Annotated in this window: 54 protein-coding genes and 3 pseudogenes (2 of these 57 running past the window's edge); 36 read left to right on the top strand and 21 right to left on the bottom strand. The window is 58.3% G+C overall.

Translation table 11 applies throughout. The annotated features are described in order from the left end of the window. On the bottom strand, positions 1-76 hold the start of the coding sequence (gene ptrR, locus ACA051_RS13080; protein ID WP_497375548.1) for a putrescine utilization regulator PtrR. 803 nt of this gene lie to the left of the window's left edge; only the first 76 of its 879 coding nucleotides appear in the window; its start codon is at positions 74-76; the stop codon falls past the left edge of the window. Between the two features lie 101 nt (positions 77-177). On the opposite strand from ptrR, the gene ACA051_RS13075 reads away from it, so the two are divergent. After that, the gene (locus ACA051_RS13075) at positions 178-1,569 is read left to right on the top strand and encodes an aldehyde dehydrogenase family protein (RefSeq protein ID WP_497375114.1); all 1,392 of its coding nucleotides are present in this window, start codon (positions 178-180) and stop codon (positions 1,567-1,569) included. 23 nt (positions 1,570-1,592) lie between these two features. On the opposite strand, the gene ACA051_RS13070 is transcribed toward ACA051_RS13075, so the two are convergent. Next, entirely contained in the window at positions 1,593-2,537 is a 945-nt protein-coding gene (locus ACA051_RS13070; protein ID WP_497310177.1) for an aldo/keto reductase, read from the bottom strand. Continuing rightward, positions 2,524-3,810, bottom strand: coding sequence for an NTP/NDP exchange transporter (locus ACA051_RS13065; RefSeq protein ID WP_497375112.1), 1,287 nt, complete (start codon positions 3,808-3,810; stop codon positions 2,524-2,526). The genes ACA051_RS13070 and ACA051_RS13065 overlap by 14 nt, the downstream gene beginning before the upstream one ends. Positions 3,811-3,910: 100 nt before the next feature. Here ACA051_RS13065 and ACA051_RS13060 point away from each other — a divergent pair, with 100 nt between their 5' ends. Continuing rightward, positions 3,911-4,699, top strand: a complete 789-nt coding sequence (locus ACA051_RS13060) for an alpha/beta hydrolase (protein WP_497310175.1) — start codon at positions 3,911-3,913, stop codon at positions 4,697-4,699. A gap of 144 nt (positions 4,700-4,843) precedes the next feature. Here the strand turns inward: ACA051_RS13060 and ACA051_RS13055 are convergent, their stop codons facing one another. Then, positions 4,844-5,821, bottom strand: coding sequence for an NAD-dependent epimerase (locus ACA051_RS13055; protein ID WP_497375110.1), 978 nt, complete (start codon positions 5,819-5,821; stop codon positions 4,844-4,846). Between the two features lie 608 nt (positions 5,822-6,429). Here ACA051_RS13055 and rfaH point away from each other — a divergent pair. From rfaH to ACA051_RS12980, 15 genes are all read left to right on the top strand, one after another. Beyond that, on the top strand, positions 6,430-6,966 hold the full coding sequence (gene rfaH, locus ACA051_RS13050) for a transcription/translation regulatory transformer protein RfaH (protein WP_497375108.1): 537 nt from the start codon (positions 6,430-6,432) through the stop codon (positions 6,964-6,966). A 27-nt stretch (positions 6,967-6,993) separates the two neighbouring features. Beyond that, the gene (locus ACA051_RS13045) at positions 6,994-8,154 is read left to right on the top strand and encodes an outer membrane beta-barrel protein (RefSeq protein WP_497310172.1); all 1,161 of its coding nucleotides are present in this window, start codon (positions 6,994-6,996) and stop codon (positions 8,152-8,154) included. 12 nt (positions 8,155-8,166) lie between these two features. Then, on the top strand, positions 8,167-8,700 hold the full coding sequence (locus tag ACA051_RS13040; RefSeq protein WP_403101796.1) for a polysaccharide biosynthesis/export family protein: 534 nt from the start codon (positions 8,167-8,169) through the stop codon (positions 8,698-8,700). A 2-nt stretch (positions 8,701-8,702) separates the two neighbouring features. Next, entirely contained in the window at positions 8,703-11,015 is a 2,313-nt protein-coding gene (locus ACA051_RS13035) for a GumC family protein (RefSeq protein WP_497375106.1), read from the top strand. 147 nt (positions 11,016-11,162) lie between these two features. Beyond that, positions 11,163-12,554 carry an undecaprenyl-phosphate glucose phosphotransferase gene (locus ACA051_RS13030; protein ID WP_497310170.1) on the top strand — a complete coding sequence of 464 codons (1,392 nt, stop codon included), beginning with the start codon at positions 11,163-11,165 and terminating at the stop codon, positions 12,552-12,554. Positions 12,555-12,601: 47 nt separating this feature from the next. Further along, positions 12,602-13,942, top strand: coding sequence for a UDP-glucose dehydrogenase family protein (locus ACA051_RS13025; protein WP_497375104.1), 1,341 nt, complete (start codon positions 12,602-12,604; stop codon positions 13,940-13,942). Positions 13,943-13,955: 13 nt separating this feature from the next. Then, positions 13,956-14,660, top strand: a complete 705-nt coding sequence (locus ACA051_RS13020) for a WecB/TagA/CpsF family glycosyltransferase (RefSeq protein WP_497375102.1) — start codon at positions 13,956-13,958, stop codon at positions 14,658-14,660. A 2-nt stretch (positions 14,661-14,662) separates the two neighbouring features. After that, on the top strand, positions 14,663-15,745 hold the full coding sequence (locus ACA051_RS13015; protein WP_497375100.1) for a glycosyltransferase: 1,083 nt from the start codon (positions 14,663-14,665) through the stop codon (positions 15,743-15,745). Then, on the top strand, positions 15,742-16,854 hold the full coding sequence (locus tag ACA051_RS13010) for a glycosyltransferase (RefSeq protein ID WP_497310166.1): 1,113 nt from the start codon (positions 15,742-15,744) through the stop codon (positions 16,852-16,854). Before ACA051_RS13015 ends, ACA051_RS13010 begins: the two co-directional genes overlap by 4 nt. After that, complete coding sequence (locus ACA051_RS13005; RefSeq protein WP_497375098.1) at positions 16,851-18,164, top strand: O-antigen ligase family protein; 1,314 nt, start codon at positions 16,851-16,853, stop codon at positions 18,162-18,164. The genes ACA051_RS13010 and ACA051_RS13005 overlap by 4 nt, the downstream gene beginning before the upstream one ends. A gap of 17 nt (positions 18,165-18,181) precedes the next feature. Beyond that, complete coding sequence (locus tag ACA051_RS13000; protein WP_497375096.1) at positions 18,182-19,135, top strand: glycosyltransferase family 2 protein; 954 nt, start codon at positions 18,182-18,184, stop codon at positions 19,133-19,135. A 13-nt stretch (positions 19,136-19,148) separates the two neighbouring features. Continuing rightward, complete coding sequence (locus tag ACA051_RS12995) at positions 19,149-20,567, top strand: oligosaccharide flippase family protein (RefSeq protein ID WP_497310163.1); 1,419 nt, start codon at positions 19,149-19,151, stop codon at positions 20,565-20,567. A gap of 30 nt (positions 20,568-20,597) precedes the next feature. Beyond that, entirely contained in the window at positions 20,598-21,653 is a 1,056-nt protein-coding gene (gene galE / locus ACA051_RS12990) for a UDP-glucose 4-epimerase GalE (RefSeq protein WP_497310162.1), read from the top strand. Then, positions 21,650-23,125 (top strand): family 16 glycosylhydrolase, encoded by a 1,476-nt coding sequence (locus ACA051_RS12985; RefSeq protein WP_497375094.1) that lies wholly within the window; start codon positions 21,650-21,652, stop codon positions 23,123-23,125. Before galE ends, ACA051_RS12985 begins: the two co-directional genes overlap by 4 nt. Positions 23,126-23,637: 512 nt before the next feature. After that, positions 23,638-24,687, top strand: a complete 1,050-nt coding sequence (locus ACA051_RS12980; RefSeq protein ID WP_497375092.1) for an acyltransferase family protein — start codon at positions 23,638-23,640, stop codon at positions 24,685-24,687. Positions 24,688-24,751: 64 nt separating this feature from the next. Here the strand turns inward: ACA051_RS12980 and treS are convergent, their stop codons facing one another. Continuing rightward, positions 24,752-26,818, bottom strand: a complete 2,067-nt coding sequence (gene treS, locus ACA051_RS12975; RefSeq protein ID WP_497310159.1) for a maltose alpha-D-glucosyltransferase — start codon at positions 26,816-26,818, stop codon at positions 24,752-24,754. A gap of 250 nt (positions 26,819-27,068) precedes the next feature. Then, on the bottom strand, positions 27,069-28,472 hold the full coding sequence (locus ACA051_RS12970) for an MFS transporter (protein WP_497375090.1): 1,404 nt from the start codon (positions 28,470-28,472) through the stop codon (positions 27,069-27,071). Positions 28,473-28,600: 128 nt separating this feature from the next. On the opposite strand from ACA051_RS12970, the gene ACA051_RS12965 reads away from it, so the two are divergent. From ACA051_RS12965 to ACA051_RS12950, 4 genes are all read left to right on the top strand, one after another. Beyond that, positions 28,601-29,500: a LysR family transcriptional regulator gene (locus tag ACA051_RS12965; RefSeq protein ID WP_497375088.1), complete on the top strand. Its 900-nt coding sequence runs from the start codon at positions 28,601-28,603 to the stop codon at positions 29,498-29,500. Positions 29,501-29,591: 91 nt separating this feature from the next. Beyond that, complete coding sequence (gene ilvD / locus ACA051_RS12960) at positions 29,592-31,274, top strand: dihydroxy-acid dehydratase (RefSeq protein ID WP_497310156.1); 1,683 nt, start codon at positions 29,592-29,594, stop codon at positions 31,272-31,274. A gap of 227 nt (positions 31,275-31,501) precedes the next feature. After that, complete coding sequence (locus ACA051_RS12955; RefSeq protein WP_497375086.1) at positions 31,502-32,755, top strand: AAA family ATPase; 1,254 nt, start codon at positions 31,502-31,504, stop codon at positions 32,753-32,755. After that, entirely contained in the window at positions 32,752-33,249 is a 498-nt protein-coding gene (locus ACA051_RS12950; protein ID WP_497375085.1) for a hypothetical protein, read from the top strand. The genes ACA051_RS12955 and ACA051_RS12950 overlap by 4 nt, the downstream gene beginning before the upstream one ends. Positions 33,250-33,312: 63 nt before the next feature. On the opposite strand, the gene ACA051_RS12945 is transcribed toward ACA051_RS12950, so the two are convergent. Next, positions 33,313-34,038 (bottom strand): methyl-accepting chemotaxis protein, encoded by a 726-nt coding sequence (locus ACA051_RS12945; RefSeq protein ID WP_438269360.1) that lies wholly within the window; start codon positions 34,036-34,038, stop codon positions 33,313-33,315. 132 nt (positions 34,039-34,170) lie between these two features. Continuing rightward, positions 34,171-34,926, bottom strand: a pseudogene (locus ACA051_RS12940) (MCP four helix bundle domain-containing protein); the annotation flags it as partial. Between the two features lie 220 nt (positions 34,927-35,146). On the opposite strand from ACA051_RS12940, the gene ACA051_RS12935 reads away from it, so the two are divergent. Further along, complete coding sequence (locus ACA051_RS12935) at positions 35,147-35,533, top strand: GFA family protein (protein ID WP_497375083.1); 387 nt, start codon at positions 35,147-35,149, stop codon at positions 35,531-35,533. Between the two features lie 2 nt (positions 35,534-35,535). Here the strand turns inward: ACA051_RS12935 and ACA051_RS12930 are convergent, their stop codons facing one another. After that, positions 35,536-35,895 (bottom strand): hypothetical protein, encoded by a 360-nt coding sequence (locus ACA051_RS12930; protein WP_497375082.1) that lies wholly within the window; start codon positions 35,893-35,895, stop codon positions 35,536-35,538. A 37-nt stretch (positions 35,896-35,932) separates the two neighbouring features. After that, entirely contained in the window at positions 35,933-36,505 is a 573-nt protein-coding gene (locus ACA051_RS12925; protein ID WP_497375546.1) for a MarR family winged helix-turn-helix transcriptional regulator, read from the bottom strand. Positions 36,506-36,630: 125 nt separating this feature from the next. Here ACA051_RS12925 and ACA051_RS12920 point away from each other — a divergent pair, with 125 nt between their 5' ends. Further along, entirely contained in the window at positions 36,631-36,891 is a 261-nt protein-coding gene (locus ACA051_RS12920) for a DUF2024 family protein (protein WP_109632290.1), read from the top strand. 4 nt (positions 36,892-36,895) lie between these two features. Then, positions 36,896-37,174 (top strand): Rho-binding antiterminator, encoded by a 279-nt coding sequence (locus ACA051_RS12915; RefSeq protein WP_497310152.1) that lies wholly within the window; start codon positions 36,896-36,898, stop codon positions 37,172-37,174. A 34-nt stretch (positions 37,175-37,208) separates the two neighbouring features. Here the strand turns inward: ACA051_RS12915 and ACA051_RS12910 are convergent. The 3 genes and pseudogenes from ACA051_RS12910 to ACA051_RS12900 form a co-directional block, all read right to left on the bottom strand. Continuing rightward, positions 37,209-37,301, bottom strand: a pseudogene (locus tag ACA051_RS12910) (DNA methylase); the annotation flags it as partial. A gap of 106 nt (positions 37,302-37,407) precedes the next feature. Beyond that, positions 37,408-37,653 (bottom strand): annotated as a pseudogene (locus tag ACA051_RS12905) (hypothetical protein); the annotation flags it as partial. A 23-nt stretch (positions 37,654-37,676) separates the two neighbouring features. Continuing rightward, positions 37,677-37,931: a hypothetical protein gene (locus ACA051_RS12900; protein WP_497375081.1), complete on the bottom strand. Its 255-nt coding sequence runs from the start codon at positions 37,929-37,931 to the stop codon at positions 37,677-37,679. Here ACA051_RS12900 and ACA051_RS12895 point away from each other — a divergent pair. The 7 genes from ACA051_RS12895 to tspO all read left to right on the top strand — a co-directional run bounded on the left by ACA051_RS12895 (position 37,912) and on the right by tspO (position 46,782). Then, positions 37,912-38,256 (top strand): hypothetical protein, encoded by a 345-nt coding sequence (locus ACA051_RS12895; protein ID WP_497375080.1) that lies wholly within the window; start codon positions 37,912-37,914, stop codon positions 38,254-38,256. The two genes, ACA051_RS12900 and ACA051_RS12895, sit on opposite strands and share 20 nt — an antisense overlap. A 396-nt stretch (positions 38,257-38,652) precedes the next feature. Further along, positions 38,653-39,951, top strand: a complete 1,299-nt coding sequence (locus tag ACA051_RS12890; protein WP_497375078.1) for a sialidase family protein — start codon at positions 38,653-38,655, stop codon at positions 39,949-39,951. Then, positions 39,948-40,562, top strand: coding sequence for a hypothetical protein (locus ACA051_RS12885; RefSeq protein WP_497375076.1), 615 nt, complete (start codon positions 39,948-39,950; stop codon positions 40,560-40,562). Before ACA051_RS12890 ends, ACA051_RS12885 begins: the two co-directional genes overlap by 4 nt. Before the next feature lie 31 nt (positions 40,563-40,593). Continuing rightward, positions 40,594-42,630 carry an LTA synthase family protein gene (locus ACA051_RS12880; protein ID WP_497310148.1) on the top strand — a complete coding sequence of 679 codons (2,037 nt, stop codon included), beginning with the start codon at positions 40,594-40,596 and terminating at the stop codon, positions 42,628-42,630. 371 nt (positions 42,631-43,001) lie between these two features. Beyond that, the gene (katG, locus tag ACA051_RS12875; RefSeq protein WP_497310147.1) at positions 43,002-45,257 is read left to right on the top strand and encodes a catalase/peroxidase HPI; all 2,256 of its coding nucleotides are present in this window, start codon (positions 43,002-43,004) and stop codon (positions 45,255-45,257) included. Between the two features lie 205 nt (positions 45,258-45,462). Continuing rightward, a complete protein-coding gene (locus tag ACA051_RS12870; RefSeq protein WP_497375074.1) occupies positions 45,463-46,278 on the top strand; it encodes a DUF1206 domain-containing protein in 816 nt (271 codons plus the stop codon). A 63-nt stretch (positions 46,279-46,341) separates the two neighbouring features. Further along, positions 46,342-46,782, top strand: coding sequence for a tryptophan-rich sensory protein TspO (gene tspO, locus ACA051_RS12865; protein WP_497310146.1), 441 nt, complete (start codon positions 46,342-46,344; stop codon positions 46,780-46,782). A 37-nt stretch (positions 46,783-46,819) separates the two neighbouring features. On the opposite strand, the gene ACA051_RS12860 is transcribed toward tspO, so the two are convergent. Continuing rightward, entirely contained in the window at positions 46,820-47,278 is a 459-nt protein-coding gene (locus ACA051_RS12860; protein ID WP_497310581.1) for a winged helix-turn-helix transcriptional regulator, read from the bottom strand. Positions 47,279-47,403: 125 nt separating this feature from the next. Between ACA051_RS12860 and ACA051_RS12855 the strand changes: the two genes are divergently transcribed. Together ACA051_RS12855 and ACA051_RS12850 are read left to right on the top strand one after the other, a co-directional pair. After that, complete coding sequence (locus tag ACA051_RS12855) at positions 47,404-48,687, top strand: MFS transporter (protein ID WP_497375072.1); 1,284 nt, start codon at positions 47,404-47,406, stop codon at positions 48,685-48,687. Continuing rightward, positions 48,684-49,580 carry an EamA family transporter gene (locus ACA051_RS12850; protein WP_497375070.1) on the top strand — a complete coding sequence of 299 codons (897 nt, stop codon included), beginning with the start codon at positions 48,684-48,686 and terminating at the stop codon, positions 49,578-49,580. Before ACA051_RS12855 ends, ACA051_RS12850 begins: the two co-directional genes overlap by 4 nt. Before the next feature lie 56 nt (positions 49,581-49,636). Here ACA051_RS12850 and ACA051_RS12845 read toward each other — a convergent pair whose 3' ends face one another. Continuing rightward, positions 49,637-49,873 carry a hypothetical protein gene (locus ACA051_RS12845; RefSeq protein ID WP_497310143.1) on the bottom strand — a complete coding sequence of 79 codons (237 nt, stop codon included), beginning with the start codon at positions 49,871-49,873 and terminating at the stop codon, positions 49,637-49,639. Between the two features lie 157 nt (positions 49,874-50,030). Here ACA051_RS12845 and ACA051_RS12840 point away from each other — a divergent pair, with 157 nt between their 5' ends. From ACA051_RS12840 to ACA051_RS12830, 3 genes are all read left to right on the top strand, one after another. Further along, a complete protein-coding gene (locus ACA051_RS12840) occupies positions 50,031-50,486 on the top strand; it encodes a VOC family protein (protein ID WP_497310142.1) in 456 nt (151 codons plus the stop codon). Between the two features lie 164 nt (positions 50,487-50,650). Then, positions 50,651-51,283 (top strand): isochorismate family cysteine hydrolase YcaC, encoded by a 633-nt coding sequence (ycaC, locus tag ACA051_RS12835; RefSeq protein WP_219094879.1) that lies wholly within the window; start codon positions 50,651-50,653, stop codon positions 51,281-51,283. Positions 51,284-51,882: 599 nt separating this feature from the next. Beyond that, positions 51,883-52,176: a fructose-bisphosphate aldolase gene (locus tag ACA051_RS12830; protein ID WP_311096037.1), complete on the top strand. Its 294-nt coding sequence runs from the start codon at positions 51,883-51,885 to the stop codon at positions 52,174-52,176. Positions 52,177-52,362: 186 nt separating this feature from the next. Here ACA051_RS12830 and ACA051_RS12825 read toward each other — a convergent pair whose 3' ends face one another. The 6 genes from ACA051_RS12825 to ACA051_RS12800 form a co-directional block, all read right to left on the bottom strand. After that, the gene (locus ACA051_RS12825; RefSeq protein ID WP_497375068.1) at positions 52,363-52,833 is read right to left on the bottom strand and encodes a GNAT family N-acetyltransferase; all 471 of its coding nucleotides are present in this window, start codon (positions 52,831-52,833) and stop codon (positions 52,363-52,365) included. Positions 52,834-53,104: 271 nt separating this feature from the next. Continuing rightward, on the bottom strand, positions 53,105-53,536 hold the full coding sequence (locus ACA051_RS12820; protein ID WP_497375066.1) for a hypothetical protein: 432 nt from the start codon (positions 53,534-53,536) through the stop codon (positions 53,105-53,107). A gap of 45 nt (positions 53,537-53,581) precedes the next feature. Continuing rightward, on the bottom strand, positions 53,582-54,130 hold the full coding sequence (locus tag ACA051_RS12815) for a cupin domain-containing protein (RefSeq protein WP_497375064.1): 549 nt from the start codon (positions 54,128-54,130) through the stop codon (positions 53,582-53,584). A 418-nt stretch (positions 54,131-54,548) separates the two neighbouring features. Continuing rightward, positions 54,549-55,832 carry an NAD(P)/FAD-dependent oxidoreductase gene (locus tag ACA051_RS12810; RefSeq protein ID WP_497310132.1) on the bottom strand — a complete coding sequence of 428 codons (1,284 nt, stop codon included), beginning with the start codon at positions 55,830-55,832 and terminating at the stop codon, positions 54,549-54,551. 57 nt (positions 55,833-55,889) lie between these two features. Further along, entirely contained in the window at positions 55,890-57,380 is a 1,491-nt protein-coding gene (locus ACA051_RS12805) for an aldehyde dehydrogenase (protein WP_497375062.1), read from the bottom strand. Positions 57,381-57,568: 188 nt separating this feature from the next. Then, positions 57,569-57,671, bottom strand: the 3' portion of a protein-coding gene (locus ACA051_RS12800; RefSeq protein WP_497310130.1) for a glutamine synthetase family protein. Its footprint extends 1,274 nt past the window's final position; 103 of the gene's 1,377 nt are visible here — the last part of the coding sequence; its start codon lies off the right edge, out of view — the gene reads right to left on this strand; it ends in the stop codon at positions 57,569-57,571.

Here is a 57,671-nt window from a genome sequence, read left to right as displayed (position 1 = left end):
GGATGTGTTGGGCGGCCACGCTGATGCTGCCGTGTTCGGCCACTGCTTTGAAAATTTCCAGCTGAACCAGATCCAAAGTCATTCTCCAAACGTGAACGATATGCTCAGCATTATTCAGTTTCAAGAAAACAAACGCCACCGTAACCTGAGCGTATTCCCACCTAGCAGGACGGTGCCATGACCAACGTTTCCAACCTCACCCACGCCATTTCGATCAACCCCGCCACCGGCGAGCAGATCGGCCACTACCCGTTTGAATCCGATTCGGCGCTGCAGGCTGCACTGTCCCGTGCCGCTGCCGGATTCTGCGTCTGGCGCAGCACAGCGGTTGCGCAACGCTCACAGCTTTTGATCGCTCTGGCGCAAGCGTTACGCGGTAACGCCGCAGCGATGGCGAACATGATTACCCTGGAGATGGGCAAGCCAATCACCCAGGCCCGCGGTGAAATCGAAAAATGTGCCCAGCTCTGCGAGTGGTACGCCGAACACGGCCCGGCCATGCTGACCGCCGAGCCGACCCTGGTTGAAGGTGGCAAAGCACGCATTGAATATCGTCCGCTCGGCCCGATTCTCGCGGTGATGCCGTGGAATTTCCCGATCTGGCAAGTGCTGCGTGGCGCCGTTCCTGCGCTGATCGCCGGCAACACCTACGTGCTCAAACATGCGCCAAACGTGATGGGCAGCGCTTACCTGCTGCTGGAAGCCTTCAAACAAGCCGACTTCCCTGAAGGTGTGTTCGAGGTCATCAACGTCACGCCGGAGGGTGTTTCCACGGCGATCGCCGATCCGCGCATCGCAGCGGTGACCCTCACCGGCAGCGTGCGCGCCGGCATGGCCATCGGCGCGCAGGCCGGTGCTGCGTTGAAGAAATGCGTACTGGAACTGGGCGGTTCGGATCCTTTCATCGTGCTCGACGATGCCGACCTCGACGAAGCCGTCAAAGCCGCCGTGATTGGCCGTTATCAGAACACCGGGCAAGTCTGCGCAGCAGCGAAACGCTTGATCATCGAGCAAGGCATCGCCGAGGAATTCACGCGCAAGTTCGTCGAAGCCACGCGCAAACTGGTGGTCGGCGATCCACTGGCTGCCGACACCTACATCGGCCCGATGGCTCGCTTTGACCTGCGTGATGAACTGGATCAACAGGTGCGCGACACCCTGGAAGAAGGCGCGACGTTGTTGCTGGGTGGCAAAAAGGCTGACGGCCCGGGCAACTTCTACGAGCCTACGGTCTTCAAGGATGTCACCGACCAGATGACCTCGTTCAAGCAGGAACTGTTCGGCCCGGTGGCCTCGATCATCACCGCGCGCGATGCCGCCCATGCGCTGGAACTGGCCAACGACAGCGAATTCGGCCTCGCCGCAACGATCTACACCGGCAACGTGGAACGTGCCCAGCAGATGGCCGGCGAACTGGAAACCGGCGGCGTGTTCATCAATGGCTACTGCGCCAGCGATCCGCGCGTCACCTTCGGCGGCGTGAAGAAAAGCGGATTTGGCCGCGAGCTGTCGCACTTCGGCGTGCGCGAGTTCTGCAATGCGCAGACGGTGTGGCTGGATCGCCGCTGATCGTCTCCAGCGATAACTTGCGCCTAACCGACGATATCGATCAATTGCTCGCGCTGCGCACCGGTCAGCATCGGCCCGAAACCGGCGCCGGCGTTGTCCGCCATGTAGCGCGGGTTGCCGGTGCCGGGAATCACGCAGGTCACCGCTGAATGCGACAGCAAGAACTTCAGCGTCATCTGCGCCCAGCTGTTGACCCTCACGTCCGCCGCCCAGCGCGGCAAGGGTTTGTCCTTCAATCGGGTAAGCAGGTTGCCGCCGCCAAACGGCCGATTGCAGATCACCGCCACGCCGCGCTCGCGACATAGAGGCAGGATGCGTTTCTCGACGCCACGGTCATCCAGCGCATAGTTGATCTGCAAGAAATCCAACGGTTCAGCCTTGAGCACCGCTTCCACCTCGTCATAGGCCGAGGCCGTGTAATGGGTGATGCCGATGTAGCGGATGCGCCCTTCTTCCTTCCATTTGCGCAAGGTCGGCAGATGGGTTTGCCAGTCCAGAAGGTTGTGGATCTGCATCAGATCGATGCGATCGGTTTGCAGCAGTTTGAAGGACTGCTCCATCTGCGCGATGCCTTCTTCGCGGCCACGGGTCCAGACCTTGGTGGCCAGGAAGGCCGGCGAACGCGGCTCATAAATCGACAGTAACTCACCGGTCGTCTGTTCGGCCCGCCCGTACATCGGCGAGCTGTCGATCACCGTTGCGCCTTTCTCGAACAACGCACGCAGAACGGCGGGCAACTGCTTGTAGGCGGGGCTCGACGGCTCGACATCAAACCCGCGATAGGTACCCAACCCGACAATGGGCAATGGCTCGGAGCTGGAAGGAATGGCGCGGGTCAGCATGTTCTTGCCTCCTGTGTCCTTCGACGGCGTGGTTGCAGCAAAGGCTGGGCCGAAGGTGAAAACCGCCGAAGCACCGGCAGCCAGCGTGAGTATTTGGCGACGCGTGTATCCATCAGTGTGGCTCATGGAATGGCCCTTCCACCTTTTTGCTGTCAGCCCGTTGTTCCTGGCGCCTGGCGAGCCACAGGCATAACCAGCCCCACAGCCCGGCAAACGGCACGATCACCAGCGCCACCAGACCAAAACCGGCGCCCAGTGCCGTCAAGCCGACCGACAACCAGCCACTGGCGGCGTCTCCACCGCGGTACACCAGGGTTTCGATCACATTCTTGGCCTTGTACTTTTCCTCGCGGCTGACCACGGTCCACAACACCTCCCGTGCCGGCCGCACGATGGCGAACTCGACCGCACGACGCAGCCCCTGCGCCAGGGCGACGGTGGCGGGCACGGGCGCCAGGGCCATGGCGGTAAACGCCACGATGGTCGCCAGCGGCAATGCCACCAGCGCCCCGCCGACACCGACCAAACGAATCAACGGTGCTGTCAGCAGCAGTTGAAAGATCAAGGTCAGCGCCGACACGATCAAATCGACCACGGCGAAGAATTGCGTCCGGCTGGCCACATCAGCATAGCTACCCGCCACAATCCGTCCCTGCTCGAAATACAACAAGGTCGCGGCGCTGGTGTGCAGCAGCATGAACAACACCAGCCCCAGCAGATAAGGCGAACGCACAATCAACGTGATCCCGGCCAGAATGCTGCCGCCCATGCGTCGATCATCCAGCAAGCGGCTGCCGGACTGCGATCGGGTCCGAGAGAGCAGCGCCCGATAGCAGCGCACCGCGACTTCCAGCAGTAGCGCCGCCGCGACGGTCAACGCCACCGGGCCCAGGCGCGCGGCCATGGTTGCCGCGAGCAACGGCCCGATGAACGTGCCCAGGGTGCCACCCGCCGCGATGAACCCGAACAGCCGCCGTCCTTGTTCGCTGGAAAACCGGTCGACCAGCACGCTCCAGAAAATGCTGACGATGAACAGGTTGTAAATGCTGATCCAGACAAAAAACACCCGCCCGACGGCGACCGGCGCGATGTGATTGGCGATCAACACACCAAACACCAGCATCGACGCGGCGATCACGCGATAGATCAACGGCACGAAACGCGTGGCCGGCAGCCGCGACGCCAGCGCACCAAACACCGGGACCATCAACAGCATCACCACGAAGGTCGCCGTGAACAGCCACTGTAATTTGTCGGCACCGCCCTCAAGGCCCAAGGCATCGCGCAGCGGTCGCACCAGGTAATAACTGGCCAACACGCAGAAATGGAACGCAAACCCCAGTATCAGGGCGGTTCTTTCGCCGGGCTGGACGTCGAGCCACTTTGCAGCGATGGGCATGGGCGCCCTCCTCTGTAGCGGGGCCCGGTGTGCCCCGCTACCGATGAACTAAACTCTGGCTCCGATCCAGTGGATTGGGTTCCTGAGCCCAGAGCCGTCAATGTCGCCCACTAAAGTTAGCCGAATGCCACGAACCCTGGTGTTAATCGTCGTCATCCTGGCCGCGTTGTACCTGGCGCTCTGTGCGGCGCTGTTCGTGTTTCAGCGCGCGTTGATCTACTTCCCGCAGCCCAGTGCCATCGAGACACCCGAAACGCTGCTCAAGCTGACGGTAGACGACGCGGACGTGCGGGTGTCGGTCAGGCCCCACGACGGGCCGAAGGCGTTGATTTATTTCGGCGGCAATGCCGAAGATGTCTCTCGCAACCTGCCCGGGTTCGCCCAGGCTTTCCCGGACCATGCGATCTATTTGCTGCACTATCGAGGTTTCGGGGGAAGCTCCGGCTCGCCTTCGGAGGAGTCGATTCAGCGCGATGCCATGACCTTGTTTGACAAGGTCTACGACGCTCATCCGCACATCGCCGTGGTCGGGCGCAGCCTCGGTTCGGGGGTCGCTGTGCGCCTCGCCAGCCAGCGCCCGGCCTCGAGCCTGATCCTGATTACGCCTTACAACAGCCTGGAAGATCTCGCCGTGCGCCAGTTCCCGTGGTTCCCGGTGAAGTGGCTGCTACAGGAGCGCTTTGAATCCTGGAAGTACGCGACGCACATCACGATACCCACGCTGCTGATCGCAGCAGAGCACGACGAAGTCATACCGCGCTCAAGCACGGAACAGCTCTACTCGCATTTTGCCAAGGGCGTGGCCACGCTGCGGGTCATACCGGGCGTGGGCCATAATTCCATTTCCGAGAGCCCCGAATACCTGAAATTACTCGGCGATGAGCTGTGAACCTCGTATCTGCGCAGGCGGAACACCATGATCGTCAGACCCAAACCGACTTTTCTCAACGTAGCGAGTGCGATAGCGCTGGGAGAAACACAGCTGCCTCCGGCACTCGAACCGGTGGATTTCGTGTTGGGGTGAAGCAACGACTCAGACCTGATAGAAGTCGCGATACCACTGCACAAATTGCCTCACGCCTGCATCAACCTCCGTGTGGGGCGAGAAACCGACCCAGTCTGCCAGCGCCGACACATCGGCCCATGTCTTGATGACATCGCCCTGTTGCATCGGCAAATAATTGCGCTGCACTGTTATGCCCAACACCGTTTCCAGGCATTCGACAAAATCGAGCAACGCGACCGGTTTTCCACGCCCGATGTTGAAAATACGGTTGACGCCAATAGCCTCGTTGTCCGGGACCGGCGGCTTCGGAAGCAACCGGGCGATGCTTTCGACAATGTCGTCGACATAGGTGAAGTCACGCGCCATCTGGCCATGGTTGAAGATATCAATCGGCCGGCCCTTGAGCATCGCTTCGGTGAACGTGAACAGCGCCATGTCAGGACGCCCCCAAGGACCGTACACAGTAAAAAAACGCAGGCCGCTGGCGCGAATCCCATAGAGATGGCAGTAGCTGTAGGCAAGTAATTCATTGGCGCGCTTGCTGGCGGCATAAAGCGAAACCGGTTGATCCACCGGGTCGTCGACGCTGAACGGGAGTTTGCTGTTGGCGCCATACACCGAACTGCTCGACGCATAGATCAGGTGCGCAGGCCGATAGTGTCGGCACGCTTCGAGCACGTTCAGGAATCCCACCAGATTCGATTGCGCATACACATCCGGGTTGTCCAGCGAATAACGAACCCCCGCTTGCGCCGCCAGATGCACGACCTCGGTGAACCCACTGTCTTTGAATAACGCCATCAAAGCCGGTTTATCGACAATATCCATCGCCTGAAAACGGAAACCGTGCAATTCGCTCAGTTGCTTGAGCCGAGCGTGTTTCAATTCCACGCTGTAATAATCGTTGAGGTTGTCGATACCAACAACTTCTCGCCCTTCCAGGCACAATCGTTTGACCGTGTGATACCCGATGAAACCTGCCGCGCCAGTCACGAGAATAGTCATAATGCCGCCCCCTTGCACAACTACAGGTAGTTAGTTATAGCGTTGCAATTACAATGGATCCAGATTTCATAACAGGCCCCATTATTGGGGTATCATCCCGGACTGCCCTGCCCCTCTGACGACTATTAATAGCTAAAAAAGTTTAATCCGCCCGGCGGAAATTAAATTGGCTTTAAAAACAATTGGTTGCGCAATAGCGGCCGCACTATTGGATGGAAGGCATGTTTTTTGACAAGGAACGTTTGACAGTTTATCGAGAGTGGTCAATAAATACACGGCGTGATGAAACAGGATACGCGTGCAGTTTGTTCGTTTATCGCTGATCATCAGACAACTTCTGAAGTCTTTGTTTTTTGCGGCCCCTTCGTATGGACCGTGCGGTAGCTTTGTCTTCAGATTACGATTCAAGCTATATATCCGACAGGCTGTCAGATATAGCGCATAGTCATTACCCCAGTGTTACGCCCATGTAACACACCCTGACTCATTATTGACACACACCCCCGCACTACACACAAAAAAAATAACGCTGCCTGACCTAACTACTTCTCGGGTCTTAATAGAGCCACTGCCTGCCTAAACTTTCGATCTTTACGGAGTTTACCAGCATGCTAGCAATCCGTTCCGAACGCTCTAACTGGTACCTTCTGCAATGCAAGCCTCACCAGGATGAACGTGCCCATCTCAACCTGCTTCAACAAAACTATGTCGTCTTTCACCCCCAACTGTTGAGTGAACGCGTGATTCGCGGCAAACAACAGCAGGTGCGGGAATCCCTCTTTCCTGGGTATCTGTTTATCCATCTTGGCGGTAATGACAACTGGGCGCCCATACGCTCTACTCGGGGCGTCAGTCGTTTCGTCGAATTCAATCATGGTCCTGCGACGGTGGCCGAGAACGTCATCGAGCATCTGCGTGCGCGCTGTTTCGATTCAACGATATCCCACGATGACCCACCCCTTACGCCCGGCGACCACCTGCAAATAATCCGCGGCCCACTGTCGACACTCGAGAGGGTTTTCATCACCTCCCACGGGACTGAGCGCGTCATGATCCTGCTGCAGTTTCTAAATCGGGACCAGGCGATCTGCATGCCGTTAATTGATCTCGAACGTCAGCACCCCTCGCTTCAACCCAATATCTGACTGATAGCTTATTCCAGGAGCCATGACATGGCCTTGAATTCACGCTGCCCTTTTGCACTGATCATGGCCTCCCTCTACCCTGGATTGGCCTGGAGTATTGATCCGGCACCTATTGATGTTTACGGGTTCGATTTCACTCCCACCTTTCTGTTTTCAGAAAGCTATGACGATAACTTTCGAGAATTGGAGAACAACAAACAGTCCTCGATGATCACGAAGCTGGCGCCCTCCTTCGAACTCAAGGCCGAAGATCGCAACAGCGCCACCCGACTGACCTGGCAACCCACCCGTTACATTTACCACGACGAGTCGGATGCCTCGAACACCGCACAACGGGTGCGGGCGGACAGCATCATGGAGTTCACCGACCGGCACCGTCTGAAGCTCGACGCCGAGTATCGAAAATACGAGCGCACGGAATCGACGGCGGTCGAAGGCGTCAATGACAAGATCAACAACAAACGGGTGGGTGGCCTTTACACCTATGGCGCCAAGAGCGCTGACAACCAGATCGATTTCGGCGCGAGTTACGCGGAACTTCGCTACGACAACGCCGACGGCGTCAATGACGACAAAGAGCGCAATACCACCGCCCTGACCAGTACCTGGTATCACCGCATCGGTAGCAATACCCGTGGCCTGCTCGAGTACGACCACACCAATTTTGACTATCTGGAACCCAACAGCCCGCGCAGCAGCAAATCCAACGCGGTACTTGCCGGTGCCGTCTGGGACATTACCGCAAAGACCACCGGTAAAGTCCGTGTCGGTTATGAGAAAAAGGACTTCGACAGCAGCGAATCCAAAGACCTCGACAACCCCACGTGGCAAGTGGACTTGCAATGGAAGCCCCGCACTTATTCAACGTTTACCTTTGTGGCCCGCCAGGCCCTCGCCGAGGGGGACGATGGTGCCGATGCCGTCAAGTCCACCTTCACCCAGGTCGGTTGGCGCCATGGCTGGACCGAACGGATCACCACGGTGGCGCAAGCCGGGTACGGTCGTTATGTCTACGAAGGCCAAAGCCGCACGGACAACTTACAGGACTACAACCTGGCCGTGGTGTACGCGATGCGTCGGTGGCTGGATATCGAACTTGGCTATCGGTTCCGCGATAACGACTCCGATGCCGACAACGAAAGTTTTACCCGCAACGTGGTTCAGATCAGTTTTAACGTAAGCCTCTAAGAGGGTTTCGACATGAACTCACATACGCTTGGCTTGTTGTTCGCACTGGCGGTTGTACCCAATACGTATGCAGCAGACCCCGGCACTCAATACAAACTGGCCGCTGGCGATGTCTTGCGCATCATCGTGTTCGGCGAGCCGGAGCTGAGCATTAAAAAAATCCGCCTCAGCGATGCCGGCACATTTTCGTATCCGTTCCTGGGTGAGATTTCCGCCAAGGGACTCACACCCGGCCAGGTCGAAAAGATCATCGTCAACGGGCTTAAACAAGGCTATCTGAACGACCCGAAAGTCAGCTTGAGCCAGATCGAATACCGCTCGTTCTATATCAACGGCGAAGTGAAAAAACCCGGCAGCTATCCCTTCATACCCGGATTGACCCTGGAAAAAGCCATCGCTCTGGGTGGTGGACTGACCGAGCGAGCCTCCATCAAACGCGTGACCATCTTGCGCGGTGATGACGGCCCGACTCTCACCGATGAGGTCACGCGAAACACCACGATTGCCCCCGGCGACACCATTTCCATTGCACAAGGCTTTTTCTAATCATGGACAACAGCCCTAGCACCTACGTCGAACGTCCTCTTCAAACGCATCTGCATCAGCAGTACAGCGAAGACAAGGACACCATTGATCTTCTCAAACTCTGGAGGGTGATCTGGCGCGCCAAATGGAGCATCGGCTGGCTGGTCCTGCTGAGCGGTTTGCTGGCGGCCGTTGTGGTCTCGAACATCACGCCGCAATACGTCGGCAGCACCACCTTGCTGTTCAACGATAAAACACCGCCGCTGATGTCCTTCCAGCAAGTCAAGGACTCAGGCAGCAACGCCACTGATTACTTGCAGACACAACAAGCGCTCCTGCAGTCGCGGGACCTTGCCGAACGAGCGGTGAAAAAACTCGAACTGACGACCAACCCGGTCACCGACCCGCGCCAGCAACCGAAGCCATGGTTCACGCCGCGCCAATGGCTGGCCGACCTTGACCTTGATAAATGGATCCCGGGACTGGGCCTGTTGATGCCGGTGAAAGATACGCCAAGCGAAGAAGATGTCTTCAATCAGGTCACGCAGAACCTCATGCTGCACACCAGCGTCAAGTTCGTCGGCAAGAGCCAATTGCTCGAAATCGAGGTCGAACTGCCAGACCCTGTTCTGGCGGCTGGGGCGGCCAACGCGCTGGCTCATGGCTTTACCGACAGCCAGCTCGACACCAGCGAAAAGTCCTCGCAGACCACCACCGCGTGGATGAACACACGACTGGTCAAGCTGCGCGACAACCTGCGTATTGCCGAGAAAAAGCTTCAAGGCTATCGGGAGGAGCAAGGCCTGGTGGACGTTGGCGGGGTTGCCACCATCAGCGCCAACGAACTGGAAATGACCGGCAATCGCATGGTCGACGCCCGTCGCAACCGCGCCGAAGCCGAGAGTGAATACCGGCAGGCGAAAGCCCTGAGTAACGGCGACCTGAGCCGACTCTCTAGCGTACCGGCGGTTTTGAGTAACCCGCTGGTCCAGCAATTCCAGGCGGATCGGGCCAAGGCGCAAGCCAAGGTCGATGAACTGTCCGGACGCTATGGTCCGAAACACCCCAGCCTGATTTCCGCACAGTCGGAATTGCGCGCCGCCACCACCAGCCTGCAATTGCAGGTGCAGCAGGTCGTCGCCGGGATCGAACGGCAATACCAGCTGGCCTCGGCCAGTGAAGCTTCGCTGCGCCAATCCTTCAACAGCAACAAGGCTCAGATCCAGGACATCGCCCGCAAGGAATTCCAGTTGCGCGAGTTCCAACGTGAAGTCGACAGCACCCGCGCACTGTATGAAACCTTCGTCACCCGCTTGAAGGAAACCGCGGCCACCGCCGACATGGACTCCACCAAAGTGCGCATTGTCGACCCGGCTATTGTGCCTGTGGAAGCGAGCAAGCCCCGTAAAACATTGATTGTGGGGATCGTCGGGTTAGTGGCAGCGGTGATCGGTGTCGCGTTGGCGCTGCTCTTCGACAGCCTGAGCAACACCTTTAAAACCGACGAGACGATTGAAAGCACGCTTAACATTCCTCTGCTCAGCGTGGTGCCGTTGGTGATGAAGAAAAGTCGTCGGCAACTGGCGCGCTTGTTCGAAGACAACGACAACCCGCGCTTTTCCGAGACCATTCGCAACCTGCGCACCTGGCTGATGTTGCAGAGCAGTGATATGCCGTCGCAGGTGGTACTCGTGACATCGACCGTCGCCGGTGAGGGTAAAAGCACCATTGCCACCAACCTGGCCAGTTCCCTCACTTCGCTGGAGCGAGTGTTGCTGATCGATGCTGACATGCGCCAGCCAACCCTTTCGCTGAACTTCGATTTTCCGCCTGACAGCCCGGGGCTGGCCAATGTCATTGCGGGCACCGCCAGGCTTGAAGACTGCATCGTTTCGGTGGGCAATCTGGACATGCTCCCGGCCGGCATGGTCATGCCCCCTTCGCGGGATCTGTTCAGCGCGCCGCGCCTGCCTTCCCCCGCCGAATCGCTTAACCCGTCACGCCAGCCTCCGCCGCAGGATCTGCTCAGCTCGCCGCGCATGGCGCGCATGCTTGAGGCGCTGAAGTCGCGTTACCGCCACATCATTATCGACTCACCGCCTGCGGAAATGATCAGCGATGCACTGTTGCTGGCCCAGCATTCGGATGCGGTGATCTATGTGGTCAAGGCCGACAGCACGCCGATCAGTCAGGTGCAGAGGGGCATTGCCATGTTGCAGCAGAGCCATGTGTCGGTATTTGGCACCGTGCTCAACCAGGTAGACCTGCGCAAGGCGCGCAAGTACGGCTACCACCATTCCAAGACGTTTTATAACTACGACTTCGCCCCCCGGTAACTGCCGACGTTCGAGCCTGTCGCTACCCCTCTTTCTGCCACCACAACACGTTGCTTCACCTCTGCCGAGCTACGGAAAAGCCTGCGGGAGCCACGCCGTGCGCGTCCATCAGCGCTGATGCATTAATTGTGCCTTGAGGTTAAGCCCATGACACCGCTCTATACCGCTCACATGACACACCGCCGAGGCCTGACGTTCTGGGGCCAGTGGGTGTGTGCGTTGACGCTGGCGACCTCGTTGCTGATGCTACTTGTGTATTGGCGCGTCGGCAGCCTGACCAGCGAATACCGCATCCTGTTGATTCTGACCGTGCTCGGCTCGGTGCCGATCTACAGCGTGATGCAGGTTTACCACAAGCGTCATGGCCTGGTGGTCGGGCTCGGCCGCTTACTGGCCGGCTGGTTGATCCTGCTAGCCGTTCTGGCGGCTATTGCCTTCATTACCCAGACCAGCGCGATTTACTCGCGCCAGGTCATCGTGGTCTGGGCGGTGCTGGGTTTCCTCGTCCAGGCGATGAGTTTTCTGCCACTGCATTACTTCGCCCGACTGCACTCGCGGATGGTCTGCAACGAGCGTCGTTCAGTGATCATCGGAACCTGCCCGACCGCCCATGAGCTGGCGAAAAAACTCTCCAGACCGAACCGCGCGCTGGCACTGGGGTTCATCGCCGCAGCCGATGACAGCGGCCCGGCCCCCAGCATTCTGCCGCTGCTCGGCCACGTTGACGCCATCCGCGAAATCATCACGCGCCTGGAGGTACGCCGCGTCTACATTGTCCTGACGATGGCGCATGCCGCCACCATCGAAGCGCTGTACATCGACCTGCTGGACATGAATGTCGATGTGGTGTGGATCCCGGATTTCGGCAGCATGGTATTGCTCAACCATTCGATCTCGGAAATCGAGCGAATGCCTGCGATTTACCTCAACGAGAGCCTGATCAGCTCGCACCCCGCCAGCCTGTTCTGCAAGGACCTGTTCGAACGCAGCCTGGCCGCCCTGGCCATTATTGTGCTCAGCCCGTTGCTGTTGGTGGTGGCGGCTACCGTCAAGCTGACCTCCGCAGGCCCTGTGCTGTTCAAGCAGAATCGTCACGGTTGCAACGGTGAAGTGATCAAGGTCTGGAAGTTTCGCTCGATGCGCGTCCATGACGATCTCGACGTGCATCAAGCCACCCGTGACGATGAACGCGTCACACCGTTCGGCCGCTTTCTGCGCCGCAGTTCCATCGACGAACTGCCACAACTGTTCAACGTATTACTCGGCCAGATGGCCCTGGTCGGGCCTCGCCCGCATGCCGTCACCCACAACGTTTACTACACCGGCAAGGTGCGCGCCTACATGGCCCGGCATCGCCTCAAGCCGGGCATCACCGGGTTGGCCCAGGTCACCGGGCATCGCGGGGAAACCGAGACGGTGGAAAAGATGCAGCTACGCGTCGCCCAGGACCTCAACTACATCAACCAATGGTCGCTCTGGCTCGACATCAAGATCCTCATCAAGACCCCCTTCACGTTGTTCTCGAAAAACATCTACTGACCCCTGCCCCATCGTTGATCACTGTCACGCCGACCCGAGGTTTGATCATGAATGTGAGCGTATTTGGTATTGGTTACGTGGGCCTTGTCCAAGGCGCCGCACTGGCAGAGGTCGGGCACAGCGTGCTCTGCGTCGATATCGACGCTGCCAAGGTAGAGGCCCTGAAGGAAGGGACGCTGCCCATTTACGAGCCCGGCCTGAAAAACCTGGTCCGCGACAATTACCACAGTGGACGACTGCAGTTCGGCACCGACCTGGCGAGCGCTGTTCACCACGGCGATGTGCTGCTGATCGCTGTCGGTACGCCGCCTGACGAAGACGGCTCGGCCGATCTCAAATACGTATTGAGCGTGGCAAAAACCATTGCCCTGAACATGGACCGTCACCACATCATCGTCGACAAATCCACCGTGCCGGTCGGCACCGGTGACCTGGTGCGCGCATGCATCGAGCAGGTGCTGGCCGACAACGATCGCAGCGACCTGACATTCGACGTGGTCTCCAATCCGGAGTTTCTCAAGGAAGGCTGCGCGGTCGACGACTGCATGCGCCCGGACCGGATCATCATCGGCACCGACAGCCCGCACGCCGAAAGCGTCATGCGGGAACTGTACGAACCGTTCAATCGCAGCCGCGAAAAAATCATCGTCATGGATGTTCGCAGCGCCGAACTGACCAAGTACGCCGCCAATTGCATGCTGGCGACCAAGATCAGCTTCATGAACGAAATGGCCTGCCTCGCCGAAAAACTCGGTGCTGATATCGAGCGGGTGCGCCACGGCATCGGCTCCGACCCACGCATCGGTTATCAATTTATCTACCCGGGCCTCGGCTATGGCGGTTCGTGCTTTCCCAAAGACGTGAAGGCCCTGATACATGCCGCCACCCACGTCGATTTTGACGCCAGGCTGCTCAAGGCCGTCGAAGCGCGCAACCACGAACAGAAAGCCAGCCTGTACAGCAAGATTTTCAATCACTTTGACGGTGACCTTCGCGGCAAAACCTTTGCCCTGTGGGGGTTGAGTTTCAAACCCAACACCGACGACATGCGCGAAGCCCCCAGCCGGGTATTGATGGAGGCTTTGTGGCAGGCCGGCGCCAGCGTCCAGGCGTTCGACCCCAAAGCCATGGAAGAGGCCCAGCGCATTTACGGTTCGCGCGATGACCTGACGCTGGCCGGCACCAAGGAGGCCGCCCTGAAAAATGCCGACGCGCTGATCATCGTCACAGAGTGGCAATCGTTTCGGGCGCCGGATTTCGACTTGCTGAGTCAGCGGCTCAAGCAACCGCTGATTTTTGACGGACGCAACCTGTTCGATCCGCAGCGGATGAGCACACGCGGCTTCACCTACGTATCCGTGGGCCGAAAGACCCTTCCAGCCCTTTGAACGGAGCCGCGCCATGATCAGGCTGGAATTAGTCGGGCAATTCTCACCGAAGTTACTGGAGGCCAACCAGGCCTATTCCTTCATCAACTTTGCGTCCATCGGCAGTGTCTTCGAGCAGGCCCCGGGCGCCGTCACTTATTTTTGCGACGGCATGCTGATGTCGACATTCATGTCGCGTGTCACCGGCAGGAGGATCGGACGGGTCAGCTTTGACTTCACGTCTATTGCCGACCTTGTACTCAGGGGCGCTGAGCAACTGGACAAGCGCGTCTATTTCGTCGGCGCCCGGCAAGCGGAACTGGACCTGTTCGTCAGCAAGATCAAGGCCCTTTACCCGCGGCTGGCCATCGCCGGTTACCACAACGGTTACTTCACAGCGTCCCAGGCCGAGGGCATTCGGGCCGACATCTGCCGCAGCGAAGCGGACATCCTGATCGTTGGCCTGGGTGCCGGACTGCAAGAGCAATTCGAGCAGGACGCCTTGCGCGCGGGGTTTCGCGGGGTCGCCTTCACCTGTGGCGGGTTCATTCGCCAGGAAGCCCTGGCCACACGCAACTATTACCCGGCGCTGATCAATCGCCTGCATCTGCGCGCGTTTTATCGCATGTATCGCGAGCCCCATACGATCAAGCGCTACCTCATCGACTACCCGAACAACTTTGTGCACCTGTTGGCGCTCATCGCGTCACGCAAAGTCGCCATCAGCGTTGAGGAGTGACCATGCATATCCTGTTTATTCTCAAGGATTTCAAGTCGGGCGGCGGTGTCGAGCGCGTCCAGCAACGGCTGTCCGAGCAATTTCTCAAGGATGGCCAGCGGGTGAGCTTTTTCGTCATGAACGGTGAGACGCCGGACACTGAAGGCGATCAACGCCACAACAACGGCGGTGGGAACGGTATCGTCGGCCTGCTCAGATCGATCGTCCTGTTGCGCCGGCTCATTCGTCGCGAGGACGTCACCCACCTCATTTCCGCCAAAGAACAGGCCAATGTCTGCACCTGGTTCGCAACCTTGGGCAGTGCCTGCAAAGTCATCTATAGCCGGCACATAACGCTTAATTGCACTGAGCAGAAAACCGGCCCTTCAAGCCTGCGCCTGCTCTATGCCTTGTACCTCTGCGGCAGCGGAAAAGTGGTGACGGTCTCCACGGCATTGCGCCAGTCTCTCGTCGACTTACTCCCATGGGGTCAGCAACGAGTTACCTATTGCCCCAACGCGGTCATCACCGAACAACTGTTTCAAGCCTCACAAGCGCCGCTGCCCGCCGGGTTACCCGCCGACTACTGGTTGGGCCTGGGTCGGCTGACGGAACAGAAGGGTTTTCACCTGTTGCTCGATGCTTACGCCATGGCGTTGCACCGCCAGGCGCTGCCGGATTTGGTGATCGCCGGCGACGGCCCGTTGCGCGACGCACTGACCGCTCAGGCGCATCGCCTGGGCATCGCGCACCGGGTGCACTTTACCGGTTTCCTGAGTAACCCCTATCCACTGCTCAGGCATGCACGCCTGTTCATTCTGAGTTCCCTCCATGAAGGCATGCCGACCGTACTGATCGAGGCGTTGGCGCTGGGTACGGCCGTGCTGGCATGCGACTGCGAGACAGGCCCCAGAGAACTGCTGGACAACGGCCAGCTTGGCCAACTGGTCAAGGCCAACGACATACCGGCATTGGCCAATGGAATGCTGCGAAGCCTGACATCACGGGATCACGTTGCTCCAAGCGAAAAAATGGTCACTGACGCCATCCGCCCTTACACCAGCCAGCACGCGGCGCAGGCGTATTACCAGGTATGGAACCAATGAAAAAATTGCTGATTATCCTGCATGACCTCAGCGCGGGCGGGGCTGAAAAAATGATGACACGCCTGGCCGGAGCGCTGGTCGACGCGGGCAATGACGTGACGTTATTGATGCTTACCGGCGGCGGCATCAATGCGGCGCACCTCGACCCACGCGTCAAAAAGGTTGAATTGCGCAGCCCGCGCAGCTTTCGTGCGGTGCCGGCACTCGCGCGATTTCTTCGCGCCAATCGCTTTGATGCGCAACTGGCGGCCCTCACTCACGTCAACGTGGTGGCGATCGCCGCAGCCGTGCTGTCCGGCACGCTGGCACGGCTGCACGTCAGCGAGCGCAATGCCTTTTCCCATGACAAACACGTTAACCCCGACTTCATGGTGCGGGTCGCGTATCTGGTGGCACCGCTGCTGTATCGGCTTATTCCCAACCCGGTGATCTGCGTTTCGCGCGGTGTCGCCCAGGACCTGATCGATACCACCCTTGCGCGCCGTCAGGACGTGACCATTGCCGACAACCCGGTACTCGACAACGACTTCCGCGACAAGACGCCGGGGCTGCCAAGCCACCGCTGGCTGTTGGAAAAGTCCAGCTTGGTGATTGTCGCCGTGGGTCGCCTGGCGCCGCAAAAAGGCTTCGACACCTTGATCACAGCGTTCGCCGCGCTGCCGGACAGTGACGTCCGCTTGATCATTTTTGGTGAAGGCACACTCAGGGTTCGATTACTTGATCAGGCACGCACATTGGGCGTCGCCGATCGCGTCGACCTGCCGGGTTACACCCATGATCCCCTGGCAGAAGTGGCGGCGGCCGATTGCTTTGTGCTGTCGTCACGCTTCGAGGGCAGTCCCAATGCGCTGGTAGAGGCGTTGTCCACGGGCACGCCGGTGGTGGCGACCCGTTGCCCTCATGGTCCCCAGGAAATCTTGATCGGCGGGTTGGTTGCGCCGCTCGTCGCCGTCGACGACCCGCTCGCACTGGCGCAGGCGATTGCCCTGCAACTTTCCACACCGCGGAATTTGCAGCGTCATTCCCGCGTTGAGGCGGCCGCCCGATTCATGAATGCCAGCGCAGTGCAGACCTACCTCGCCGCGATGCTCGGGAGTCCAGCATCATGAAACCACTGGAGATTAGATATTCGACGTTACGCGATGGCTTCACCTTGTTCGGCGTGCTGTTTTACATCCAGGTGATCACGTTTGTCCTCGGACTGGGTGGCGCATCCAGCTTCGGCGACGTCGGTAAAGACCTCGAAGGCAGCGTCGCCAACCAAGTCTGCGGCCTCATCACGCTGTTGGTGCCCTTGTTCTTCTTCATCCGCAACAAGGTGTTCCTCAGCAAAACCTTCTACCGCAGCAACTTCTTTCTGCTGGTGTTCATGCTCTGTGTGATCGCCTCGATTGGCTGGTCCTACGACCCGATGCTGACGTTCAAGCGGATTATCGCGATGCTCAGCGTGGTATTTTTCGCCGGTTTCATTGCCTATAACTACCCGCTTGAAAAAATCACCTTCATGCTCGGCTGTGCCATCGGCGTGGCGGCGTTGATCGGGTTGGTACTCGCCGTGGTCATGCCTGGCGTCGCGTTCTTATCCGGAGGTATTCGCGACGGCGCATTCAAGGGGATCTTTACCGAAAAGAACGCCGGCGCACGGCTCAACGCGATCGCCATCCTGCTGTTGCTGCCGATGATCCGCCAAGGCAACCGCTGGGCCCTCTTCTGCTCGTTTTTTTCACTGATCGCCATCCTGCTCGCCCAGTCGGCGACCGGCGTGGCATTGATAGTTTCCGGTACGGTGAGCTACTGGTACTTCCTCACCCTGATCCGCTTACGTATCAACCGCTCGCAGTGGCTGTTCTTCGGTTGCACGCTGGTGTTCCTGCTGGTTTGCCTGTTGCTGTACAACCACGTTGCGTGGCTGCTGGAGATCGCCGGTCGCGATCCGTCACTCACTGACCGCACATTGATCTGGGAGCTGCTCGCGCCGTTTGTCGACCAACAATGGCTCAAGGGTTACGGCTTCGGCGCCTTCTGGGCCAGTCCCGACGCCGATGCTTTCATCAATCGCTGGGGCTACATCGGCAACGCCCACAGCGGCTACATGGAGACCCTGCTCAACGGCGGCGTTATCCAGTTGACTGCGCTGGCGTTGCTGCTGGGCGAAGCGCTGTTCAAACAATACCGCGCCGTGACGGCAAACCAGGCGGCACAGTTTCGCGCCAGCGCCCTGGTGATCATCGGTTTGTTCGTCGTCACCAACTATGTGGCTTACGTGATCCCCAACTACCGCTCTGCCGAGTTTCTGGTGTTTTGCACCCTCGCCCTGTCCTTTCGGCGTCACCACGCGACCTACCCCGAATTATCACCGACAACCCTGCGCCAGCGTTCGTCTGGTGAGGGATTACCGCGCGACTCAGCCCAGGCGTAACAAAAGGAGAAACACCCGTGCCCAATCAAACCTCCCCTTCACCGAATTCAGTGTGCGTCGTGATACCGATGTACAACGGCGCCGACAGCATTGAGCAAACGCTGGCATCCCTGGCCGATCAAACCCGATTGCCCGATCACGTCATCGTTATTGACGATGGTTCCACCGATGAGGGACCACAACGGGTCAAAGACTTCACGGCGCCGTTTCGCCTGACGCTGTTGCAGCAAGCCAACGAAGGTCAGGCCAGCGCCCGAAACCACGGGATTCGGCACTCTCAAGAGACGTTTGTGGCGATGCTCGATGCCGATGACCAATGGCGTCCGCAAAAACTGGAGCTACAACTGGCACTGTATGACGAACTCAGTCGTCAGGGACGGCCGGTGGGGCTGATCGACTGCTACACGCAGGTCAACTACAGCGACGGCAGGCGACAACTGGACAACATCCGCAAGAGCGGCATGCATTTTTACGATTTCATCCACGCCAACGTCCTCAATGGCGTATCCGCCGCGCTGGTCAAGCGTGACGTGATGATGCAACTCGGCGGCTTCGATGCCGGCCTGCGTTACTGCGAAGACCGCTTCATGTGGACCCGAATCGCCGAACACTGGGAGATCCACACGGTGCCCCAGGTGCTGCTCGAGCGCACGGTCAACAGCGGCAACATGACCGCGCAACCGAAAAAGCACTACCAGAACAAGATCCGGTTCATCGAAGTCTATCTCGCCCGCTATGGCGCTCAGCTCAGCAAGCAGCAACAGATCGATTTCGTGCTGGGCAACCACACCGACTTTCTCAATACCTTTTCCCGAGGCGGCTGGCATGTCGAGGTGATCGATGTGTACCAGCGAATGCTGAGACATTCCTGGCAAACGCTGTTCTTCGACCACGGCAAACCGACCTTGCGCTACCTCTATGCCCGCGCCAGATCATTGCGCAAGCCAACGGTGTCCACCACCGCTCATTGAACCGGTATCCGCCATGGCCAATCGACGACTCATTTCCCTGGGCTGGATCTTCACCGAAAAATTCGGCCTGATTTTCCTGTCGATGATTACCTTTGTCGTGTATGCCAGGCTGCTGTCGCCCGCCGAACTGGGGGTGGGCACGATCATCATTGCCATCGTCGAGTTGGTCGGTCTCATCTACTCCTCGGTGCTCGAAGATCCGCTGGTACGGCTCGAACGACTGGAAGATAAACACATCTCTACCGCGTTCTGGGCCGCGGTACTGGTCAGCCTGGCCTCCATCGTCGTCATCTCGGGGGCGGTGATGCTGTATACGCCCGACCCGATGCTGCAATGGATGACGGCGGTGGCCTCGGTGAAAATCCTGTTCACCATGATGGCGCGTGTCTATGTGGCGCAAATGCGCCGTAGCGGCAACTTCAGGATGCTGGCGTCACGCACGTTAATGGGCAAGGTGTTCGGCGGAGTGGCCGGCATTGCTGTCGCACTCTGGGGATTCGGGGCATGGGCAGTGATTGCCCAGGCGGTGATCATGGAGTGGGTGTCCATCATCGTGTTGATGCGCGGTGACCGGCGCCGCATTGCCTTTCTTATCGACGGTCCAGTCTTGCGCGAACTGTTGAAGGCCGGCGCACCGGTTGCAATCAACGCACTGAGTTCTCAAACACTTCAGCGCGGGGTCAACGTGGTGCTTGGGATGACGGCCGGCGCGAACGCGGTCGGCATGTTCAACATGGCGATGCGCATCATCGATCTGCCACGCACTGCGATATATAACGGCCTGCTGAGCTATGCGCTGCCGGTGTTCGCCCGGCGCAGCGCAGAGCCGTTGCGACTGCTCGGGATCATTGGCGACTCAACCGCCGTGAGCGGCTTTCTGTTGACGCCGCTGTTCATGGGTATCGCGCTAACGGCGAACGACCTCATCCTGTTGATATTCGGCGCCAAGTGGGCCGAAGCCATTCCCCTGTTGCAAGTGCTGGCCTGCACGGCGGCCATTGGCAACACCGCCATGTACGCCACCACCGCACTGGTAGCGGTCAACCGCAGCCACCTCACGATCAGGGCTGAAGTGGTAACCACAGTGCTGGCGCTGGCGCTGGTCTACTGCTTCGGCAACGTTTATGGCGGCATGGCCGCGGCCCTCGCTCTACTGGCCCGGATGTTGATCATCACACCGCTGCAAGTCCGCGGACTTAACGCGGCCATCGGTTACGGCTGGCGCCGGTTCTTCGACTCCAATTACCGCAGCGTGATTGCCTCACTCGTCATGGCAGCAACCGTCTTGTATGTGTCACCGCAGCTAGGTTTTCAAGGCTACCTGCACCTGATCTGCAACATCGTGGTTGGCGCGCTGAGCTATGCCGTGGCGTATAGCGTCATGCACCCGCGCTGGCCGCAAGAATTCAAATCGGTTTTCACCACCCGCTGAATTCAATCCCTGAGACAGGAAGACCTCACCATGCGCAAAACTACGTTGATTACTGGCGGGGCCGGCTACATCGGCTCCCATACCGCTTTGGCGCTCATCAATGCCGGACACAATGTGCTGGTGCTCGACAACCTGTGTAACAGCTGTCGAGAGTGCATCGCGCGCCTTGAGCAACTGACCCTGACCCGGGTCGATTTTATCAATGGCGACATCCGTGATTCGATCCTGCTAGACGACATCTTCAGCCGCTATGACATCGATGCCGTGGTGCATTTTGCCAGCCTCAAATCCGTTGAAGAAAGCGTGCGCAAACCGCTGGACTACTACGCCAACAATGTCGCCGGAACGCTTAACCTGTGCCGGGCAATGGCTCGCAACGACGTATTCCAATTGGTGTTCAGCTCATCAGCCACGGTGTACGGCGAGCCCACACGAACACCGATTGCCGAAGATTTCGGCACCGGCAAACCGGTCAATCCCTATGGCCGCACCAAGCTCATGATCGAAGAGTTGCTCACCGATTTGTGCCACTCCGATCCACGCTGGAGCATCGGGTTATTGCGCTACTTCAACCCGATTGGCGCTCACGAAAGCGGGATGATCGGCGAAGATCCCAGAGGCCGACCCAACAATCTGTTGCCATGCCTGACACAGGTCGCCATTGGCCGGATACCCGAACTCACGGTGTACGGCAGCGACTATCCCACCGTGGACGGGACCTGCGTGCGTGACTACATCCACGTGGTCGACCTTGCCATCGGCCACCTCAAGGCGCTTCAGGTGTTGCAGCACCACAACGGCATCAATTTCTGGAACCTGGGCACTGGCATTGGCTACAGCGTGCTGCAGATCATCCATAGCTTCGAGGACATCACCGGCATCACCATTCCCTACCGCTTCGCCCCGCGACGCGAAGGTGACATTGCCAAATGCTGGGCCGATCCCAGCAAGGCCGGGCGGGAACTGGGCTGGAGCGCACAACGCGATCTTCAACAGATGATTGTCGATACCTGGCGGTGGCAGTCGTGTAATCCGCAGGGGTATCAGTCTTCATTCGAAATTCCAGCGCTGATTGCGGTCAAATGATGTTTAAAGGATCTCTGCTGGTACTGCTGCTGTCGATTTCGATGGCTTGCAACGCAGCACAAGCGTCCCCCGGTGCACCCAACACCGGGCTCGTGCTGTGGCTGGACGCGGCCGATGCGTCAAGCATGACCCTGGATGCGCAGAACCGCGTCCAGCAATGGAAAGACAAATCAGGCAAGTCCAATCACGCCACAGTCGACGATGCCGCCTCGCAGCCACAGCGGATGGCAAACGCCGTGAATGGTCATTCGGTTGTGCGATTCAGTGGCGTGTCGGCGTTTCTGGGTAAAACCATCCGCAGCGCCAAAGGCCCTGTGACAGTATTGATCGTGTCCCGTCGACCGCCCGAACAAGCCGAGGTTGATCCCTGGCAACGCTTGTTCAGCTCAAGCCCGCAAAACGCCCACAACGATAACGTCTTGCCGAATTTCGCCATCAGCCTGCAACAGACCACCGCGTATGAACCGACCGTTTCCGTTCTGGAGCTTTACGATGTGCCGATTGGTCCGTATGCAGTCGGGCGCAATGCCGTCGGCAATTCCGATAACTTTCGCGGCGACATCGCGGAAGTGTTGGTGTACGACCGTGCGTTTGCCTCCCTCGCAGAACGCCAGCATGCATTTCAGTACCTGGCGGATAAGTGGTCCGTTGCCATTCCCAAACAAGCCGACACCTGGACCCGTGTCGGACCACTAGGCACATTGCCGACCCGGACCAACGCCAATCTGCCGTTGTCCGATCAGGCCAATGCCGGTCAGTGGACGCTCAACACGACACTGTCCGACGACTTCAATGGCACAACCCTCGACCGCACACGCTGGCACGTTAACAACGCCATCGGGAACGAGTCGCTCGGACGTAAACCGGCGCTTTACACGCCGAACAATGCCACCGTCAACAATGGCAACCTGAACATCGTCTTTCGCAAGGAAACCTTGCCGCAGAAGTACGTCAAACTCGGTTTCAAGGACTACACCTCAGCGATGGTCCGGACCCTTGAACGCGGCTTTTACGGATACTACGAAGCACGTGCCAAACCCATGAACTCCTCAGGCTCCAGCGCATTCTGGCTCGCGTGGACAGGCATGGCCGACAACGCCACCGAAATCGACATCTTTGAAATCGCCGGCAAGACCAAAGACGCGGCCCTGGACCGTTCGTACAACATGAATGCCCACCTGTGGGCCACGCCGCAAAGCACCGAGCACATCGCCGATGGCAGCGTCTGGATCAGTCCGTGGCGCCTGGCGGATGCGTTCCATATCTACGGCTTCGACTGGCAGCCCGACACCCTGCGTTGGTACGTCGATGGCGTGCTGGTCAGGGAATCGAAGAACAACCACTTCTTCTTCCCCATGGAGATCGTCTTTGACAGTGAGGCCATGTGGAAATGGTTCGGCGTGGTCGACGATGCTGACCTGCCCTCTACCTTTAGAGTCGACTACGTCAAGGTGTGGCAACGGCGTCGATAGCCGTCCAACCGTCGCCTGACTGACGTCGGCTCAGGTGATAGATACGACCTGTTTATGCTGGCAGCGTCACCGTCCTGAACTTTCGTTCGACCGTATGGGTCGACCGAGTTCCAGCCCCCTGCGTGCAACCGACGATTCCCGTACCGGGCGTCTCAAACGGCTCACGGACGGCGGTTAAAAAACAAAAAATGGATGATCACGATGAATTGCCTTATCTGTGTCGGCGTGGCGGAACGCATTCAGTGTCTAGGCCCGTGGGAGGAAAGGGATTGCCCGGACTGCGGTCGCTATCGGGTTTGCGATGAGCTCCTTTTGTCCTTGATGGATCAGGGCCAGATCTTCGATATAGACAAAACCAGGCGCTGGCTCCACAGCCGACGCAAAAAAGGCATGACACCTTCAATTGAAGTCCACGAGGCGCTACTGCTGCTGTAGCGGTCGGCCAGGGTCAAATTTCAATCGGCAGCGTGGTCAGTTTCCAATTCGCGCTAACACGTCTGGAGCGCATCGACATGATCCAACGCCGGCTGAAAGAACTGGATTTGCTGCGTTTCCTCGCGGCAATTGCAGTCGTGTTTTTTCACTATGCTTTTCGCGGGTATGCAAAGGGCGACCTGTCTGTAATGCCCTACCCGTTATTGGCCGAACCTGCGAAATATGGTTATCTGGGCGTAGAACTTTTTTTCATGATCAGCGGATTCGTCATTCTGATGACCGCATCGAGCAATAATCTCAGGGTATTTTTTATATCCCGTGTCGTTCGTCTCTGCCCTGCATTCTGGGTGTGCTGCACCCTCACATTCCTGATCACTCTTGCCATCGGACAGCCGAGATTCACGGCTGATTTTTACCAATACATTATTAACATGACATTCCTTGGCGACTTGATGGGTGTGCCGCCGATTGACGGGGTCTACTGGTCCCTGTTTGTAGAAATAAAGTTCTACGTGATGATATCCATTGTGTTGGGCTTCAAGAAAATAGAAAAAATAGAGACTTACCTCGTGCTTTGGCTATTGGTCTCAGCCACCGCAGAAGTGCTCGCTTTTGAAAAACTGCGCTCGATATTAATTACCGATTACGCGGCCTATTTCATCGCGGGTGCGACGTTCTACATTATTTGGGCCAAGGGATTCACGACGACACGTGTGCTCCTGTTGGCAGGTGCATTGGCATTGGCCAACTACACGGCCATTGTCTGGGCCAAACTGCTCGAATCAAAATATTCAACCGAATTCGATCTCCTGATCGTATCCAGCATGATTATCTTGTTCTTCATGACGTTTCTTTTGATCGCAACGAATAAAACGGCAGCCATCGGAGCATTGAACTGGACTGCATTAGGCGCGCTCACTTATCCACTTTACCTGCTCCATCAAATGATCGGCTTTATGATCTTTAACGTTGCTTATCCGGCGATGAACCCGCACCTACTACTGTGGGGCACCATCGCCTTGATGATAAGTGCGTCTTATGTCGTCCACAAAAAGATAGAAACCCCCATGGCCAGGTACCTTAAAAAAATCCTTTCAGTGTCCTTCAAACGTGTCGAGGCTGATTAGCGCCGCATCTTGACGGCAGACCATCAGGCGTCAGGACCTTGTTCCCTGACGCCAGCCAACGCCCTTAAATCATCGGCGAACTGCTCACCACGCGCAGTGCCAATCCTTCGTAGGCATCCAGCGTAATGGTGAAATCACCCTCAGGGGTGAGATCACCTTCGACTCGCTCGTTGATGATGTCGACCACCGGCCCCGGCGCGATATTGGGCAGGTGCAAGGTTTCGGTGATCGGCGTCGAGCCAAAGTTCAGCGCGGTGATTTGCGTGCCTTTGCCGGCCGGCAATTCATGGACCATGACCAGCAGCCCAGGGTGCTGGACATCCGGAATCAGAATCTGCCGACTGGCAGCGATATCGTAGGCGCGGCGCGCGGCGAGGATTTTTCTGAGTTGCGAGACGAACGAATCCGGGTCTTTCAATTGGCTGGGCAGGCTGCCATACAACGTCTTCGGACGTGGCATCAGACCCGCGGACAGCGGCGCATCCGGATTGAGGTCCACCAGATCGTAGGCGCCACGATGAATCCAGCGGGTGTCGCCGTCACCCATCAAGTGCTCGACCTGTTCAGCCGGCAACGGTAGCGCGCCGACCAGGTCCCAGCCCGACAGCGCAAACACGCCCGGTTGCATGGCGTTGTACATCACCAACAGCAAATGCACCTGGCGGATCTGTTGAATGTCCGCCGCCGTCATCGCGTCGAGATCACGAATCCCCAGCGCTGCAGTGATGATGCTGGCGGTGGTGCAAGACACGCCGTTGGTGACAAATTTCAGATTGTAGGGCGCGTGCTCGCCCGCCAGACGTTCGTACATCTGCTCGCGAATGTGTTCGCGCAAGATGTTGCCCGGAAAGGTCTGGCCCTGGTAGAGGTAGGTGTCATGGGCATGCAGCGTCCAGAAATGCACCAGCTCCAGGGTCAGTTCATCGTGGTTTTGCAAGGCATGGATCAGCGAACCCGGGTCGATACCGAGGGTATGCATCTGGCGCAGCATCAAGCGCAGGAACTCGGTGTCGCCCATCAGCAACGCGTGCTGGTAGGCCGGTCGGGTGATGAAGTCATACGAGAGGTCGGCGCCACCGTGGGACATGTTGGCAATGTCGTCGACGGTCAGGTTGAGCTCCTGAAAACTGAAACCACCGGCCTTGCGGATAGCACCGGCCAGCAACTGGTTACCGGTGATCGATAACGGATGGCTTTCAGACCAGGCCGTGCCGTCGAGCGTGCGCTCCACGCCGAGGAATCCGTTGGCGTCCAGGCGCAGGATTTTCGCGCCCATGACGTCAATGGCGTGCAGCGCATCACCGATGATCATCTGCTGCGCGGCGAAGGTCGGGTCCAGCCAGTTCAATGACGGCTGACCTTCCTTGAAGTAATGCAGATAGACCCAGCGTCGCGGCTTGCCATCGACGCCGATCACGACCGGCGTCGCGCTCCAGTCGGTCTCCTTGACTCCGGGTTCGAAGAAGATCACCCGCTGCAACTGGCCGACGATATAGTGCTTGTCCCGGAGCACGTCGACCTGCAGCGGACTGAGGTTTTGCGCATCACGACCGTCGGCAATGTCCGGCAGCAACGGCCAGTCCTCTTCGCGGATTTCGACCATGTGGTAGAGACCCGGATAGTCTTCATAGGCCATCTCGGCCAGGCGGAAATCCGCGCCTTTGCCGGTGTGCGAAGGGATCACGTCATCGATGATCACCGCATTGTGCGCGGCGGCCATGCGCACCAGTGCCTGGAGCTGTACCTCGGTGCCCAGTTGCGGGTCGATCTCGAAACTGATGCGGTCAAAATTGCCGTCAATGGTCGGTGTGCGTTGGGTGCCCGTCAGGCCGCCCGACATTTTCAGCGGCCCATTGTGAATGCCTTGAATGCCGATTTTCGACAGGGCATGCCATAAGGTTTCATCGCCCAGGGCTTCCAGCACGCTGCCGTCTTCACGGGTGACGATGGACGCCGGGTAGGCGGTGAACCACACCGAGGCCAGGGCTGACGCATCACGGGGCCGGGTATGGGCGTAAGGCTGTTGCCACAGCCGACCTTGCCCCGAATAGAGTTTGGCCCGTTGCCTGGCGGCATGCAGCATCGATTGCTCAACCAGCCAGGTCACATGGTTTTTGTCAGCTGCGGTCATAAAAGCAGTCACCTGTTGTCGGGGTAAATGTGCGCGTGGCCATCCCATGCGTACCTGCACCGGTGGACCCGTCCTTTTCATATGAGGCCCTGAGGCGGCATTCGTTGCATTGACGCATGACGAAGCAGCACCCGCCCCCAGTGGCAAGCCATACCTGGGGATTGTTGAAGTTGTCTCATACGCTGTTGATCGGCGGGCTGATCATGCGGGTGGTCGGGATCATCCTGGCCTACGGCTTTGACGCCTGGATTTACGCCACCACGCGTTCACTTTTCAAGGCGGGCAACGCGATGGCGAGCGCCAGGCCAATCACCCCCGCCGCGACCGCAAAGGTGATTGCCATGCCATGGGCGAGCGCTTCCGGGGCTGCGCGGGTGACGTCGGTTGTCGATGCCGCCAGCGCAAACACCGCGCCCATCACCGAGGCGCCGGTGATGAGCCCGAGATTGCGTGACAGGCTGAGCAGTCCGGCAATAACGCCGCGCTGATCCTGGCTCACGCCGGTCATGATCAACGTGTTGTTGGCCGCCTGAAACAGCGCATAACTGGAGGTGATCACGGTGATGGGTGCGAGGTAGCCGAGGACACCGAAACGCGTCGGCATCATCGACAGCACACAAGCGCCGAACGCCATCGCGACGAGCCCCAAAACGGTCATGCGCTGTGCGCCAAAACGGTCCACCAGATGGCCGGCGGGCACGCCAGTCAACGCGGCAACCAGCGGGCCGACGGACAACGTGAGCCCGACCAACACGGCATTCAAACCGAGTGCGCCCGAGAGATAAAACGGCCCGACCACCAGCGTCGACATCATCACCGTCGAGACGAGCATGCTCATGGCCAGGCTCGCGCTCAATCCCCGATCACGCAACAGCGCCAGTTTGATCAGGGGCGATGCAACCGTCGCCTCGACGAACAGGAAAACGCCTGCCCCGGCAACAGCGATCAACAGTAACGCGAGGTTGAGCGAACCCCAATCGCCTTCACCCCCTGTCATTGCCAGCGCATACGCACCGAGCGTCAGGGCCAGAACCAACGTGCCCGCCAGGTCGAAACCGCCGCGCAGAGCCTTCGGCATTTGGCGATCCGCAGGCAAGTAGCGATACGCGAGCACACCGTTCAAAACGCCCAGTGGCAGGTTAATCAGAAAAATCGCCTGCCAGCCGAAACCAGAGATCAACACGCCGCCGAGCGATGGCCCTAGCGTGGTGCCGATCGCCGACACCGTGCCGAGCAATCCCATGGCGCTGCCGGTCTGCGCCTTGGGCACCGTCTCACCGACCATCGCCACGGTGAGCGCCAACATGATCGCCGCGCCGAGGCCTTGCACCGCTCGCGCTGCGACCAGCCACCCCAGCGAAGGCGCGAGACCACAGGCCAGTGAAGCCAAGGTGAAGATGACGATCCCGCTCAACAGCAAGCGGCGGCGACCGACGATGTCGCCCAAGCGTCCAACGCTGACGATCAACGTGGTGATTGCGAGCAGATACGCGAGGACGATCCACTGGATTTGCTGGAAAGAAGCGTCGAGTGCCTGGGACAAGACCGGCAAGCCAGCATTGGCGATGCTGGTGTCGAGTGAAGGCATCAACATCGACAGCGACAGGCTGGCGAGCGCCCAGCGAGCCGAGCCGGATGGCGTGGTGAGTTTCATGGTTGGGCCCTTGATGAAGTGTCGACCTTCAGCGTATGCCCGCGCCTGACAGGGCGGAAGACGCACCACTTGCACTTGATACCTGCACGCAACGCCATGTCATCGCCCTGCCGTGCTAACGTTGAACCATGACGACTCCCGACCTGAACCTGCTGATTACCCTCGATGCGCTGCTCACCGAAGGCAGTGTGGCGCGTGCCGCCCAACGACTGCGGCTGAGCCCTTCGGCGATGAGCCGGGCGCTGGCGCGACTGCGTGAAACCACCGGCGATCCCCTGCTGGTCCGCGCCGGACGCGGCCTGGTGCCGACACCCCGAGCACTGGAACTGCGCGAACACGTCGCCCAACTGGTGCAGCACGCCGAAGCGGTACTGCGCCCCGCCGAGCAGCTCGACCTCAAGCAACTGGCGCGTACCTTCACGTTGCGTACCAGCGACGGCTTTGTAGAGAACTTCGGGCCGGCGCTGATTGCCCGGCTCAGCGAAGAAGCACCCGGGGTACGGTTGCACTTTTTGCAGAAACTGAACCAGGACAGCACGCTGCTGCGTGACGGCACGGTCGATCTGGAAACCGGCGTTGTCGCAGACACCACCAGCCCGGAAGTGCGCACCCGCGCGTTGTACCAGGACCGTTTTATCGGCGTGGTACGCCCGGGGCATGCACTGAGCAAGGGCAAGATCACGCCCGCCCGGTATGCGGGCGGCAGGCATGTCCTGGTCTCTCGGCGTGGACGGGACCAAGGGCCGATGGATGATGCGTTGAACACGCTTGGACTGACCCGTGAGATCGTCACCATCGTCGGCGGTTTTTCCGCCGCGCTGGCGCTGGCGCGGGCCTCGGACCTGATCGCTACGGTGCCCGAACGCCACACCCACACGCTGCGCGCCGGCCTGCACAGTTTTGCCCTTCCGGTCGCCACGCCAGTGATCACCATTTCAATGCTCTGGCACCCGCGAATGGACGCCGATGCCGCGCACCAGTGGTTGCGCGGATGTCTTCGGGAGGTGTGTGCGGGGTCGCTGGATTAGCAAACTGATTTTTGTCGCCGCCGGGTCTAGACTCTATGCGTTGCTTCGGGCCACACCGGTCGGGCCAGCGATCTGGATAGAAGGGAACGTCATGAGCGACAAAGACAATTTGCGTAAGTACTCCTCTCAAGTGGTCGACGGCGTGGAGCGCGCGCCCGGCCGTTCCATGCTGCGGGCCGTGGGCTTCACGGATGAGGACTTCAAGAAACCGCAGATCGGCATCGCCTCGACGTGGGCGATGGTCACGCCGTGCAACATGCACATCGACAAACTCGCTGTTGAAGCGGAAAAAGGCGCGAATGCCGCGGGCGCCAAGGGCGTCATTTTCAACACCATCACCATTTCCGACGGCATCGCCAACGGCACCGAAGGCATGAAGTATTCGCTGGTGTCGCGGGAAGTGATCGCCGATTCCATCGAGGTGGTGGCCGGTTGCGAGGGCTTTGACGGCCTGGTAACCGTAGGTGGTTGTGACAAGAACATGCCGGGGTGCCTGATCGGCATGGCGCGGCTCAATCGCCCGTCGATCTTCGTCTATGGCGGCACCATTCGCCCGGGCGCTGGCCATACCGACATCATTTCCGTGTTCGAGGCCGTGGGTCAGCACGCCCGCGGTGACATCAACGAGATTCAGGTCAAGCAGATCGAGGAAGTGGCGATCCCCGGCCCCGGCTCCTGCGGCGGTATGTACACGGCCAACACCATGGCCTCGGCCATTGAAGCGTTGGGCATGAGCCTGCCCGGTTCCAGTTCCCAGGACGCCGTCGGCAGCGATAAAGCCTCAGACAGTTTCCGCGCCGGTCAGCAGGTCATGGAGCTGCTCAAGCTGGACCTCAAGCCGCGCGACATCATGACTCGCAAAGCTTTCGAGAACGCCATCCGCGTGGTGATCGCCCTCGCCGGCTCGACCAATGCCGTGCTGCACCTTTTAGCCATGGCGCATGCAGTGGATGTCGAGCTCACGCTGGACGATTTTGTCGAGCTGGGCAAGATCTCCCCGGTGGTGGCCGACCTGCGCCCCAGCGGCAAGTACATGATGAGCGAGCTGGTGGCCATTGGCGGCATCCAGCCGTTGATGAAACGCATGCTCGCGGCCGGCATGCTGCACGGCGACGTGCTGACGGTGACCGGCAAGACCCTGGCAGAAAACCTGGAAAACGTGCCCGACTACCCCGAAGGCCAGGACGTGATTCTGCCGTTCGACCGCCCCGTCAAAAAGGACTCTCATCTGGTGGTGCTGCGCGGCAACCTCTCACCGACCGGCGCGGTGGCCAAGATCACTGGCAAGGAAGGTTTGCGCTTTGAAGGCACGGCGCGCGTGTATCACGGTGAAGAAGGCGCGTTGGCCGGAATTCTCAATGGCGAAGTCCAGGCCGGCGACGTCATCGTCATTCGCTACGAAGGGCCCAAGGGTGGGCCGGGCATGCGCGAAATGCTCTCGCCCACGTCGGCGGTCATGGGCAAAGGCCTGGGCAAGGAGGTCGCGCTGATCACCGACGGTCGCTTCTCCGGCGGCTCCCATGGATTCGTGGTGGGGCATATCACGCCGGAAGCCTTTGAAGGCGGGCCGATTGCGCTGATTGAAGACGGGGACAAGATCACCATTGATGCTGAAACCCGGCAGATCACCGTGGACGTCTCCGATGCCGAACTGGCCGAGCGCAAGACCCGCTGGGTGCGCCCGCAATCCAAGTACAAACGCGGGGTGCTGGCCAAGTATGCGAAGACCGTGTCCAGTGCGTCGGAGGGGGCGGTTACGGATAAATACCTCTGAGACATCAGAGGCGGATCCGATCGACCAATTGCGAGCGCTCGTCAGCCAAGGAATTATTACTCATGCCATGACGTAGCAATCAGCACCGACACCTGTGTCTGAAGTAATCCAACTCAACCTCGCTGAAGCCAAATGCCCACCAGACGTGTCAATATTGGGCCATTGTTGCTCCGTGCTTGGAGTGCGTTGTATCCACCGTATAAGCTCATCCATTTTAGGAGTGAACAATGATTCGCCTACGCGTCAAGAATTTTGGTCCTATTCGCGAAGGGCTGAAGGAAAACAATGGCTGGATAGAGTTCAAACGCGTGACGGTATTCGTAGGCAATCAAGGCTCAGGTAAAAGCACACTGGCTAAGCTTTTTTCGACCTTCTCGTGGATCGAAAAGGCTTTGGTGCGAGGTGATTACGATAAGAAATGGTTTGAACGCAAAAACCGCCTGACCAGTCGGTTTCTGACCTATCACCGTCTGGAGAACTACTTCTCTACTGATAGACCGGACGAGGCTGAAATCGAGTATGAGGGAGAGGCGTATTCGATTAAATATGCCCATGGCCAATTGCACATTAGCGAATCCAAAGCTAACCGCTACTGCCTGCCGCAAATCATGTACGTACCTGCTGAACGAAATTTCATCTCTTACGTCAGGCATCCTAAAGAGCTCAAGCTATCTTCTGACTCCCTCAAGGAATTTCTGACAGAATTTGAAAGCGCCAAATCCAATATGAAAGGCACTCTGCAGCTTCCCATTAATAAAGCAGAGCTGGAATATGACAAGCTCAACGACATTCTCAATATCCGAGAGTCTGATTACAAATTGAGACTGGACGATGCCTCGAGTGGTTTTCAATCTGCCGTACCTCTTTACCTAGTCAGCCACTACCTGGCCAACACTGTTCGACAACAAAGCGAAAACAGCCAGGAATCCATGAGTGCAGACGAGCTTGAGCGATTCAAAAAAAGTGCCGCGCAAATTTTCTCTCTCGCGGCGCTGACGGAAGAACAAAAGCGTGCAGCCCTTTCTGCTTTATCATCCAAATTTAATAAGACTGCGTTTATCAACATCGTTGAAGAGCCTGAGCAGAATCTCTATCCACAGTCACAATGGAATATTCTCAAAAGCCTGCTGACATTCAACAATCAAGGCAAGGACAATCGGCTGGTGATGACCACCCACAGTCCTTATGTAGTTAACTACTTGACCATTGCTGTGCAAGGCAAGCATCTGCACGACGACATTCTGAAGAGAAAAAGGGAAAAAGATTTATTGCCAAAACTGAGCGATGTCATCCCTTTGAGCGCTTTGGTGAATGCCAACGACTTAGCGATTTACCAAGCCGATGAGACAACTGGAACCGTCGTCAAACTGCCACTGATTGATGGCGTACCAACAGATCAAAATTACCTGAATGAATCGCTAAGAGTGGGCAATGAATTATTCGACCGCCTCCTGGAGCTTGAGGAGGAACTGGGCGCGTGAATTTTCTTGACCATCGTTGCCAAAGCGGTCCTTTCAGTCATGTCCAGTTCGGGCTCTGCGACGACCACACCTCGCCTGTTGCTTATGTTGACATCTCAAGTCCAGAAACCTGGATCGCCACTGTCAAAAATGACGATCAGAAGGAGGTGCTTTTTACAGCCATCGATAATTGTGTGATTCAGAACGACGAACAAACTGGCCATGGCCGTTGTGACTGTATGCTGACAACAGACCGAGAACTGTACTTGGTCGAATTGAAGGAGCGAGGGGGCAGCGCTTGGAAAAACGAAGCCATTGAACAACTGAAATCAACCATTGAGCTGATAAAGACGACACACGGCCAAGCGTTTCTGGATAACTACAGCCCCAAGAAAGCCTTTGTATGCAACAGAAGAAAAGCGCCCTTCGTCACACTCGAAACCGATAGAAAGCAGTACTTTTTCAGAACTTATGGTTTCAAGCTGGATATACAAACAACCGTATTGATCGTTTAACGGAGCTAAATAAGCGTCGCCTATGAAGGCGCGAATTACCACGCCTTCTCCTGTCGCAATCCCTTAAAGCCGAAACCGATCCACCGACTGCGAAAGCTTGCCCGCCAGGCTCGATAGCTCATCGGTAGTCGAAGCCGTCTGGCCAATAATCTTGCTGTTGCCCTCCGACATCCCGGCAATCATGTCCACCTGATGGGCAATTTCGTTACTGGCCAGGCTCTGCTCGCCGATTGTGCGGGTGATGTCATTCACCAGCTCAGTGGTATTGAGCGTGGCCTCGAGGATTTCGCGGATCGCGCGTTCGACGTCGGCGGTTACGGCCATGCCTTTGTCGACCTGCGCAACGCCCGCCTCCATGCTGGTCACCGCCTCGCGGGTGCTTTGCTGGATGCGCGAAACCATGCTGGCAATTTCCTGCGTGGAGGCGCTGGTGCGTCCCGCGAGACTGCGGACTTCGTCGGCCACTACGGCAAAACCACGGCCCTGTTCACCGGCGCGAGCGGCCTCGATCGCGGCGTTGAGGGCCAGCAGGTTGGTTTGATCGGCGATGCCCTTGATCACCTGAATGATGCTGAAAATCCCCTCGGACTCCTTGTCCAGCGTGCGGATCACCTGGGCTGACTGCTGCGCCGAACGCGCAATGCCGTCCATGTCATTGACCACCTGATGAATCACGCGACCACCATCCTTGGCCAGTGCCTCGGCCTGGTTGGCCATGTTCAGTGCGCGTTCCGCGTGACGGGTGATCTCCTCGATGCTGGCAGTCATTTCGCTCGCGGCAGCGGCCATGGTGCTGGCGGCGACGCTTTGCTGCTGGCTGCTGTCGGCGACCTGATGGCAGCCACTGCTTAACTGCACGCTCATGCCGCTGACGCCATGCGCATTGCTGCGAACCACCTCGATCATGCCGCGCAAGTCGCGCTGCATGGTCGCCAGACTGCGGATCAATGCGCTCGCTTCGTCATTGTGGGTCGGTTCGACGATCGGCTCGCTGAGGTTGCCGTGGGCGATGCTTTGGGCGATGCGGCTGGCGGTCTGCAACGGCCCCATGATGCTCAGAATCACCCAGCGTCCCTGGATAAGCAGTAACAACAGGCTGCTGATCAGCACAATACCTAGGGTGAAGTTGGCGCTGCTGATGGCCTGCTCGGTGCTTTTACTGGTCTGCTGGGTGTTGGTTTCGATCACCTCGCTGAGGGCCGCCATCTGGTCCTCCAGTTGGCTGAACGCGGTATTGAACGTGCCGAGTTCCTTTTGCGCGGAATCCGGATTTTCCAGCGCCAGACCGACAATGCGCTCGGCCGCGCTGATGTAGGTGTCGAGGCTCGGCTTGACCTTGTTCAGGCCGGCCTTGATGGTGTCGTTGACCGGCAGCTTGAGGTTTTCACCCAGCACTTCACGAAAATGCGCCGCATGCTCCTCGATGGAACTGCGCACGTCGGCTTTGCTGCTGGTGCTTTTGCCCAGCCCGACCACCATCGCGGACAGCACATCGGCGCGCAGCGCGTCGTGCATCATGTCGGCTTCGAGGTGATTGCGCAGCGCGGTCATGCTGACCTCGTTGTCCTTCACCGCTTCGGCCATCCGGGTGTTTCCCACGTAACTGACCAGGCTCACGATCAGCGCGGTGAGCAAGCTCGTACCAATCAGCAGCAACAAGCGTAATTTTATAGACATGGGGTAGCCCTCTCGGTACGTCGCTTTTATGAACACGTTATCGGCTGCGCCGGCCACTCTTTGAAGCCTGACGTCGGACTTTCGGTGTTTTGCGACATGCGGTAGGTGCCGCTGGTCCTCGGTGTGATTGCGCGCCGCCGCTTTCTGATCGCTGCAGCCATCGCCAAACCTTGAGCCAGACCGCTACAGTATCGCGACGAAAATCAAGGAACCTATGAACATGGATGAGCTTCACCAAGGCAGCTGCCTGTGCGGCGCCGTTGAATATCACGTATCCACAGAGCTGAAAGCCGTCACCCATTGCCACTGCAAACAATGCCAGAAGGGCCACGGAGCGGCCTTCGCGACGTATGCGAGCGCGCCCAGGTCGGCGGTTTCTGTCGTGGCGGGAGCAACGGCGCTCAAGGGTTACGAATCGTCCAAAGGTGTCACACGTCAGTTCTGCTCCCACTGCGGCTCGTCGCTGTTCTGGTCTGATTCGAAGGGGAAGTTTTCGGAGTGGGTTTCGATAGCGATCGGTACGCTGGATACGCCTTTTATGGCGTTGAAGCAGAAACATACCTGTATTGAATCCAAAGCGTGCTGGTACGAAGCCGATTCGCTATAGGACTAGCGCTTGCGCGCCAGACGTTGCTGCCAATTGCCGCCATTGGCGCGCTGGCATTGCTCTTCAGAATCAAACTGCACGAAGGCTGGGACCGACCTGATGTGAACATCCGCTTCGCTTAACGCTGTAGCCGTCAGTTCGACCATACGCTCGCCCTGCCCGCTGGCCAGCGCCTGATCCTTATTCGCCTGCGTATCGAAGACCCAAATCACCCTCAGGCTGGAAGGAAAATCGTGGTAATCGACTTCGTGGGTCAGCCATTCGAATCCGACGATTTGCGCTTTGGCCGTTTCACACGCTTCTGTCAGGGTGGCCACCAAACGACGCTCGATGCGTGCCTGATCGCGTTTGCTTAAACCCATGGGGGATCCTTGTGATGGTCGAAATTCTGGACTGGTTTCAATCGAGCACGCCTTCGGGCACTTGATGCTCCCTGCAAATCAAACCGATTTCGCCGGACTCCAGGGGTTCCTGAGTCAGCCCACAAAAGGCCCCGCCAGCCACTGTCTGATGGAAGCGACAAGATCGGCAAAGCCCGAAATCCGGTACATTTTCCCCTTGTTGAATAGTCCTCAACAACTCCAGCAGCAGCCCTTCCAGATCCTCTGAACGAGCGCCCATGCGCTTGGCGGCAGCGACCAGAAACTCCGGCGGCAGTACGTCGTCCAGCAGGGCTCTGGCCAGCGCGGTCAATTCCAGGTGCACGCTGCGTTTGTCTTTGGCGTCCGGAGTCTTTATCAGCAGCCCATTGGATTCCAGCGCCTTGAGCGATTGCGACACGGTGCCCTTGGTCAGTCCCAGGTACTCGGTGACCGCCAACGGCGTGTTGGAGTAACGATTGCAGCGGCCCAGATACATCAGCGCGCTCAATTGAATCGGCTGCAGATCCGTCAGTTTCGGGTGTTCGCGAAACCAGACGCGCGTCAAGCTCGACAGTCTTTCCAGCAGATCGAACAACACGGCAAATTCCATAATCGACAGGGGTGATAAATAGTATCGAATAAAAACCATATTGACAAAAAGTGGCCTTGTCGTAGGCTTGGTATCGATTCGAAACAAACCCACCCCTGACATCTGGAAACCTGAAGGAGCAAATCATGAGCGTCAAAGTGTTCGATACCCACGTGCGTACCAAAGACGGCCGCTACTTGCATTTCGATGTATTGATCGACAGCAACGACCCTGAACTGGCGAAGTCCTATGCCCGACGCTTCCTTGATGAACAGGGCGTTCAGGACGAAGATATTTCCCAGAATGAATGCCGGTTCTGCCACGTTGAACCGAGCAATCCGGTCGTCGCTGAGGCGATCAGCAAGCAAGGTCACTTCATCATCAAACTGCAAGGTTGCCAGGAGTAACGAAATGAACGCGTATCAGCCTTTGAACTGCGATCTGCACGACTACCTGGAGATCGCCTGCCTGCGCGGTTATCGACTGGATATCGAGCTGAACGACGGCACACGCCTGGTCGCCAAAGCGCTGACGACGCGGACCTCCAGCGACAAGGAAGAGTTTCTCTGCCTTGAAACGGCTGACGGCCCGCAGGACATCCGTCTGGATCAGTTGCTGGCCGTCACGCCGCTGGACGCCAATGCACAGTTTGGGCGGGTAGTGTTCCAAGGTGCGGTGTGCATGTTTTGAGCGCCCACACGAGTGTTTCAACACAGCACGGCCCCGCATCACCCATGAAAATTTTAATGGTTTTGGGCCCTACCCCATCGAACGCCGCCAAGCGTTTCTCGGACGCCTGGCGGTTTTCACTGGCGCGCTGAATGTTGCCGATTCTCCCGCGTGGTCAGATCTGTGGCACTGATGGTTTTGTTCATGCGAGTAGAGCCCGAATAAATCAGGCGCTCACCCTTTTCAAGCGCTCGGTGATAATCCTCACCCGCGATGGCTCGCAGATACGCTTGATCGGCCTCCACCCTGAGGTCCCGCCATTCCTGCCAACTCACGATTCCCAGGCGATCCATCTCGTCAGACTGACGAATCAGTTCTTCGTGATAGGCATCGGGACACTCCATGCGCAGCTTCAAGTCCTCAAGGACGAGATGCCAGGCGTTGAGCGCACGCAGCTTTTGCTCTTGCGCCGGAGTCAGCAGATTGGCAAACGAGTGCATGGCAGCGCCCCTCGAAAGTTCTTTCAGAATGGATCAATCCATCGTGAATGCGGTTCAGGTACACCGACCAAAGGCAGGTTCTTAAATGCGACGCCACCAATGACGAGGCGCATCGCGATGCTGACTGAGTTTTCGTCAAGCAGCTCAAGCGTTTGCGCGGCACTCCACAAGGCATTGGCGATGTAGCGACAGTTGATCAGCGCGGCCAGGTAGCCAGCTCTTTCGGGCGTCGTCGGGCTAGTGGCGTAAATCGTTGCAATGCCGCTTAGAACTGTCACCAGGGCCGCAAGCGCCACGTTTCACGAAGCCAACCCCAACAACCCCCGCTTCATCGGTCGCTGGACGGCCGACTCCAGCCTGCTTTCGTTCACATTGGCTGACATGAAATCGATTCCCAAGTCTTACGTAATCAACGGCACCGCCATTGCCCCCTCGCTGGTTGCCAAGTTTGCCGGGCCTTCCATGCCTACCTTTAGCGACGGCTTAGCGTCCGGCGCTTCCGACGAACTCAAAATCCTGATGATCAAGGACAATGAGATAACGCTTGAGGGTAAAAGCCCGGCAGGGAATGCCTTCACCCTAAAGACGTACAGACAGCACTAGGTTCCAGGTGGGTTCTGGTCTGAAAGCTTCTGTGTCTGTGCTGCCGTATTCGCGGGCAAGCCACGCTCCCACAGGGGGATTTTGTCGATCACTCCTCATGTGAACGACGCAAGTCCTGTGGGAGCGTGGCTTGCCCGCGAAGAGGCCCAAACAAACAACCCACACCCCAATGACTCGACAGTGACAGCCCCGGCCTTTGCGACCAACGGCAAAATGTCTTACAGCCCGCCTCAAACCCTCTAGCCCAACAGTCTCAGACGCTCAATCAAACTGTGCGCGTCGACAGGGCTGCATGCTACAAATACCTGCTTACAATTTAGCTAGTCATAAAACCCGATCCTGTACTACCGAGTGTTACGTTGGGCGCCTTATCGGGCCCGAGATGCCAACGTAGTCATGCGCATCAATCTTCCTAGTTTTCCTGCCTTCTGTGCTTACCTTCTACTGTCCTGCCTGTTTGCGACCGCGTGGATCATCAATCCTGCCAATACGCACTCTTCCTTTGCCCAGATCAGTCCCGTGATGGCAGTGGCCGGAAAAGTGGCCAAGCCCATCTATACCAGCCGTTTCGCCTCCTCCGGGCTGGTGGATTTCGTGCATTCCTCAGCGGTCACCGCACTGCCCGACGGCAGTCTGATGACGGTCTGGTTCGCCGGCTCCCGAGAAGGCGCAGCCGATGTGCAGGTGCGCTCCGCCCGGTTCGACTCGAAAACCGGCGAATGGGGGGCGGAAAAGGTCCTGGCGACGCGGGATTCGACCCAACAGGGCACTCGAAAATACATTCGCAAGCTGGGCAACCCGGTGGTGGCCCTCGCGCCGGATAATCGGGTGTGGTTGTTCTACGTGTCCGTTTCCATGGGTGGCTGGGCCGGAAGCGCGGTCAATGTGATGGTGTCCGACGACTTCGGTGAACATTGGTCCGCTCCGCGCCAACTGATCACCTCGCCCTTTCTGAACATCAGCACCCTGGTCCGGTCGGCACCGGTGTTTCATGCCGACGGTTCCATCGGCCTGCCGGTCTATCACGAGTTCCTGGGCAAGTTTGCCGAGTACCTCTACCTGAGCGCAGACGGCGATGTGATCGATAAATTCCGCATCAGCCACGGCATGAATTCATTGCAACCCACGGTGGTGCCGCTGGACGGCCAGCGCGGCATCGCCTTGCTGCGTTATGCCGGCAACACCCACCACCGTGTTCTGGCGACCCGCACTGAAGACGCCGGGCAAACCTGGAGCGAGCCTTATCCGCTCGACCCCTCGAATCCGAATTCCTCGCTGGCCGCCGTCGCAACACCCGAACACGGGTTGCTGGTGGCGCTCAACGACCTGCGTGAGGGGCGCTTCAAGCTGAGCCTGTATGGAACCGACGCCAAAATGGACGATTGGCGCTCGTTGCGGGACCTGGACAAATCCCCGGATCCACTGGGCGCGCCATTTTCTCCCGAAGCCTACAAGGAGATCATTGGCAGAGAATTCCGCGGGTCCAGCGGCGCACACCGCCAATCACTGGAAGCGGAGTTCCTGGATAACCTCGACAACCGTGTCTGTAAAAACCAGGAATGTGAATTCGAATACGAATACCCCTACTTCATCCGCAGTCCTGACGGCATGTATCACTTGGTTTATTCCTGGAACAACACCTTCATCAAGCACGTTACCTTTAACGATGCATGGCTTAACGAGCGTCTCAAATGATCAGCCTGTGGCAAGCCCATGTCAGCTTCGCAATGATCATCTTTCTGGTGCTGCCTTCGTTCGGCCTGCCCAGGACCTGGCGGATCGCACTGCTGGCCGCGTTGCTGGCCGTCAGCTTCATCTCGCTGGACGGGTTGTCGTTGGCCGCCTATTTGCGCAGCTACATTGATGACCTTGCGATTACCACCCTGGTGTTCATGGCGTGGGGCTGCTTGCGTCGGCTGGAGATGCTGCCACCGGCACGGGGCAAGACCGGCGTATTGATCCTCTTCGCCGCGATGGCCGTGGTGTTGTACCCGGCCACTCTGGGCATGAGTGATGTGGACCCCTATCGGTTAGGCTACAGCCCGCGCCCCATGTTGATTTTCTTCGCCGTGCTCACGCTGGGCCTGTTTTACCTGCGCAATGGCCTGGCCGTCTTGATGCTGGCCAGCGCAACCCTGGCCTTCATCGCCGGGATCAAACCTTCGCAAAACTATTGGGATTACCTGGTTGATCCGCTGCTGGGTCTGTACTGCTGCGGGGCACTGCTGACGCTTTCCCTGCGCTGGACGTATCGCCACTCAAGCAAGCGGCGTGGTGCGGTGGCCGACGAATTCAAATCCGTTTGAGATTTAACGACTTTTTAACAGGGGAACAGGGATGGGTTGGCTGCACTCGAGACGTTTACATTATTGGCTAGGCGCTACAGCGATTGCGTTTGTGCTGTTTGCACTGCTGAGGGTGGTGTTCTTCTTCGGCTTTTCCGGGTTCGAACCCAAAGCCCTGATCGACACAAAGAGCGTCTGGGAAACCCTGAGCATCGGCTTCAGTTTCGATCTGCGCCTGGCCATTCTGACGATGTTGCCGTTGGCGTTGCTGGCCTGGATCCCTCGCTGGAACCTGCTCGGCAGCCGTCTGCTGCGCCGCATCGCACGCGTCTACCTGATCGCAGCCCTGAGCGTGCTGTTGCTGATCTACATCATCGACTTTGGCCATTACGCCTACCTGGGCGTGAGGATCAACGCCACCGTGCTGCGCTTCATCGAGGATGCGCAGATCTCCCGCGACATGGTTTGGCAGACTTACCCGGTGATCTGGATTTCACTGGGTTGGCTGGCGACGGTCGCGCTGGTGACACTGGCCCTGGTGCGTCTGGAACGCGTCACGCTGGACCGCCCTCGCAAGGCCATTCGCAAGCTCTCCGCGACGTGGGGCGGTGCGTTGATGGTCGTCTTGGTGCTGCTGGGCATTTTGGGTCGTGTCGAAAACATGAACCTTGAAAACCCCGTTCCGTTGCGCTGGAGCGATGCGTTCTTCTCGGGTAATAACCAAATCGCCGCGCTGGGCCTGAACCCGGTGCTGTTTCTCTACGATACGGGCAAAGTCGGGCAGTCGCGTTATGACGAGGCGCAGGTGCGCGAACATTACGCGGTCATGGCCAACTACCTGGGCGTCGACAAGCCCGACCCGCAGACCCTTGATTTCGTGCGGCACCAGGCGCCCCAACCGTACAAGATCCCGGGCTCGCGTCCCCCGAACGTGATGTTCATCATGCTTGAATCGCTGGGCACCAGTGCCGTCGGCGCTTACGGAAACCCGATCAATCCGACGCCCAATCTCGATCGGCTAGCCACCCAGAGCTGGTTCTTCGAGCACTTCTACGTGCCAGTGACGGGGACCGCGAAAACCGTCTGGGCCAGCATCAGCGGGGTGCCTGATGTCACTCGCCAGGAAACCGCGACGCGTAATCCTCTGATCACCCAGCAAAACACGCTGATCAATGCGTTCACCGGTTACGAGAAGATCTACACCATCGGCGGCAACTCCGGCTGGGCCAATATGAATGCCCTGATCCGCCAGAGCATCGACGGCGTGCGTTTGTTCGAAGAGCGGGACTGGAAATCGCCGGTGGTGGATGTCTGGGGTATTTCCGATCTGGACCTGTTCAAGGAAACCGACCAGATCCTGCAAGCACTGCCCAAGGACAAACCGTTCTTTGCCTATGTGCAGACGGCCGGCAATCACCGCCCGTTCACGATTCCAAAAAGCAATGACGGCTTCGAGGTCAAGCACCCTACCCTGGCCGAAGTACAGGCCGCTGGATCGCGCAGTGTCGAGCAGTACAACGCCGTGCGCCTGCTGGACTTCAACCTCGGCCGCTTGATGGAAATCGCCAAGGCCGGCGGTTGGTACGAAAACACCATCTTCGTGATGTTTGGTGACCACAACACCCGGATCGCGCAGATCCCGTTCCTGGCTCCGGCCTACGAGCAACTGGGCCTGGAAAGCAACGCGGTGCCGATGATCATCCACGCACCAGGCCTGATCGGAACGCGCGAGGTCAAGGAAGCGGTCGGCCTGGTGGACTTGCTGCCTACCGTGGCGGGGATGGCCGGTCTTGAGTTTCGCAACAGCGGCATGGGCCGTGATATCCAGCAGCCCGCGCCCGAGGGCGAGCGCGTGGTGCCACTGGTGTTGCGTGAGGGCACGTTCCCGCTGATTGCCGGCGTAACTCAACACTACATGGTGCAGATGGAGCACGACGGCAGCTCGCCGACCCTTCACGACCTGGCCTCGATGACACCACGGGACAACGTTGCCGAGAAAAACCCTGAAGAGTTCAAACGCCTGTCAGCGCTGACCCGGGCCATGCATGAAACCTCACGGTTGATGCTGTACCAGAACGTTCGAAAGTAACCGCTCAAGCCTGCAAACCCGCGTCTATGCTCCAGATAGACGCGGGCCCTCCCCGCGACATCCGTAAAAGACTCTGCCTATCACTCCCCAATACTCCACCTATTAGCTGACTTCCCGAGTGGGGTCTAACCTGTATCCAGCGCTGGCGGAACAAGCTGGCCGGTTTAGTGCTGATAAGGAGACAGGAATGAGTCCGAAGCTTGACTAGGCCATCCGTGGGCCACCGCCGCAGTACAGAATCCCGTGTGGTCCAGACAATCAGTTGATCCAACTGTGGGTCCTGCAGCCTATGTCATTGAGTTCGCTCGTTGCTATCTCACGCCCACCCCGGGCCGATAGCCGGATGAAACACGACCAAAGGTAGCTCACACATGGCAAATGAATCGAAATGCCCGTTCAATCACGCCGCTGGCGGTGGCACGACGAACCGCGATTGGTGGCCGAACCAACTGAATCTGAAGATCCTGCACCAGCACTCGTCCCTTTCCGACCCCACGGATGAGGGTTTCAACTACACCGAAGCATTCAAGACCCTGGACTTTGAGGCGGTCAAGCGCGACCTGACGGCGCTGATGACCGATTCACAAGACTGGTGGCCGGCGGACTTCGGTCACTATGGGCCGCTGTTCATACGCATGGCCTGGCACGCCGCCGGCACGTACCGCACGGGCGATGGTCGTGGCGGTGCCGGCTCGGGTCAGCAGCGCTTTGCACCGCTCAACAGCTGGCCGGATAACGTCAGCCTCGACAAGGCGCGCCGGCTGCTCTGGCCGATCAAGCAAAAGTACGGTCGTAAAATCTCCTGGGCCGACCTGATCGTCCTCACCGGCAACGTCGCGCTGGAGTCCATGGGCTTCAAGACCTTTGGTTTTTCCGGTGGCCGTGCGGACGTCTGGGAACCGGATGAAGACGTCTACTGGGGCTCGGAAAACAAATGGCTGGGCGGCGACACCCGCTACGGCAAAGAAAACGCTCCCGTGGAAGCTCCCGGTGACGGCCCTCTCGTCGCCGAACCCGGTAAAAACGAGGAGAGCCGTACCGAGCACGGCCGCAACCTCGAAAACCCGCTGGCCGCCGTGCAAATGGGCCTGATCTACGTCAACCCCGAAGGCCCGGAAGGCGAGCCAGACCCGGTCAGATCCGCCTTAGACATCCGTGAGACCTTCGGCCGCATGGCAATGAACGACGAAGAAACCGTGGCGCTGATTGCCGGCGGCCACGCCTTCGGCAAAACCCACGGCGCCGGACCTGCCGACAACGTCGGCGCCGAACCCGAAGCGGCGGGCCTCGAAGCCCAGGGCTTTGGCTGGAAGAACAGCTTCGGCACCGGCAAAGGCCCGGACACCATCACCAGCGGCCTGGAAGTGACCTGGACCACCACGCCCACCCGGTGGAGCAACAACTACCTGGAAAACCTGTTCGGCTTCGACTGGGAACTGAGTAAAAGCCCGGCCGGTGCGCACCAGTGGGTCGCCAAAAACGGCGCCGGTGCCGGTACCATCCCGGATGCTTTCGACCCGTCCAAACGGCGTAATCCGACCATGCTGACGTCGGACCTGGCCCTGCGATTCGACCCGATCTACGAACCGATCTCGCGGCGTTTCCTGGCCAATCCGGATCAGTTGGCCGACGCCTTCGCCCGTGCCTGGTTCAAACTGATCCACCGCGACATGGGCCCCCTCTCCCGCTACCTTGGGCCAGAAATGCCCAGCGAAGAACTGCTGTGGCAGGACCCGATCCCGGAAGTCGACCACGCGTTGGTCAACGACAGTGATGTCGCAGCGCTCAAGAACAAAGTGCTTGCTTCGGGCCTGAGCGTCTCGCAGCTGGTATCGACGGCTTGGGCGGCGGCGTCCACCTTCCGTGGCTCCGACAAACGTGGGGGCGCCAACGGCGGTCGCCTGCGTCTGGCGCCGCAGAAATCCTGGCAAGCCAACCAGCCTGAGCAACTGGCGAATGTGCTGGCGAAACTCGAGAGCATCCAGAGCGAGTTCAACAACAGCGGCAAGAAAATCTCGCTGGCCGACCTGATCGTGCTGGCGGGTAATGCAGGTGTCGAACAGGCGGCAAAAAATGCCGGTCACAGCGTCACGGTGCCGTTCACACCAGGGCGGATGGACGCCTCGCAAGAGCAGACGGATGTCGAGTCTTTCGGTTTCCTCGAACCCATCGCCGATGGCTTCCGTAACTACCTCAAATCCCGCTACACCGTGTCGGCCGAGCATCTGTTGATCGACAAGGCGCAACAGCTGACATTGACCGCGCCAGAAATGACCGCGCTCGTAGGTGGCCTTCGCGTGTTGAACACCACCGTCGGGCAATCAAAACACGGCGTGTTCACCCAGCAGCCAGAGGCGTTGACCAACGACTTCTTCAAGAACCTGCTGGACATGGGGGTGGAATGGAAACCGACCTCGGAGGCTAACGAGGCGTTTGAAGCACGCGATCGCAAAACCGGTGAAGTGAAGTGGACCGGCACGCGAGTTGATCTGGTCTTTGGCTCTCATGCGCAATTGAGGGCGCTGGCTGAGGTTTACGCGAGCAGTGATGCTAAAGAGAAGTTCGTGAAAGACTTCGTGGCGGCGTGGACCAAGGTGATGAACCTGGATCGGTTCGATGTGAAGTGATGCAAACGTTAAATCCATGAGGCCTGGAATGGGCCACCTTGATCCGGTGATACGGATGGGGGTGGCCCATGGTTTTTTGACTGGACTAGACGCCCTTTGCTTCAAGCGACACCCACCACCAGATGACGGATCAAACTCCACCTTCAATCGAACCCCTCCCAACCTGAAAGGTCTGCTGATTAGTACCTCTCTGGAATCAGCTCCCATGTCTGCGCACCAAAGCCTTGTTGTACTCGCTCGGGGAGGGTATGCCGCTCGCGGCGTTCTTTACCTGATCATTGGCATCTTCGCGCTGCTGGCGGCTCAAGACTCGACAAAACCGAAGGACACTCACCGGAGCCTGGAGGCCGTGTTAAGCCAGCCTTTCGGTTACGTTTTAGTCGGATTAGTGGTGGCAGGCCTGCTCGCCTTCGCCTGTTGGCGAGTGTTGCAAGCCCTGCGCGACGTCGATCATCACGGTAACAATATGAAGGGGCTGGTCATTCGGGCAGGACTGTTGGCAGGAGGTTTGGTCAACGGCGCGCTGGCGTTTTTTGCGCTGGGCTTACTCATCAGCGGCATCCAAAGCTCGGGCAAATCCGGCGGTGGACAAACCAAGGATTTGCTGGCGAATCTGTTGTCCTGGGAACACTCGAATGTCTTGGTGTACCTCGTCGCACTCATCCCTCTTGGCGTAGGCATCGCTCACATCATCAAGGGCTGGAAGTCGTCGTTCGAGAAATATTTTGAAGCGGACGAAGACGTCATGCGCTACGTCCGCCCAGTGTCTCGGTTCGGCCTGATCGCCCGGGGCATCGTCTTTATCGAGATCGCGCTGCTGCTGATCATCAGCGGCTCCCGCTATAAAGCCATGGATCCGCCCGGCATGAAGGAAGCCCTCGATGCGCTGCAGAATCTACCGGCCGGCGGCGTCATCTTGATGGTGATGGCCCTGGGGTTGATCGCCTTTTCGGTGTACAGCTTGTCCGAAGCCGTCTGGCGCAAGATCAACATGGATGTGCCTGGCGTACCGGGCGCCTAGCGGCATGAACGGCCGACAGGGTTTTGCACCCCCCACACAGCGGACCTCAACCAAGGACTGATGATGACTTTTCTGATTTTTCTTTTAGCCTGCGGTGCTGCGGCCAGTACAGGCCTTCTTTTCAAACCGGGCCAGTGGTACGAATCACTCGTCAAACCGAGCTTCACGCCACCCAACTGGCTGTTTCCAGTCGCCTGGTCGATTATCTATCTGCTGCTCGCCTGGGCCGGGTACCGGTTGTCCCTGATACCTGGAAGCCAGGTGGTGCTGGCGTTATGGGCGGCGCAGATTGCGCTTAATACGCTATGGACACCGGTGTTTTTCGGCGCGCACCGCCTTTTCGCCGGCATGGTGATCCTGACGCTGCTTTGGCTGGTGGTCGCAGCCATGGTGGTGATGGCGATGCGGCTAGATGTGATCACAGGCTTGATCCTGTTCCCCTACCTTGTGTGGCTTTGTGTGGCGGCGGCGTTGAATTTTTCCATCTTGCGCAATAACCGCTGATGACGAACTCCGAGTGGCCAACTCGACCGCTGTCGATTCACGACTCGCCGTCGACAAGTCTCACCCGGTGGCAGTCTGAGGGTCCCAGTTTTTGTCCGCTTGATGAACGAACATCCATCGGCATCAGGGTCTGGCCGGACGCGTTGTCCAACAGCACAGAACGCGTCTCCTGCGGCTCGAACAGGAAACGTTCGCCCCATTGCCTCATGCTGATCACCACTGGAAAGATCTCACGTCCTTTGTCCGTCAGGACGTACTCCTTGTAGGCGCTGCCATCTGACGCCGGTCGAACGTCGAAGACCCCGACTTCAACCAACGCTTTCAGTCGTGAGGCCAGAATATTTTTGGCCACGCCCAAGCTCTTCTGAAATTCGCTGAACCGGCGAATGTCGTCAAATGCGTCGCGAAGGATCATGAGCGACCAGCGATCCCCAATAACCTCAAGTGTTCTTGCTACCGGGCATTCGCTGCTTTGCGGTGAAGTGCCTTCGACCATCGTATTGACCTTTTGGATAACGGTTGCCAAGTCTGCCGACCAAGCTGGTTGCAATTTGAAACTTGATTCAGCAATAATCGAATCCAGTTGTTAATTGCAACCAGCTTAACGCCATGGAGGCGTTCATGACAGCAGATGCCGACACAATAGCCAAACGTAGCACCGGGCAGCCTGCAGGATTGCCGCCTGCGGAAACCGGAGAAAACAGTAGGACTGACCCGTCTTCGGGGCTTTCTCCGTCACTCACGTTATTGTTTTCTGTCACCTGCGCGCTGGCCGTCGCCAATGTTTACTTTGCCCAACCTTTGCTCGCTTCCATGGCTGAGAGTTTTGGCGTCACCTCAGGATTGATCGGGGTCGTGGTGACGGCCACTCAGGCTGGATACGCGCTGGGGTTGCTGTTCATCGTACCGCTGGGCGACAGGGTCAACCGTAAACGGCTGATTTTGACTCAAGTAATGCTGTCTGCCATAGCGTTGGCGGCCGTCGGCGCCTCGCAGCAATGGCTGGTGCTGCTGGGCGCCATGATCATGATGGGCTTACTCGCCGTGGTGGTTCAGGTGCTTGTCGCCTATGCCGCCGCGCTCGCAACGCCCTCACAACGCGGGCAGGCCGTTGGGACCATAACGAGCGGAGTTGTCCTGGGCATTCTGCTGGCGCGGTTTATCTCTGGGCTGATCGCAGATCTGGCGGGCTGGCGCGCCGTCTATTTCGTGTCCTCAGGATTGATGCTGACCCTCGCGGCGGTCCTGTGGAAAGTGGTGCCCGCCACGGCGTTGCCACGTAATCAAGACACCTACCCCGCGCTGATCCGGTCGCTCTTCAAGCTGTTCATGACCGAACCGGTTTTGCGGATCAGGGGCCTGTTGGCCTTGTTGATCTTTGCCGCTTTTTCCGTGCTGTGGACCTCCATGGTGCTGCCGCTGAGCGCTCCGCCACTGTCGCTTTCACACACGGCCATCGGCCTGTTTGGCTTGGCAGGCGTCGCCGGTGCCCTGGCTGCCAGAAGAGCCGGCCAGTGGGCCGATCGAGGTTTGGGACAACGGGTGACCGGCCTTTCGCTGGGGCTCCTGACGCTTTCCTGGTTGCCCATCAGTTTTGCCCAGACGTCCCTGATCGCGCTGGTCTGCGGTGTGATCTTGCTCGACTTCGCGGTGCAAGCCGTACACGTTACCAACCAGAGCCTTGTTTTTGCCGCACGACCCGACGCCCAGAGTCGCATGGTCGGCGCCTACATGTGCTTCTACTCGGTCGGCAGTGCGCTGGGGGCGGTCGCCGCGACTCAGGTTTATGCGCGCTGGGGCTGGACGGCTGTGAGCCTGCTGGGCGCATTAATCAGCGCTGCGGCTTTGGCGCTTTGGGTTTTTACGAGTCATCTATCACCGACCAATCAAGGACGATCAACATGAAAGCCAGACATCTGCTACTCGCCATCTCGATTACGGCCATTTGGGGTGTGAATTTTTCAGTGATCAAACTGGGCCTCACCACCATTGACCCGCTGATTCTTGCCGGCATTCGCTTCACGCTTTGCGCACTTCCAGCGATCTTTTTCATTCCGAAACCTGATGTGCAGTGGCGCTACATCATTGGTTACGGCCTGGTCTTCGGCATAGGACTCTGGGGCGTTGTCAACCTTGGCATCAAGTCGGGCCTCTCCGCAGGCATCGCTTCGCTGGTGCTTCAGTTCAGCGCGTTTTTCACGATCCTGCTGGGCTCATGGGTATTCAAGGAAACCATTTCCCGCTACCAACTGGCGGGCATGGGCATCGCCTTCTGTGGCTTGTTGAGCATCATCTCGATTGTTGACGGGACAGTGACGACGGCCGGGCTGATCCTGGTGCTGCTGGGCGCAGTGGCCTGGAGTGCGGCCAACGTAATCAACAAAAAAGCCAGGACCACTCAGGTCTTTGCTTTCCTGGTGTGGTCCAGTGCGTTTTCGCCCATCCCTCTTTTCGCGCTTGATTACGCGGTCAACGGCTCGACGGGTTACAGCGCATTGGTGAATCAACTCGACTACCGTGCCGTCCTGTCGATCCTGTTCCAGGTCTACCCCAACACCCTGTTCGGCTACTGGGTGTGGAATTCACTCCTGAAACGATACCCAGTGTCTACCGTCGCGCCGTTATCGTTATTGGTGCCGGTATTCGGACTGCTGGGTTCAGTCATGATTTTCAATGAGCCCCTGTCATTCAACAAAATCGTTGCAGTCGTTCTCATCGTATCGGGGCTTGGCGTCGGCTTATACGGAAAGCGTTTCCTCAGCGCCGTGCTCAGGCGAGCAGACCGATGCCCGTCGTGAGCGTTAGCCACGCGCCCGTCGACGGAGATCGACCGTACTCGTCGCTGTACCTGGCATCAACCGGGTTGATTCACGACCGTAATCTGTGTCAGTCCCACCCACCCAGCCTGCTCCAGAATCTGCGCCGGCGTCGCGTCCGCGGTGGGCATGATCAGGCTGTTCTCACCGTCCCCATAATGCAGCTGGAGCAAGTGCATCGCTGCCTCATGGACGGGTAACTGAGGCTGCTCCAGTTCGAACAGGTGTGTGCGGGGTTCGCCGTTGAAAAGGTAATCCAGGGTCCATTCATGCATGGTGGGATCCTCTTATGGAAAAAAGAACTGCTGATTATCCTGATCCGTTGGACAGCTCATGGTTCAACTGTTCGTCCACGAAACAGCCACACGAAAATTCTTCTAATGCTGAGGCAGCGGTCGTTACCATGGACACCGGTTCAACAGGAGGAACGCAATGGAGCTGAAGTTCAGTCACGTGGATGTACTGGTCAAGAACCTCGAAGAAGCCTGTACTTACTACGCACAGATACTGCAAGCCAGGATCTCTAAAACCCTTGTCTGGGAACGCGGTGGCCTACACGTGCGCTACGCGATTGCGTTGATCGGTCAGGAGCGATTCATGCTGGTTCAACCGCTGGCGGGGAACCTGAAGGCGCTTCTGGATTGCGCGGGCGAAGGCATGATTTACCGCCACTGCTACTCCACACCGGACATCGAGAAGGCCTATGACGAATTGATAGCCGCAGGTGTTCAGCCAGAAGACGAGAATGGAAAACCACTCGCCCGCGCGAACCTGCAATCTCCGTCCGGAACCCGCATCATCTGGCTGCCCAAGCGCTTCGGGCACTTCTCCATCGAGATATTGGAAGACAAGGCGTTGGAGGCCTTTATCGAGGATGCGTTTGCCTGAATGGGGCTGCGGTGAATGTCCGCTTTCGCCCGGGCGGGGCCTCGATTGTCCCATCCGAGTTGACAGTCAAACCGTTTTCACCCTCTTTTTCCCCTTCCTGCAGATCATTAATCTGAGCCCATGTTGAACGAAGCCACTTACCCCTCCCGAGAAAGGATTTCATCATGAGCAAAGCCACTTACAACCGCCTGAACAAAGACGACGCCGTAGTCCTGATGATCGACCACCAGACCGGTCTGATCTCGCTGGTGCAAGACTTCTCGCCGAACGAGTTCAAAAACAATGTGCTGGCCCTGGCTGACGTCGCCAAATTCTTCGAACTGCCGACCATCCTGACCACCAGTTTCGAACAAGGTCCCAATGGTCCGCTGGTCCCGGAGCTCAAGGAAATGTTTCCAGACGCGCCCTACATTGCCCGTCCTGGTCAGATCAACGCCTGGGACAACGAAGACTTCGTCAAGGCGATCAAGGCGACCGGCCGCAAACAGCTGATCATTGCCGGTGTCGTGACCGACGTGTGCGTGACCTTCCCGACGCTGTCGGCCCTGGCTGAAGGGTTTGAAGTATTCGTGGTCACGGATTCTTCCGGCACCTTCAACACCACCGTGCAACAGGCTGCGTGGAACCGCATGACGCAAGCCGGTGCGCAAATGATGAACTGGTTCTCGGTCGCCTGCGAGTTGCAGGGCGACTGGCGCAACGACATCGAAGGCTTGGGTAACTTGCTGTCCCAGCGCATCCCGAACTATCGCAACCTGATGAACAGCTACTCGGCATTAGCCGCCCGTCAGGCGTAAGACCTGACACGCAAAAACCAAGGCCCGCTTTTGCGGGCTTTGGCAATCTTTTGATATTTCATATCCGAAAATCGTGTAGGAAACCACCCACTGTGGCGAGGGAGCTTGCTCCCGCAGGGCGGCGAAACCGCCCCCAACCCCGCCAAAATTTTAAACATGCCCACATCCCGTAGCCGCTGGCGAAGCCTGCGTTCGGTTGCGCAGCAGCCGCAAATCCGGCACGCAAGGTCTACCTGACACTAAACAACCTCTGGATTCACGTCAGTTACTCCACCGGATGCTGCTCCCCGACAGCCCCCGCAAATCCGATTTTCCGTCCTACAACCCCGTTTGCAGGCACCCAAATCGACGCCTATATTCGACCCGTCGCTGACCAAAGTTAGCGATTGGGTTTCGCAGCCCTGCAGAAGTGATCACACCGCTAAAAACAACTGTGGCAAACTTTGCCGCCGTTACGTTTTATGGCGGCTGTGTGTGGGAGACCTTCGGGTCTGCCGGCTTCGATCTCTTCTCCGGTCTGCGAACCCGCACATAGCTGCCACCCCTTTGTTTCGCAGCAGAAAGGTGGCGCCTCATAATTCCTTGAAGAGCTCATCCTTATGTCCACAAACAACACGCCCCGCCGCTTCACCCCCATGTCCCAACTCGCCACCGACTATCCCGTCCTGCTCATCGACTATGACGCCCCGCTGCGCGAACTCCACAACTGCCTCAGCGAACGCCTCAACGCGGTCCTCAAATACCTCAACCTCATGGCCTGTACCAGCCTCCCCGACTACGCCGAACACGACATAAACACCGTCACCAACATCGCCCGGATCATGGTCCAGGATGTGAGCGATGTGTTTCGGGTGATTGAGCAGCGTGGGTTTGATGCACCCAAGAGTCAGTGATCAAAGTTGAGCCGTAAAAAAACCCGCACTGAGTTGCGGGTTTTTTATTTTGTTCAGGCCTGTCGAGTTGGCGAGAGGATTGTCTTCTCTATCAGCGCAGCGACATCCTTCGCACCAAAACACCTTTTCCACCCGCATTACAGCGGATTTTTCATGACCTGTTGTCACCCCTGCCCGCCTTCCCAGTCAAGGCAAAAGCCCCTTCACCATTGGCACACACGCCAACTGGAGCCCTGAAGGCGAATGGTAAATAGCAGATTCGTCACCCACAAAACCGCAGCGGCGGTAAAAATCAGCTGCGTTCAACGTAGCGTCCAGATTGACCGCCTTCAGGCCCAACTCCCGCGCCAGGCATTCCAGATGGCTGAGCATCTTCAAGCCGATGCCTTGTTGCATGAAACCCGGCAGCACAAAGATCGCGCCGATTTCGCTGTTCCCCAGATCAAGCATTCCAGTCGCCACCGGCTCACCCTGAATACAGCCCAGGTAAAAGTGTTTGTCCATCAGGTCGCTGTAACCGTCCTTGGCCGCGCCTGCCGTCCAGGCAAGCATCTGTTCTGCGGTATAGGCGCCGATGCATTGGTGCCGTATCGCTTGAAGGCGGATATCGAATGCGGTTTGGGCATCGCTTGGCTGGGCGCGTCTGATCTCTAGCATTTCAATCTCCTTGAGCCATCGGTGGGCGGAGAACTAAAAAGCCCCGTCCATCTCTGGCGGGGCCTTGGGTAACTACGTCAAATCCTGTGAACGCATGACCTCACGGCCCGCCAAAAGCGGTCATGGAAGTGCACATCATGTTCATGCGGGGGATGTAGGTCATGGGTCGATAGTGTTTTGGATGATCCGGCTTGTCAATTTTGAGGGGGAAAATAAAGGCGACCCCTTTTACCTCATTAACATTCTGGGGTTTGCCCGAAAGCAACATCACCTAACGCCGGCGACCTGGCTTCCACACATAGTGACTAAAGACAAAGACGGCAGCAGCGAAGGCAATAAACAGCGAGCCAACGGCAAGCCAACGAGGCAAATCACTCAAGAATTGGATTTTATCTATTTGAGGGATAGACAGAATGGTCCCAATTGAAGCGCAGGTGACGACGCCGATTATCGAGGCTCGCACGCTTGTGTATTTGCCATCCAACGTTTCATCGAACTCAATTTTTCGCATCATCGGAGCGTAGTAACGCAAGCCGAAAAAACAGAAGATCCCGTAAGTGAAAAGCCCTACAGCGTTGAAATATGCGTCTTCCAGAGTGGTCAACTCCTTCAGGCCCAGCATCACTATCAGAGTGTAAAAAGCTGAACAGGCGAAGACCATTGGCCATGCCCAGAGGTAGTAGCGAAACGTTCGAGCGTCCATAAACACATAATCCATTATGGGGGAGGCTATGAGGTTGTTAGCTGATCAGAAGTTAGCCGGGGTGTTGGCGCTGATGATTTCCGCTTCATCCTGGCCAATATTGCGAAACTTGTGAGGCAGCGTCGTCGGAAAGTAATACCCGTCGCCAGCATTCAGCACACTGATCTGCCCATCAACCGTCAACTCAACCGTCCCCCGCGTAACCAACCCACACTCCTCCCCTTCCGAATGCACAATCGGCTCTTCCCCCGAACTCGCCCCCGGCGCGTACTGCTCGCGCAAAAAGCGCATCTGCCGGCTCGGCACGGGCGCGCCAATCAGCAGCAATCGCAGCCCATGACGGCCAAGATCCGGCTGTTCATTAGCCCGAAACACGTATTGATGCTCGCGCGGCGGTTGGTCGAAGGTGAAGAAGTCCGCCAAAGACATCGGTATGCCTTCGAGCAGTTTTTTGAGGGAGCTGACGGAGGGACTGACGCGATTCTGTTCGATCAGGGAGATGGTGGCATTGGTGACGCCGCTACGCCGGGCCAGCTCGCGCTGGGACATTTTGTAGCTTTCGCGTACTAATTTGAGTCGTGAGCCCGTGTCCATGACAGCCTTATGCGAGAAATACTTAAGGGTTATGGGGGTGGATGGCGGGCGACTTTTGGCCGCGAAAGTACCGCTTCCCTGTCCCGGAAATGTGAAAGGCGGGTATTAAATCACGTTTGTTGGTGTTGCTCAGCAGGTTCGATAACTGGTTAGTGAAAAAGCTGAAGTTGCTCATGCCAGAACGTTTGGCGATGTAGGTTTTGGGGGTGTCAGGTGGCGATGATGGTGGCTGATTTGGCGTCATCGCGAGCAGGCTCACTCCTACAGTTTTGGCCGGGGCGTATGCACATTTTGTGCACGTCATAGATCTCCTGTAGGAGTGAGCCTGCTCGCGATGGCGGTGTGTCTGGCGACGTCGATGTTGACTTTGCCGCCGTCTTCGCCAGCAAGCTTGGCTCCTACAGGGATTGCGTTGGGCTTAGATACCGAACCGATCACGCAGTGCGTAGTACGCGGCGCCCATGGCGGTGAGTGGCGCCTGGAAGGTACGGCCACCGAGCATCGGCATGTGCGGGAGCGAGGCGAACGCGTCGAAGCGTTCGGCGTCGCCGCGGATCATTTCCGAGATCAGTTTGCCGGCCAGGTGCGAACAGGTGACGCCGTGTCCGCTGTAGCCTTGCATGTAGTAGGCGTTTTTCTCGATGCGGCCAAATTGCGGCATGCGCGACATGGTCAGCAGGAAGTTGCCGGTCCAGCGGTAGTCGATCTTCACGTCCTTGAGTTGCGGGAAGGTCTTGAGGATTTTCGGCTTGATCAGTTGCTCGATGTCGTCCGGTTCGCGGGCGCCGTAGACCACGCCGCCGCCGTACAGCAGGCGGTTGTCGGCGGTGAGGCGGTAGTAGTCGAGCAAGTAGTTGCAGTCTTCGACGCAGTAGTTGTTTTTGATCAGGCTGCGCGCAACCTTTTCCGACAACGGTTCAGTGACGACGATTTGCGAGCCGCACGGCATGCTTTTGCGCGTGACGCGGTTATCGAGGTCTTGCGGCAGGTAGGCGTTGCCGGCGATCAGCAGGTACTTGGCGCGCACAACGCCTTTGGCGGTGCGCACGGTGATCGGTTCGCCGTAGGTGATTTCCACCGCTGCCGATTGTTCGTAGATCTTACCGCCCAGGCCGATGATGGCCGAGGCTTCGCCGAGGGCCAGGTTCAGCGGGTGGATGTGACCGCCCTGCATGTCGAGCAGGCCGCCGACGTAGTTGTCGCAACCGACTTCGCGCTTGATGTCCGCCGCGTCGAGCATGGTCAGGTTTTTGTTGCCGTAACGCTCCCAGCTGTTTTTCTGTTCGGCCAGGCCTTTGAGCTGCTTTTTGTTCAGCGCGGCGAAGATGCCACCCGGCTTGTAGTCGCACTGGATGTCGTAGTGCTGTATGCGCTGACGGATGATGTCGGCGCCTTCGAAGATCATGCTGCCGAGGACTTCAGCGGTCTTGTCGCCGTAGCGCTCTTCGATGACATCGACGTCGCGGCTGTAGGAGTTGACCAGTTGGCCGCCATTGCGACCGCTGGCACCGAAACCGACTTTGGCGGCTTCGAGTACGGTCACGCTGTAGCCCGCTTCGCAGAGGAACAGGGCCGAGGACAGACCGGTGTAGCCGGCGCCAATGATGCAGACGTCGCAGTCCACTGCTTGTTCCAGGACGGGGAAGTCGCCGGTGAAGTTGCGGGTAGCGGCGTAGTAGCTGTTTACGTGCGTTTGTTTCATAGATTTCTCCGATGGCCACCGGCAGCGTGCCGGCGACCGTCGCTTTTTTTATAGGTATTAGAGCTTGATCCAGGTCGCTTTGAGTTCGGTGTATTTGTCGAACGCGTGCAGCGATTTGTCCCGACCGTTACCCGACTGTTTGTACCCGCCGAACGGCGCGGTCATGTCGCCGCCGTCGTACTGGTTGACCCAGACGCTGCCGGCGCGCAGGCCACGAGCGAAGGTGTGGGCCTTGCTCAGGTTGCTGGTCCACACACCGGCGGCCAGACCGAAGATGCTGTCGTTGGCGATGGCCAAGGCTTCTTCAGCGGTGTCGAAGGTGATCAGCGACAGCACCGGGCCGAAAATTTCTTCGCGGGCGATAGTCATGGCGTTGGTCACGCCGTCGAAAATTGCCGGTTCCACATACAGGCCGCCGGTGCTTTCAAGGGTGCGGCTGCCGCCAGCGATCAGTTGCGCGCCCTGGTCTTTGCCGACCTGGATATAGCGCAACACGTTATCCAGTTGACGCTGGTCGACGACTGCGCCGACGGTGGTTTCCGGGTCCAGCGCGTGCCCCGGTTTCCAGGCTTGAAGGGCTTCCACCAGCAGCGGAATGAACTGCTCGCGGATCGAACGCTCCACCAGCAATCGCGAACCGGCAGTGCAGACTTCGCCCTGGTTGAAGGCAATCGCGCCGGCCGCTGCTTGTGCTGCCGCGCGCAAATCTGGCGCGTCGGCAAACACCACGTTTGGACTTTTTCCGCCGGCTTCGAGCCAGACGCGTTTCATGTTGCTTTGCCCGGCATAGATCAGCAATTGCTTGGCAATCGCGGTCGAGCCGGTGAAAGCCAGCACATCGACGTCCATGTGCAACGCCAACGCCTTGCCGACGGTGTGACCGTAACCCGGCAGGACGTTGAACACGCCTTTCGGGATGCCGGCGTCAAGCGCTAGTTGGGCGATGCGAATCGCGGTCAGTGGCGATTTTTCCGATGGCTTGAGGATGAACGAGTTGCCCGCCGCGAGTGCCGGGGCGAACTTCCAGCTGGCCATGATCAACGGGAAGTTCCACGGCACGATGGCGGCGACGACACCCGCAGGTTCGCGGGTGATGAGACCGAGTTGGTCGTGCGGCGTGGCGGCGACTTCATCGTAGATCTTGTCGATGGCTTCGGCGCTCCAGCGGATCGCGTTGGCGGTCGCCGGGATGTCGATGTTCATCGAATCGTTGATTGGTTTGCCCATGTCGAGGGTTTCGAGCAGGGCGAGCTCTTCCTGGTTGGCCAGGATCAGGTCGGCGAAGCGAATCAGGATGCGCTTGCGCTCGGCCGGGGCAAGGTTGGTCCAGATACCGGACTCGAAGGAGCGGCGCGCGACGGCGACGGCGGCATTGGCGTCGGCTTCATCGGTGCTGGCGACGTTGGCCAGGAAACGGCCATCGACCGGGCTCATGCACTCAAAGGTGGCGCCGCTGAGTGCCGAGCAGTACTGGCCGTCGATGAATGCGCGGCCTTCGATAGTGAGGGACTGGAAGCGTTGCTCCCAGTCGCTGCGAGTGTTTGTCATGGTTGTGACTCGACGCAGAGGAATAGTTGATCGTGTTAACTGCTGGCATGAGCGATGAGCAACCTGTGGCGAGGGAGCTTGCTCCCGCTGGGTCGCGAAGCGACCCCTCTTTCTACCTAAAAAAGAAGGGGACTGCTGCGCAGTCCAGCGGGAGCAAGCTCCCTCGCCACAGGTTTAGTGTCAGCCCGTTAAACGGTGTGCAAGTACCAGTTGTACTCAAGGTCCGAGATGGAGTTCTCGAACTCGGCCAGCTCGCTTTCCTTGCACGCCACGAACACGTCGATGTACAGC

Source organism: Pseudomonas sp. LBUM1669 (genome assembly GCF_059695705.1).
The sequence above is the reverse complement of the archived record's forward strand: the minus strand, read 5'-3'. Positions and strand labels throughout refer to the sequence as shown.

Coding starts and splice junctions, on each gene's coding strand:
- ACA051_RS13075 (WP_497375114.1), top strand. CDS start 178: ATGACCAACGTTTCCAACCTCACCCACGCCATTTCGATCAACCCCGCC.
- ACA051_RS13070 (WP_497310177.1), bottom strand. CDS start 2,537: ATGAGCCACACTGATGGATACACGCGTCGCCAAATACTCACGCTGGCT.
- ACA051_RS13065 (WP_497375112.1), bottom strand. CDS start 3,810: ATGCCCATCGCTGCAAAGTGGCTCGACGTCCAGCCCGGCGAAAGAACC.
- ACA051_RS13060 (WP_497310175.1), top strand. CDS start 3,911: ATGTCGCCCACTAAAGTTAGCCGAATGCCACGAACCCTGGTGTTAATC.
- ACA051_RS13055 (WP_497375110.1), bottom strand. CDS start 5,821: ATGACTATTCTCGTGACTGGCGCGGCAGGTTTCATCGGGTATCACACG.
- rfaH (WP_497375108.1), top strand. CDS start 6,430: ATGCTAGCAATCCGTTCCGAACGCTCTAACTGGTACCTTCTGCAATGC.
- ACA051_RS13045 (WP_497310172.1), top strand. CDS start 6,994: ATGGCCTTGAATTCACGCTGCCCTTTTGCACTGATCATGGCCTCCCTC.
- ACA051_RS13040 (WP_403101796.1), top strand. CDS start 8,167: ATGAACTCACATACGCTTGGCTTGTTGTTCGCACTGGCGGTTGTACCC.
- ACA051_RS13035 (WP_497375106.1), top strand. CDS start 8,703: ATGGACAACAGCCCTAGCACCTACGTCGAACGTCCTCTTCAAACGCAT.
- ACA051_RS13030 (WP_497310170.1), top strand. CDS start 11,163: ATGACACCGCTCTATACCGCTCACATGACACACCGCCGAGGCCTGACG.
- ACA051_RS13025 (WP_497375104.1), top strand. CDS start 12,602: ATGAATGTGAGCGTATTTGGTATTGGTTACGTGGGCCTTGTCCAAGGC.
- ACA051_RS13020 (WP_497375102.1), top strand. CDS start 13,956: ATGATCAGGCTGGAATTAGTCGGGCAATTCTCACCGAAGTTACTGGAG.
- ACA051_RS13015 (WP_497375100.1), top strand. CDS start 14,663: ATGCATATCCTGTTTATTCTCAAGGATTTCAAGTCGGGCGGCGGTGTC.
- ACA051_RS13010 (WP_497310166.1), top strand. CDS start 15,742: ATGAAAAAATTGCTGATTATCCTGCATGACCTCAGCGCGGGCGGGGCT.
- ACA051_RS13005 (WP_497375098.1), top strand. CDS start 16,851: ATGAAACCACTGGAGATTAGATATTCGACGTTACGCGATGGCTTCACC.
- ACA051_RS12995 (WP_497310163.1), top strand. CDS start 19,149: ATGGCCAATCGACGACTCATTTCCCTGGGCTGGATCTTCACCGAAAAA.
- galE (WP_497310162.1), top strand. CDS start 20,598: ATGCGCAAAACTACGTTGATTACTGGCGGGGCCGGCTACATCGGCTCC.
- ACA051_RS12985 (WP_497375094.1), top strand. CDS start 21,650: ATGATGTTTAAAGGATCTCTGCTGGTACTGCTGCTGTCGATTTCGATG.
- ACA051_RS12980 (WP_497375092.1), top strand. CDS start 23,638: ATGATCCAACGCCGGCTGAAAGAACTGGATTTGCTGCGTTTCCTCGCG.
- treS (WP_497310159.1), bottom strand. CDS start 26,818: ATGACCGCAGCTGACAAAAACCATGTGACCTGGCTGGTTGAGCAATCG.
- ACA051_RS12970 (WP_497375090.1), bottom strand. CDS start 28,472: ATGAAACTCACCACGCCATCCGGCTCGGCTCGCTGGGCGCTCGCCAGC.
- ACA051_RS12965 (WP_497375088.1), top strand. CDS start 28,601: ATGACGACTCCCGACCTGAACCTGCTGATTACCCTCGATGCGCTGCTC.
- ilvD (WP_497310156.1), top strand. CDS start 29,592: ATGAGCGACAAAGACAATTTGCGTAAGTACTCCTCTCAAGTGGTCGAC.
- ACA051_RS12955 (WP_497375086.1), top strand. CDS start 31,502: ATGATTCGCCTACGCGTCAAGAATTTTGGTCCTATTCGCGAAGGGCTG.
- ACA051_RS12945 (WP_438269360.1), bottom strand. CDS start 34,038: ATGGCCGCTGCCGCGAGCGAAATGACTGCCAGCATCGAGGAGATCACC.
- ACA051_RS12935 (WP_497375083.1), top strand. CDS start 35,147: ATGGATGAGCTTCACCAAGGCAGCTGCCTGTGCGGCGCCGTTGAATAT.
- ACA051_RS12930 (WP_497375082.1), bottom strand. CDS start 35,895: ATGGGTTTAAGCAAACGCGATCAGGCACGCATCGAGCGTCGTTTGGTG.
- ACA051_RS12925 (WP_497375546.1), bottom strand. CDS start 36,505: ATGGAATTTGCCGTGTTGTTCGATCTGCTGGAAAGACTGTCGAGCTTG.
- ACA051_RS12920 (WP_109632290.1), top strand. CDS start 36,631: ATGAGCGTCAAAGTGTTCGATACCCACGTGCGTACCAAAGACGGCCGC.
- ACA051_RS12915 (WP_497310152.1), top strand. CDS start 36,896: ATGAACGCGTATCAGCCTTTGAACTGCGATCTGCACGACTACCTGGAG.
- ACA051_RS12895 (WP_497375080.1), top strand. CDS start 37,912: ATGCCGCTTAGAACTGTCACCAGGGCCGCAAGCGCCACGTTTCACGAA.
- ACA051_RS12890 (WP_497375078.1), top strand. CDS start 38,653: ATGCGCATCAATCTTCCTAGTTTTCCTGCCTTCTGTGCTTACCTTCTA.
- ACA051_RS12885 (WP_497375076.1), top strand. CDS start 39,948: ATGATCAGCCTGTGGCAAGCCCATGTCAGCTTCGCAATGATCATCTTT.
- ACA051_RS12880 (WP_497310148.1), top strand. CDS start 40,594: ATGGGTTGGCTGCACTCGAGACGTTTACATTATTGGCTAGGCGCTACA.
- katG (WP_497310147.1), top strand. CDS start 43,002: ATGGCAAATGAATCGAAATGCCCGTTCAATCACGCCGCTGGCGGTGGC.
- ACA051_RS12870 (WP_497375074.1), top strand. CDS start 45,463: ATGTCTGCGCACCAAAGCCTTGTTGTACTCGCTCGGGGAGGGTATGCC.
- tspO (WP_497310146.1), top strand. CDS start 46,342: ATGACTTTTCTGATTTTTCTTTTAGCCTGCGGTGCTGCGGCCAGTACA.
- ACA051_RS12860 (WP_497310581.1), bottom strand. CDS start 47,278: ATGGTCGAAGGCACTTCACCGCAAAGCAGCGAATGCCCGGTAGCAAGA.
- ACA051_RS12855 (WP_497375072.1), top strand. CDS start 47,404: ATGACAGCAGATGCCGACACAATAGCCAAACGTAGCACCGGGCAGCCT.
- ACA051_RS12850 (WP_497375070.1), top strand. CDS start 48,684: ATGAAAGCCAGACATCTGCTACTCGCCATCTCGATTACGGCCATTTGG.
- ACA051_RS12845 (WP_497310143.1), bottom strand. CDS start 49,873: ATGCATGAATGGACCCTGGATTACCTTTTCAACGGCGAACCCCGCACA.
- ACA051_RS12840 (WP_497310142.1), top strand. CDS start 50,031: ATGGAGCTGAAGTTCAGTCACGTGGATGTACTGGTCAAGAACCTCGAA.
- ycaC (WP_219094879.1), top strand. CDS start 50,651: ATGAGCAAAGCCACTTACAACCGCCTGAACAAAGACGACGCCGTAGTC.
- ACA051_RS12830 (WP_311096037.1), top strand. CDS start 51,883: ATGTCCACAAACAACACGCCCCGCCGCTTCACCCCCATGTCCCAACTC.
- ACA051_RS12825 (WP_497375068.1), bottom strand. CDS start 52,833: ATGCTAGAGATCAGACGCGCCCAGCCAAGCGATGCCCAAACCGCATTC.
- ACA051_RS12820 (WP_497375066.1), bottom strand. CDS start 53,536: ATGGACGCTCGAACGTTTCGCTACTACCTCTGGGCATGGCCAATGGTC.
- ACA051_RS12815 (WP_497375064.1), bottom strand. CDS start 54,130: ATGGACACGGGCTCACGACTCAAATTAGTACGCGAAAGCTACAAAATG.
- ACA051_RS12810 (WP_497310132.1), bottom strand. CDS start 55,832: ATGAAACAAACGCACGTAAACAGCTACTACGCCGCTACCCGCAACTTC.
- ACA051_RS12805 (WP_497375062.1), bottom strand. CDS start 57,380: ATGACAAACACTCGCAGCGACTGGGAGCAACGCTTCCAGTCCCTCACT.